The sequence below is a fragment of the Streptomyces sp. NPDC099050 genome, assembly GCF_044759865.1.
Classification (GTDB): Bacteria; Actinomycetota; Actinomycetes; order Streptomycetales; family Streptomycetaceae; genus Streptomyces.
The window spans coordinates 112,467-170,137 of record NZ_JBIWAE010000009.1 but is presented as its reverse complement, the minus strand read 5'-3'; the positions used below and the strand labels follow the sequence as shown (position 1 = coordinate 170,137).

Genomic DNA, 57,671 nt, shown 5'->3' with positions numbered 1-57,671 from the left:
GTCGACCCAGCCCATGGACCGCTCCACGGCCTTGAGCCAGCTCTTGTACTCGCGCTCCCGCTGCTCGGCGGGCATCCGCGGGGTCCACTCCGCCGCGCGGCGCCAGTTGGCGCGCAGGGCGTCGGTGTCGGGCCAGAAGCCGACGGCCAGGCCGGCGGCGTAGGCGGCGCCGAGGCAGGTGGTCTCGGCGACCATCGGGCGCACCACGGGGGCGTCCACGAAGTCGGAGAGCGTCTGCATCAGCAGGTTGTTGGAGGTCATGCCGCCGTCGACCTTGAGGGCGGCGAGCTCGACGCCCGAGTCCTTGGTCATGGCGTCGGTGATCTCGCGGGTCTGCCAGGCGGTGGCCTCCAGGACGGCACGGGCGATGTGCGCCTTGGTGACGTACCGGGTGAGGCCGGCGATCACACCGCGGGCGTCGGACCGCCAGTACGGGGCGAACAGGCCGGAGAAGGCGGGCACGAAGTACGCGCCGCCGTTGTCCTCGACGGAGGAGGCCAGGGTCTCGATCTCGGCCGCGGTCTTGATCATGCCCATCTGGTCGCGCATCCACTGGACGAGCGAGCCGGTGACGGCGATGGAGCCCTCCAGCGCGTAGACCGGCTTCTGGTCGCCGATCTGGTAGCCGACCGTGGTCAGCAGCCCGCTGTAAGAGTTGATGATCTTGTCGCCGGTGTTCATCAGCATGAACGTTCCGGTGCCGTACGTGGACTTCGCCTCGCCCTCGGCGAAACAGGTCTGGCCGAACAGCGCGGCCTGCTGGTCGCCGAGCGCCGAGGCGACCGGGACGCCCGCGAGGACGCCCTCCTTGACGTGGCCGTAGACCTCGGCGGAGGACTTGATCTCCGGGAGGACGTTGAGGGGCACGTCCATGGACTCGGCGATCTTCTCGTCCCAGGCCAGGGTGTGCAGGTTCATCAGCATGGTGCGCGAGGCGTTGGTGACGTCGGTGACGTGCACACCGCCCTGGGCGCCGCCGGTGAGGTTCCAGATGACCCAGGAGTCCATGGTGCCGAAGAGGATGTCGCCGGCCGCGGCGCGCTCGCGCAGCCCCTCGACGTTGTCGAGCAGCCAGCGGATCTTCGGGCCGGCGAAGTAGCTCGCCAGCGGCAGGCCCGTCTCGCGGCGGAAGCGGTCCTGGCCGACGTTGCGGCCGAGCTCCTTGCACAGGGCGTCGGTGCGGGTGTCCTGCCAGACCAGCGCGTTGTGGACCGGCTCGCCGGTGTGGCGGTCCCACAGCAGGGTGGTTTCGCGCTGGTTGGTGATGCCGACGGCCTTGACGTCGGCGGAGGTGAAGCCCGGAACGCCCTGGGCGGCCTTGGTCATGGCCCCGGCGACGACCTCCTGGACGTTGGTCCAGATCTCGGCGGCGTCGTGCTCGACCCAGCCCGGCTTCGGGAAGATCTGCTCGTGCTCCTTCTGGTCGACGGCGACGATGCGGCCGTCACGGTCGAAGACGATGCAGCGGGAGGAGGTGGTGCCCTGGTCGATCGCGGCGATGAAGGGGCCGGTGCTGGTGGTCATGGTGGCTGCTCCTGGCAGGTGTCGAAGTAGGCGGAATCAGAATGGCGGTGCGGATGGTGCCGTGGTGCCGATTGCTGATCAGGCGAACGCGATGTTGTACAGACCGCCGGCGAGAGCGGCGCCCGCGAGGGGGCCGAGGACCGGGATCCAGGAGTAGCTCCAGTCCGAGCCGCCCTTGTTGGGCAGGGGCAGCAGGGAGTGGACGATGCGCGGGCCGAGGTCGCGCACCGGGTTGATGGCGTAGCCGGTCGGACCGCCGAGGGAGAGGCCGATGCCGACCACGACCAGCGAGGTGATCAGGACGCCGATGACGCCGAGGCCCTTGCCGTCGTCCTGCAGGCCCTGGGTCAGGATGGCCAGGACCAGGACGGCGGTGCCGATGATCTCGGTCGTCAGGTTCTGGACGACGTTGCGGATCTCGGGGCCCGTGGCGAAGATCCCGAGCACCGGGCCGGCCACGTCGTGCGGGTGCGGGTCCTCGGGGCCGAGCTTGGCGTCACGGATGTGCTCCGGGTCGGCCAGGTGCGCCCGGAACTGGCCGTAGTAGGCGAGCCACATCAGAACCGCGCCGATCATGGCGCCGAGCAGCTGGCCGGCGAAGTAGACCGGTACGTCGCCCCAGGCGCCGTCCTTGATCGCTATGCCGACGGTGACCGCCGGGTTGAGGTGCGCACCGGAGAGCGGCGCGGAGACGTAGGCGGCGATCAGGACGGCGAAACCCCAGCCGAAGGTGATCGCGAGCCAGCCGGCGCCCCGCGCCTTGGAGCTCTTGAGCGTCAGAGCGGCGCACACGCCGCCACCGAGCAGGGTGAGCAGGGCGGTACCGATGGTCTCGCCGATGAAGATGTCGGAGCTGGACACCCGCGACTCCTTTGTCGTTCAGGGGTGGTCGGCCACCGGGTCCCTCCGGCGTCCGACGCACTCGGTGAGTGCTGCACCGGTCCTTGGCCTTGCCACACCCTAACGCGTATTGCCGGTAGGTGTTCGGCAATGCCGACCGATGAACGGCAGTTTTCCGCCTAGGTGAAGCGGGCGTCAAGGGTTGACCAGGCCAAGGGGCCGGATCGTTACCCGCAGGTGGGATCGAACAAATTAGGCCATTGGGCGATCATCAAACGCCAAAAACCACCCAAATGCCACTTGGGCGTGGCCTTTGGGTGGTTCGGGCACAGCAATGGGGTCACGCCAAGGTCAGAACCGGCCCGCCCCCAGATCGCGCGAAACCGCCCGCGCGCAGTCCCGTACGGACGCCACCAGGGAGGCCCGCGGCTCCCGGGCCTCCCCGCAGACCCGCTCCACCGCGCCCGCTACGGCCACCGCGCCGACCGGCATCCTGCGCCGGTCGTGGATGGGCGCCGCGATCGAGGCGATCCCGTCCCAGGTCTCCTCGACGTCGTCCGCCCAGCCCCGGGCCCGGATCAGACCCAGCACCTCCTCGAAGGCGGCGCCGTCGGTGACCGTGCGGGGGGTGAACGCCTCCCGCTCCACCTCCAGGACCTGCGTGTGCGCCACCGGGTCGTACGCGGACAGCACCTTGCCCAGGGCCGTGGAGTGCAACGGCTGCATGGCGCCCACCTCCAGCACCTGACGGCTGTCGTCGGGCCGGAACACGTGGTGCATGATCAGCACCCCGCTCTTGTGCAGCACCCCCACGTACACGCTCTCCCCGCTCGCGCGGGCCAGGTCGTCCGTCCACACCAGCGCGCGCGCCCGCAGCTCGTGGACGTCCAGATAGCTGTTGCCCAGGCGCAGCAGCTCCGCGCCGAGCTGGTAGCGGCCCGAGGCCGCGTCCTGCTCCACGAAGCCCTCGGCCTGCAGCGTGCGCAGGATCCCGTGCGCCGTTCCCTTGGCCAGGCCCAGGGAAGAGGCCACGTCCGAGAGCCCCAGCCGGCGCTCGCCGCCCGCCAGGAGCCGCAGCATCGCAGCGGCTCGTTCGAGCGACTGGATGTTCCGTGCCATCGCGCAGCCTCCTGCTGACGTAGTTCGACAATGCTGAACACTATCGGTCGATGCCGACTTCGCGCATGACGAGGCCGACACCCCCGGGGGCGAGTCGTCCAGCGCGTCGTCCAAGAGGGACCGGCCGAAAGCCGCCGCCCCCCGGGCACAGAATGCAGTCCGCCACGTGGGACGGCCTCACCGGGGCCGGGCGTCCCCCGTTACCCTGGCCGCGTGCACCCTTGACACAGAGGGGGTGCAAAGCCGACAGCCGTCGCATCCCAGGGAGCTCAACCATGGCCTCGTTGCCGAACCCGCCCGCTGACACCCAGACCCGGGCCGATGCCCTCCGCCAGGCACTGGCGACCCGCGTGGTCGTCGCCGACGGAGCCATGGGAACCATGCTCCAGGCCCAGGACCCCACCCTGGACGACTTCGAACAGCTCGAAGGCTGCAACGAGGTCCTCAACGTCACCCGCCCCGACATCGTGGCCAACGTGCACCGCGAGTACTTCGAGGCCGGCGTCGACTGCGTCGAGACCAACACCTTCGGCACCAACTACGCCGCCCTCGCCGAGTACGACATCGCCGACCGCAACCACGAGCTGTCGCTCGCCGGCGCCCGGATCGCCCGCGAGATCGCCGACGAGTTCACCGCCTCCACCGGACAGCAGCGCTGGGTCCTCGGCTCCATGGGCCCCGGCACCAAGCTGCCCACCCTCGGCCACATCGACTACGGAACCATCCGCGACGCCTACCAGATCAACGCCGAAGGCCTGATCACCGGCGGCGCCGACGCGCTCCTCGTCGAGACCACCCAGGACCTCCTGCAGACCAAGTCCTCCATCGTCGGCGCCCGCCGCGCCATGGAGGCCCTCGGCGTCTCCGTCCCGCTGATCTGCTCCGTGACCGTGGAAACCACCGGCACGATGCTCCTCGGCTCGGAGATCGGCGCCGCGCTGACCGCGCTGGAGCCCCTGGGCATCGACATGATCGGCCTGAACTGCGCCACCGGCCCCGCCGAGATGAGCGAGCACCTGCGCTACCTCGCGCGCAACTCCCGCATCCCGCTCTCCTGCATGCCCAACGCGGGCCTGCCGGTCCTCGGCAAGAACGGCGCCCACTACCCGCTGTCCGCGAGCGAGCTCGCCGACGCCCAGGAGACCTTCGTCCGCGAGTACGGCCTCTCCCTGATCGGCGGCTGCTGCGGCACCACCCCCGAACACCTGCGCCAGGTCGTGGAACGGGTCCGCGGCCTGAACCCGGCCGTCCGCGACCCCCGCCCCGAGCCCGGCGCCTCCTCGCTCTACCAGACCGTGCCCTTCCGCCAGGACATCTCCTACATGGCGATCGGCGAGCGCACCAACGCCAACGGGTCCAAGAAGTTCCGCGAGGCCATGCTCGAAGCCCGCTGGGACGACTGCGTGGAGATGGTCCGCGACCAGATCCGCGAAGGCGCGCACATGCTCGACCTGTGCGTGGACTACGTCGGCCGCGACGGCGTCGCCGACATGAAGGAGCTCGCCGGACGCTTCGCGACCGCCTCCACCCTGCCCATCGTCCTGGACTCCACCGAGGTCCCCGTCCTCCGGGCCGGCCTGGAGAAGCTCGGCGGCCGCGCCGTCATCAACTCCGTGAACTACGAGGACGGCGACGGCCCCGAGTCCCGCTTCGCGAAGGTCACCCGCCTCGCCCAGGAACACGGCGCCGCGCTGATCGCGCTGACCATCGACGAGGAGGGCCAGGCCCGCACCGTCGAGCACAAGGTCGCCATCGCCCAGCGCCTCATCGAGGACCTCACCGGGAACTGGGGCATCCTCGAGTCGGACATCCTCATCGACACCCTGACCTTCACCATCTGCACCGGCCAGGAAGAGTCTCGCAAGGACGGCATCGCCACGATCGAATCGATCCGCGAGCTCAAGCGCCGCCACCCCGACGTCCAGACCACGCTCGGCCTCTCCAACATCTCCTTCGGCCTCAACCCGGCCGCCCGCGTCCTGCTGAACTCCGTCTTCCTCGACGAGTGCGTCAAGGCCGGCCTCGACTCCGCGATCGTGCACGCCTCCAAGATCCTGCCGATCGCCCGGTTCGACGAGGAACAGGTCACCACCGCCCTCGACCTGATCTACGACCGGCGCGCCGAGGGCTACGACCCGCTGCAGAAGCTGATGGCCCTCTTCGAAGGCGTCAACACCAAGTCCATGAAGGCCGGCCGCGCCGAGGAACTCCTCGCCCTGCCGCTCGACGAACGCCTCCAGCGCCGCATCATCGACGGCGAGAAGAACGGCCTGGACGCCGACCTCGACGAGGCCCTCCAGACCCGCCCCGCCCTCGACATCGTCAACGACACCCTCCTGGAGGGCATGAAGGTCGTCGGCGAACTCTTCGGCTCCGGCCAGATGCAGCTCCCCTTCGTGCTCCAGTCCGCCGAGGTCATGAAGACCGCCGTGGCCCACCTGGAACCGCACATGGAGAAGAGCGACGACGAGGGCAAGGGCACCATCGTCCTGGCCACCGTCCGCGGCGACGTCCACGACATCGGCAAGAACCTCGTCGACATCATCCTGACCAACAACGGCTACAACGTCGTCAACATCGGCATCAAGCAGCCGGTCTCCGCGATCCTCGAAGCCGCGCAGGAGCACAGGGCCGACGTCATCGGGATGTCCGGCCTGCTGGTCAAATCCACGGTGATCATGAAGGAGAACCTGGAGGAGCTCAACCAGCGCAAGCTGGCGGCCGACTACCCGGTCATCCTCGGCGGCGCCGCCCTCACCCGCGCCTACGTCGAACAGGACCTCCACGAGATCTACGAGGGCGAAGTCCGCTACGCCCGCGACGCCTTCGAGGGCCTGCGCCTGATGGACGCCCTCATCGCCGTCAAGCGCGGAGTCCCGGGAGCGAGCCTTCCCGAGCTGAAGCAGCGCCGCGTCGCCAAGCGCGACACCCCCCTGGCGGTGGAGGAGACCGAAGAGCCCGGCGGCCGCTCCGACACCTCCACCGACAACCCCGTCCCCACCCCGCCGTTCTGGGGCACCCGCGTCGTCAAGGGCATCCCGCTCAAGGACTACGCCTCCTGGCTCGACGAAGGCGCCCTCTTCAAGGGCCAGTGGGGCCTCAAGCAGGCCCGCGCCGGCGGCGCCACCTACGAGGAGCTCGTCGAGAGCGAGGGCCGCCCGCGCCTGCGCGGCCTCCTCGACAAACTGCACACCGAGAACCTCCTCGAAGCCGCGGTCGTCTACGGCTACTTCCCCTGCGTCTCCAAGGGCGAGGACCTGATCATCCTCGACGACGCCGGCAACGAGCGGACCCGCTTCACCTTCCCCCGCCAGCGCCGCGGCCGCCGCCTGTGCCTCGCCGACTTCTTCCGCCCCGAGGAATCCGGCGAGATCGACGTCGTCGGCCTCCAGGTCGTCACCGTCGGCTCCAAGATCGGCGAAGCCACCGCCAAACTGTTCGAGTCCGACTCCTACCGCGACTACCTGGAGCTCCACGGCCTCTCCGTCCAGCTCGCCGAGGCCATGGCCGAGTACTGGCACGCCCGCGTCCGCGCCGAGCTCGGCTTCGGCGGCGAGGACCCCGCCAAGGTCGAGGACATGTTCGACCTGAAGTACCGCGGCGCCCGCTTCTCCCTCGGCTACGGCGCCTGCCCCGACCTGGAGGACCGCGCCAAGATCGCCGACCTCCTCCAGCCGGAGCGCATCGGCGTCCACCTCTCGGAGGAGTTCCAGCTCCACCCCGAGCAGTCCACCGACGCCATCCTCATCCACCACCCCCAAGCGAAGTACTTCAACGCCCGCTGAACCGCACTCCGGGGCCCGCCGACAAGCACCCCCGCGCACGCAGCGGCGTAATACCACGCACATCGAGACGGACCGGCGTACACTAGTCGGTCCCATACAGGCCGGTCACCTGTTCCCCCGGGCACGCCCCCCGGAGGCGAGGTGACCGGCCTTCTCGTCCCCAACGGACCCCCGGAAAGGTGCGCGCATGACGAGCACAGTCCCCGCCCCCGTCGCCCGTACGGCCGACGGACACGCCCTGCAGGCGGTGCTGCTCGACATGGACGGCACCCTCGTCGACACCGAGGGATTCTGGTGGGAGATCGAAGTCGGCGTCTTCGGCGAACTCGGCCACCGCCTCGACGAATCCTGGCGGGACATCGTCGTCGGCGGCCCCATGACCCGCAGCGGCGGCTTCCTCATCGAAGCCACCGGCGCCGACATCGGCCTCGCCGAACTCACCGTCCTGCTCAACGAGCGCTTCGAAGCCCGCATCGCCGACCGCGTCCCCCTCATGCCCGGCGCCGAACGCCTCCTCGGCGAACTCGCCCGGCACAACGTCCCCACCGCCCTGGTCTCCGCCTCCCACCGGCGCGTCATCGACCAGGTCCTGCTCACCCTCGGCCGCGACCGCTTCACCATGACCGTCGCCGGAGACGAGGTCCCGCGCACCAAGCCGCACCCCGACCCCTACCTCCTCGCCGCCAGCGCCCTCGGCGCCCACCCCTCCCGCTGCGCCGTCATCGAGGACACCGCCACCGGCGTCGCCGCCGCCGAAGCCGCCGGATGCAGGGTCGTCGCCATCCCCTCCGTGGGCCTGATCGCACCCGCCCCCGGCCGCACCGTCGTCCGCTCCCTCGAAGACGTCGACCTGCCCTTCCTGCGCTCCCTCATCACTCCGCTGAACTGACCGCGCACGCTCCGTACCGGACGATCCACCCCAGGACCAACGTCCAGCGGGCGGATCTCCCGCGCACTTCCCCGGAGGCCGAAATTCCATCCCTACCGGGGGAGTTGTCCCGGGTGACCTTTGTCACCCGCAAAGACCCCTTCGCACCACTGCGCGCCCTCCCGCACCACCCCTTGTGTCCCCATTGATCAGCACCTGACCGAATCTGCGCACGCCCCCGCGCACACCCCCGGTCAGCTCCCGCGACGGAGCGACAACACCCCCGCGCCACACCGTTCAAGCCACCCCTCCGCAGGCCACTAATGTCGATCCGGGCACTGCGCCGCACCTCAGCCGTCCCGGACACACACCCCTGTATCCGGAACCGCGTGGACCGATCGTCACACCACCGGCCCGATCGTTCCGCCCAGAACGGGCGACCGCCGCGATGCCCTCCACGCCAGCTTTGAACAAGTGCCGGGTCGAGGGAGTACTACCAGCATGAACCGCAAGACCATGGCGCTGACGGCAGCCGCCGGACTGCTCACCCCCGCGCTGACCGCCTGCGGCAGCACCAGCGGCGCAGGAGCGGGATCCGGAACGATCGTCGTCGGCACCACCGACCGGTTCGAGGCAGCCGAATACGCCCCCGCCCCGCTCGACCCCGCCTACGCCTACGACGCCGGCGCCTGGAACATCCTCCGCCAGACCGTCCAGACGCTCATGCACACCCCGCGCGGCGGCGGCAGCCCCGTCCCCGAAGCAGCCGACGACTGCCGCTTCACCGACACCGGCAACGAGAGCTACCGCTGCGTCCTGCGCACCGGCCTCACCTTCGCCGACGGCAGCCCCCTCACCGCACAGGACGTCAAGTTCTCCATCGAACGCGTCCTCGCCATCAAGGACGAGAACGGCCCCTCCTCGCTGCTCTCCACCATCGACACCGTCGAGACCAAGGGCACCGACACCGTCGTCTTCCACCTCAAGACCGCCGACGCCACCTTCCCGCAGAAGCTCTCCACCCCCGCCGCGGGCATCGTCAGCGCCAAGAAGTACGACGCCAAAAAGCTCCGCACCGGCTTCACCGTCGACGGCTCCGGCCCCTACACGATGAAGGCCGAAGTCAAGGACAACCGCCTCGTCCGCGCCGTCTTCAGCAAGAACCCGCACTACCGAGGCGACATCAAGCTCCAGAACGACAAGGCCGAACTGCGCACCTTCGACGACTCCGAAGCCATGGGCAAGGCACTGGAGAACGGCGCCGTCCACATGGTCTCCCGCACCCTGTCGCCCGCGCAGATCACCGAACTCTCCGCCAAGCCCCCCAAGGGCATCAAGCTCGTCCCCATGCCCGGCCTGGAGATCCGCTACCTCGGCTTCAACACCGACGCCCCCACCGTCAAGGACAAGGCCGTACGCCAGGCCCTCGCCGCAGCCGTCGACCGCAACGCCCTCATCACCAAGGTCTACGGCAAGTCCGCGCAGCCCCTGTACTCACTGGTCCCCACCACCGTGACCGGCCACGTCAACTCCTTCTTCAACAAGTACGGCGAAGCCAACACCACCAAGGCCGCCGACCTGCTGAAGGCCGCCGGGATCAAAACCCCGGTCAAGCTCACCCTCAACTACACCAACGACCACTACGGCGACGGCACCGCGGCCGAGTTCGAAGCCCTCAAGTCCCAGCTGAACTCCACCCGGCTCTTCGACATCACCGTCCAGGGCACCGACTGGGCCGCCTTCCGCCCCGCACAGAAGAAGGGCGAATACGCCGCCTACGGGCTCGGCTGGTTCCCCGACTACCCCGACGCCGACAACTTCCTCGCCCCCTTCCTGGAGCAGGACAACTTCCTGGGCACGCCGTACGCCAACACCACGGTGCGCACCAAGCTCATCCCCGAATCGCGCCGCGCCGTCGACCGCGGCGTCGCCGGCCCCGCGATCACGGAGATGCAGGACATCGTCGCCGAGGACGTACCCGTCCTGCCCCTGTGGCAGGGCAAGCAGTACGTCGCCGCACGCGACGGGATCACCGGAGTGGAATGGTCGGTCAACGCAATCTCCGACCTCCAGCTGTGGGAACTCGGCCGCGGCGTCAGCGGCTGACACCCCGGCATCAAGCCCTCGGCACCAGGTCCTGGTGCCGGCCCTCCCCGGCACCAGAACCAGACGAGCCAGTAAGACTGAGAAGGATGTTCGCGTGAAGACACGGAACCAGTGGTTGGTCGCCCCCCTCGGAGCGGCCACCGCCGCGGCGCTGCTGAGCGGTTGCGGTGCGACGGACGGCTCCAACGCCGGCGGCGGCGGCAAGGGCGTCGTCATGGGCATATCCGACAAGGTGAAGGCCACCGACCCCGCCTCGGGCTACGACCCCGGCTCCTGGCTGCTCTTCAACAACGTCTTCCAGTCCCTGCTCAGCTTCCCCAAGGGCGGCACCAACCCCGAACCCGACGCGGCCCAGTCCTGCGGCTTCGAGGGCACCGAGAGCAGGACCTACGTGTGCACCCTGCGCGGCGGCCTGAAGTTCAGCAACGGCAACCGCCTCACCGCCAAGGACGTCAAGTACTCCTTCGAGCGCACCCTCAAGATCAACGACGAGAACGGCCCCGCCGTCATGCTCGCGTCGATCGGCACCATCGACACCCCCGACGAGAAGACCGTCGTCTTCCACCTCAAGGCCCCCGACGCGACCTTCCCCAGCAAGATCGCATCCGGCGCCGGCTCCATCGTCGACCACACCGAGTACCCGGCCGACAAACTCCGCACCGACGGCAAGGCCTTCGGCTCCGGCGTCTACAAGCTGGACTCCATCAACGACAAGAGCGCCTCCTTCTCCGTCAACGACAGCTACAGCGGCAAGGCCAAGCCGAAGAACAGCGGCGTCACCATGAAGTTCTTCAACGAGGACCAGGCCGCCCTCAAGAAGGTCCTCGAAAGCGGAGACGTCGACTTCGCCTTCCGCGGCCTCGCCGCCAAGGACATCGCCGGCCTCGCCTCCCAGACCGGCGACCAGAAGGTCGAAGTCGTCCAGGGCGCCGGCGCCGAAGTCGAACACCTCGTCTTCAACACGGCCGACCCCGTCGCCGGGAAGCTCCCCGTCCGCAAGGCCATCGCCTACCTCGTCGACCGCGAAGCCCTCGTCCGCGAGGTCTACGACGGCACCGCCACCCCGCTCTACTCCATCGTCCCGGCTGGCATCGCCTCCCACACCACCGCCTTCTTCGACCGCTACGGCGGCACCCCCCAGCCCGAGAAGGCCAAGGCCGTCCTCCGCGCGGCCGGCATCAAGGACAAGGTCAAGATCACCCTGTACTCGACGCCCAGCCGCTACGGCCCCTCGACGGACCAGGAATTCCAGCTCATCGCCAAGCAGCTCAACACCAGCGGCCTCTTCCAGGCCGACGTCAAGTCCGTCGAGTTCGAGCAGTACGAGAAGGACATCCAGGCCGGCAAGTACGGCGTCTACGTCAAGGGCTGGGTCCCCGACTACCCCGACGCCGACAACTTCACGCAGCCCTTCTTCGGCCCCGACAACGTGCTGCACAACAACTACGACAACAAGGAGATCACCGGGACCATCATCCCGTCGACCTCCGCCAAGGCCGACCGCTCCTCCGCCAGCGGCGACTACGCCCGGCTCCAGGACATCGTCGCCGACGAGATCCCCCTGCTCCCGCTCTGGCAGAGCAAGCAGTACGCCGTCACCCGCCAGAACGTGACCGGCCTGCAGTGGTCCCTGGACGCCTCCACCGTCTTCCGCTTCTGGGAGATCAGCAAGGGCTGAGCCACCCCGCCACGGCCACGGGCCCGCCTCCGCGCGAAGCGGAAGCGGGCCCGTGCCCGTACCTGCGAAACAGCGAACCGCGCCGCCCACCGACCTGCCTACTGGCCGGCCCCCGGACGCACCAGACCGCTCTCGTACGCGTACACCGCCGCCTGCACCCGGTCGCGCAGACCCAGCTTCGTCAGCACGTGACCCACGTGCGTCTTCACCGTCGTCTCGCTCACGAACAGATCGGCCGCGATCTCCGCGTTCGACAACCCCCGGGCCACCAGCTTCAGCACCTCGACCTCACGCTCCGTCAACGAAGCGATCATGTCCGGAACCGTGTCCTCACCCGACGGCAGATGCCCCGCGTACTTGTCCAGCAACCGCCGCGTGATGCTCGGCGCCAGCATCGCCTCGCCACCCGCCACCACCCGGATCGCCTGCACCAGCTCCGCCGCCGGCGCATCCTTCAGCAAGAACCCGCTGGCCCCCGCCCGCAGCGCCTCCACCACGTACTCGTCCAGATCGAACGTCGTCAGCACCAGCACCTTCGCCGGACCGTCCCGGCCCGGACCCGTGATCTGCCGCGTCGCCTCCACCCCGTCCATCCGCGGCATCCGGATGTCCATCAGCACCACATCGGGCTGCAACGCCCGCACCTGGTCCAGCGCCTGCAGACCGTCCCCGGCCTCACCGACCACCGCCAAGTCCTGCTCGGCCTCCAGGATCATCCGGAAACCGGTACGCAGCAGGGGCTGATCGTCGACCAGCAGCACGCGGATCGCCACGGGGTCCACCTCGTATTCGTAGGGCTCATCGGATCATCGGGCCAGCGGGTTCATTCGGACACCACCAGGGAACCCGGCCCATTCTGCCCTGACACCAAGATCAGGATTCGCCCCGCCCGGCGGACGGCAGCGCCAGCGGATAGACCGGGGGAGTACCACCGAACTCCGGACACACCGCCTGATGATCACACCAGCCGCACAGCTTCGACTGCCGAGGCCGCCAGTCACCCGTCTCCGTCGCCTCCCGGATCGCCTCCCACAGCGCCAGCAGCTTGCGCTCCATCCGCTCCAGATCCTCGATCACCGGGTCGTACGTCACCACGTCCCCACTGCCCAGATACACCAGCTGCAGCCGCCGCGGCACCACCCGCTTCAGCCGCCACACCACCAGCGCGTAGAACTTCATCTGGAACAGCGCACCCTCGGCGTACTCCGGCCGCGGCGCCTTCCCCGTCTTGTAATCGACGATCCGCACCTCACCCGTCGGCGCCACGTCCACCCGGTCGATGATCCCGCGCAGCCGGAGCCCCGACTCCAGCTCCGTCTCCACGAAGAACTCCCGCTCCACCGGCTCCAGCCGCGTCGGGTCCTCCAACGTGAACCACCGGTCCACCAACGCCTCGGCCTCGCCCAGCCAGCGCTCCAGCCCCGCCCCCTCGTCACCCCCCGGGAACAGCTCCGACAACTCCGGCTTCGACTCCAGCAGCCGGTCCCACTGCCCGGGAATCAGCGCCTTCGCCCGCGGCGCCGTCCGCTCCGGCGCCGGATGATCGAAGAGCCGCTCCAGCACCGCGTGCACCAGCGTCCCCCGCGTCGCCGCCGCACTCGGCTTCTCCGGCAACTTGTCGATCACCCGGAACCGGTACAGCAACGGACACCGCATGAAATCGCTCGCCCGAGAAGGCGACAGCGAAGAAGGCGCCACGGCCACCGCCTGCGCGGGCACGGCGCCGGAACAGGGCACCGCACCGGAACCGGGCACCGCACCGGGCACCGCGCCGGAACCGGGCACCGCACCGGGCACGGAACCGGGCACGGATCCGGGCACGGAACCGCTCACTGCATCGTCCGGACCGCTGCCGGGGCTCGTCGTCATGGACAAAACCCTACGACCCGCCACCGACAGCACGCGCATACCATCGACGCCGACCCCCCTCGCACTGCATGATCGGAGCATCACACCGCGCAACGCCGCACCCCGACACCACGGGAAAAAGACACCCGAACCACCGGCGCACCACCGCACCGGACAGCAGCGAACGAAGGACAACCGTGGCAGACACCGACGAAACCGGCGAGCGCGCGGGCCGGCGCTCAGGACCGGGCGGCGGACTCCTCATGGGCCGCCCCTTCGGCGTGCCCGTCTACGTCTCGCCCAGCTGGTTCCTCGTCGCCGCCCTCATCACCTGGGTCTTCGGCGACCAGCTCGACCGGATCCTGCCCGACCTCGGCACCCTGCGCTACCTCGTGGCCCTCTTCTTCGCCGTCGCCTTCTACGCCTCGGTCCTCGTCCACGAACTCGCCCACACCGTCGCCGCGCTCCGCTTCAAACTCCCCGTCCGCCGCATCCAGCTCCAGTTCTTCGGCGGCGTCTCCGAAATCGAGAAGGAATCCGAAACCCCCGGCCGCGAATTCGTCCTCGCCTTCGTCGGCCCCCTCCTCTCCCTCCTCCTCGCCGGCGCCTTCTACCTCGGCATGAAAACCGTCGAACCCGCCAGCGTCCCCGGCGTCCTCCTCGCCGGCCTCATGATCTCCAACCTCCTCGTCGCCGCCTTCAACCTCCTCCCCGGCCTCCCCCTCGACGGCGGCCGCATGCTCCGCGCCGTCATCTGGGGCATCACCGGCAAACCCATGACCGGCACCATCGCCGCCGCCTGGGCCGGACGCGCCCTCGCCGTCGCCGTCCTCCTCGGCCTGCCCCTCCTGAACTCCACCGGGACCCTCGGCAACCCCACCGACGACATCGGCGGCATGGACACCGTCATGGACGCCCTCCTCGCCGCGATCCTCGCCGGCATCATCTGGACCGGCGCCGGCAACAGCCTCCGCGTCGCCCGCCTGCGCGAACACCTCCCGGAACTCCACGCCCGCAAACTCACCCGCCGCGCCATCCCCGTCGAGAACGCCACCCCCCTCTCCGAAGCCCTCCGCCGCGCCAACGAAGCCGGCGCCCGCGCCCTCGTCGTCGTCGACGGACTCGGAGACCCCACCGGCATCGTCCGCGAAAGCGCCATCGCCTCCGTCCCCGAACACCGCCGCCCCTGGGTCGCCGCCGGCACCCTCGCCCAAGACCTCACCGACGGCATGAAGGTTTCAGCGGACCTCGGCGGCGAAGAACTCCTCGACCACCTCCGCGCCACCCCCGCCACCGAATACCTCGTCCTGCAACCCGACGGCGCCATCTATGGCGTCCTGTCCACCCTCGACGTGGAAAAGGCCTTCGTGAAGGCCATGGCGCGGCCCCAGTCCTGAAGCCAATACACTGGTCACATGTCCGAACCGACCGGTGCCGCCCGCCGACGCGGGCCCTTCGAGGTCGGGGACCAGGTACAGCTCACCGACCCCAAGGGCCGCCACTACACGTTCACGCTCGAAGCCGGGAAGAATTTCCACACCCACAAGGGTTCCTTCCCGCACGACGAGCTGATCGGCTCCCCCGAGGGAAGCGTTGTCCGTACCACGGGCAACGTCGCCTACCTCGCGCTGCGACCCCTGCTCCCCGACTATGTCCTGTCCATGCCCCGCGGTGCCGCCGTGGTCTACCCCAAGGACGCAGGCCAGATCCTGGCCTTCGCCGACATCTTCCCCGGCGCCCGCGTCGTCGAAGCAGGCGTCGGCTCCGGCTCCCTGAGCAGCTTCCTGCTGCGCGCCATCGGCGACCAGGGCATGCTCCACAGCTACGAGCGCCGCCCCGACTTCGCCGAGATCGCCACGGCCAACGTCGAGCGCTACTTCGGCGGCCCGCACCCCGCGTGGCAGCTGACCGTGGGCGACCTCCAGGACAACCTGTCCGACACGGACGTCGACCGCGTGATCCTCGACATGCTCGCCCCCTGGGAGTGCCTGGAGGCCGTCTCCAAGGCGCTCGTCCCCGGCGGCATCCTCTGCTGCTACGTGGCCACCACCACCCAGCTCTCCCGGACCGTCGAATCCATCCGCGAGTTCGGCTGCTACGCCGAACCGCAGCCCTGGGAATCGATGATCCGCAACTGGCACGTCGAGGGCCTGGCCGTCCGCCCGGACCACCGCATGATCGGCCACACCGGCTTCCTCGTCACCGCCCGCCGCCTCGCGGACGGCGTCGAGCCCCCCATGCGCCGCCGCCGCCCCTCCAAGGGCGCCTACGGCGAGGACTACGACGGCCCCGGCAGCCGGTCCGCCGCCAAGACCGCGGAGACGGCCGCCACGGCCGCCGCCGAGACCGCCGCCGACACCGGCGACGGCGCCTGAACCGCTGACGTTCCGAGGACCGCCCCGCCACCCCGGCGGGGCGCCCTGCGCCACCAACACGAAGACGCCGTGCCGCAGTTCCCCCGGAGCATCCGGGAACTGCGGCACGGCGTCTTTTCGTTGCCCTACGGGCCGGCCTCGCGCGAGCGGCCCGACCGGTCCGGACCCACCCGTTCCACCCCGATGTGAGGTGTGGCACGATGCTGGCTCCCCGTCACCCTTCGCACAGGAGACACCCCGCGTGCCGCACAGCCCCGCCGAGCCGGCGCCGAGCACCCACGCCCCGGCGCACCACCGGGCCCGGCCCGTCCACTGGCTGGCCACCGCCTCGGCCCTGGCCGCCGTCATAGCCGGCGCCGGACTCCTGCAGCCCGACCGGGCCACCGGAGCCTCCGCGGCCCCCGTACCCCCAGCCGGTCCCGCGAGCCCCGCCAAGGGCCCCCGGGCGGCCGCTCCCGACGCGCACGCGGTCACGTACCCCCTGGACTGCCAAGGCGCCCCACAAGCCGTCACGGCCACCGCCGAAGGCGACCTCGACGGCGACGGCCGCCCCGAAACCGTCGCGGCCGTCCGCTGCGACGTCGGCGGGGGCAGCCCGCCGCACACCATCTACGTCCTCGCCCAGGGCCCGGCGAAAGCCGCGAACCCCCGGGTCGTCGCCACGCTCCTCGAAGCCGGCCGCAAGCAGACCGCGACCCGCCTCACCGTCCGCGACGGCCTCGTCACCGCGGACCTCCTCGGGTACTCCTCGCCCGAAGTGCCCCGCTACAGCCCCGACACCAAGCAGCTCGCCAAGTGGCGCTGGACCGGCGGAAAATTCCGCCAGGAGCTTACGGACTCGACCCCCACAGGTGTTTGAACCGTCACTGGAACCTTTACTCGGCGTCCGGACCGAAGACTTCCACCCTGTCCGAAACCCGCCTTACATGGATGCAATCCCCGGGACATTCCTTCGCGGAATCCACCACGTCCTGGAGCAGCACCAGCGGAACCGGAGTGGTCGCCCCCGCCTCCACGAGCAACTCGTCGGAAGGGCTCTTCACGTACGCCAGACCATCGATGTCCAGCTCGAACACCTCAGGTGCGTACTGCACGCAGATGCCGTCGCCGGTACAGAGGTCCTGGTCGATCCAGACCTCCAGCGGCTCTCCGGCCACGCCCGAGGCCCCCGTGTTCTCCTCGGTGGCCGCCTCCTGCTGCACGGTCATATCCCCTGCCGTTCCCTGCTCTGAGTGATCCATCCCGGTCACAACGCGAGACAAGTCGCACGAGCTCTGACGGGTGTTGAACAGTTCGACCTTACAACCGGCTGCTTTCCGATGTCGTTGGGTGGGTATTTCCTTGACGGGAGGGAGTACGCAAGGGTGAAGATCGGACACACCCCTACCGTCTTTGTGATCTAGGGGTTTCAATCACCACCAGCCCAGGTAGGGTCAGAAAGCGTCCAGCTCCCCTTGGAGGAGGTGAGGACCGTGGCAGCCCACGACGACGACATCAACCGCGGCATCCGGCCCGGGCGAGGGTCTGAGGACCCCGCCGGCCAGGTTGCCTATCTCGAGCAGGAAATCGCCGTCCTGCGACGTAAGCTCGCCGACTCTCCGCGACACACGAGGATTCTCGAAGAGCGGATCGTCGAGCTCCAGACAAACCTGGCAGGCGTCTCCGCACAGAACGAGCGGCTGGCGAACACCCTGCGCGAGGCCCGCGACCAGATCGTGGCCCTCAAAGAAGAAGTCGACCGGCTCGCACAGCCGCCGGCCGGCTTCGGAGTCTTCCTGCAGTCGAACGAAGACGGAACCGTCGACATCTTCACCGGCGGCCGAAAGCTCCGCGTGAACGTGAGCCCCAGCGTCGAACCGGAAGACCTCCGGCGAGGCCAGGAGGTCATGCTCAACGAGGCCCTCAACGTGGTCGAGGCCATGGAGTTCGAACGGGCCGGGGACATCGTCACCCTCAAGGAAATCCTCGAGGACGGCGAGCGCGCCCTGGTGGTCGGGCACACCGACGAGGAAAGGGTGGTGAGGCTCGCCGAGCCGCTCCTGGACGTCACCATCCGCCCCGGCGACTCCCTGCTGCTCGAACCCCGCTCCGGCTACGTCTACGAGATCGTCCCCAAGAGCGAGGTCGAAGACCTCGTCCTCGAAGAGGTCCCGGACATCGACTACGACAAGATCGGCGGCCTGGGCGACCAGATCGAACTGATCCGCGACGCCGTCGAGCTCCCCTACCTCTACCCCGACCTCTTCAAGGAACACGAACTGCGGCCCCCCAAGGGCATCCTGCTCTACGGCCCCCCCGGCTGTGGCAAGACGCTCATCGCCAAGGCCGTGGCCAACTCCCTTGCCAAGAAGGTCGCCGAAGTCACCGGCCAGCCCACCGGGAAGTCCTACTTCCTGAACATCAAGGGCCCCGAACTCCTCAACAAGTACGTCGGCGAGACCGAGCGGCACATCCGCCTCGTCTTCCAGCGTGCGAGGGAGAAGGCGAGCGAGGGCACCCCCGTCATCGTCTTCTTCGACGAGATGGAATCCCTCTTCCGCACCCGCGGATCCGGAGTCAGCTCGGACGTGGAGAACACCATCGTCCCCCAGCTGCTCGCCGAGATCGACGGCGTGGAAGGCCTGGAGAACGTCATCGTCATCGGCGCCTCCAACCGCGAGGACATGATCGACCCGGCCATCCTGCGCCCCGGCCGGCTCGACGTGAAGATCAAGATCGAGCGCCCCGGCGCCGAGGCCGCCAAGGACATCTTCGCGAAGTACCTCAAGGCCACCCTGCCCCTGCACACCGACGACCTCGGCGAGCACCAGGGCTCCACCGCCGAAACCGTCCACAGCATGATCCAGACCGTCGTCGAGCAGATGTACGCGGAAACCGAGGAAAACCGCTTCCTCGAGGTCACGTACGCCAACGGCGACAAGGAAGTCCTCTACTTCAAGGACTTCAACTCGGGCGCGATGATCCAGAACATCGTGGACCGTGCGAAGAAGATGGCCATCAAGGCCTTCCTCGAGCACAACCAGAAGGGCCTTCGCGTCGCCCATCTCCTCCAGGCTTGCGTGGACGAGTTCAAGGAGAACGAAGACCTGCCCAACACCACCAACCCCGACGACTGGGCCCGAATCTCCGGAAAGAAGGGCGAGCGGATCGTATTCATCCGCACCCTCGTCACCGGAAAGCAAGGCGCGGACACCGGACGCTCCATCGACACGGTGGCCAACACCGGTCAGTACCTCTGACAAAGCGGGCCGGCTGCGGGTGCCCGGCAAGGGCACCCGCAGCCGACTGCTTTACCAAACGCTCTTTTCAGCCGGTGACAGGGCAAAGTCAATGACTGAAATGATCTCCCCACCAGCGCGGAGTGGTTCTAGGCTCTTCCATACCGCAGGTCGCGCAGTGCGGGGACGGGCACCGCACACGACGCACCGGAGCACCAGCGGTACTTGAGCGCCGCTCCCGAACGGGAGCGCCGCCGGGCAAGGAGGGCCGCATGACCGTACGGCGAGTAATGGGGATCGAGACGGAGTACGGGATCTCCGTCCCGGGGCACCCGAACGCCAATGCCATGCTCACCTCGTCCCAGATCGTCAACGCCTACGCGGCGGCGATGCACCGGGCGCGACGCGCCCGCTGGGACTTCGAGGAAGAGAACCCGCTGCGGGACGCCCGCGGCTTCGACCTCGCCCGCGAGGCCGCCGACAACAGCCAGCTCACCGACGAGGACATCGGCCTCGCCAACGTGATCCTCACCAACGGCGCACGCCTCTACGTGGACCACGCACACCCCGAGTACAGCTCCCCGGAGATCACCAACCCGCTCGACGCCGTCCTCTGGGACAAGGCCGGCGAGCGGATCATGGCAGAAGCGGCTGTCAGGGCCGCCCAGCTCCCCGGGGCCCAGCCCATCCACCTCTACAAGAACAACACCGACAACAAGGGCGCCTCCTACGGCACGCACGAGAACTACCTGATGAAGCGGGAAACCCCCTTCTCGGACATCGTGCGCCACCTCACCCCCTTCTTCGTCTCCCGCCTCGTCTTCACCGGCGCCGGCCGCGTCGGCATCGGCCAGGACGGCCGCGAACACGGCTTCCAGATCAGCCAGCGCGCCGACTACTTCGAAGTCGAGGTCGGCCTGGAGACCACCCTCAAGCGCCCCATCATCAACACGAGGGACGAGCCGCACTCGGACGCGGAGAAGTACCGCCGCCTCCACGTGATCATCGGCGACGCCAACCTCTCCGAGATCTCCACCTACCTCAAGCTCGGCACCACCGCCCTCGTCCTGTCCATGATCGAAGACGGCTACATCAACGTCGACCTCGCCGTGGACCAGCCCGTACGCACCCTCCACCAGGTCTCCCACGACCCCGACCTGCAGCACCTCATCACGCTGCGGAGCGGGCGGACGCTGACCGCCGTACAGCTCCAGATGGAGTACTACGAGCTGGCCAGGAAGTACGTGGAGGAGCGTTTCGGCTCCGACGCGGACGAGCAGACCAAGGATGTGCTGGCCCGCTGGGAGGACGTACTGGGCCGGCTGGAAACCGACCCGATGAGCCTGTCGGGAGAGCTCGACTGGATCGCGAAGCGGGAGATCCTGGAGGGCTACCGGCGCCGGGACGGCCTCGAATGGGACGCGGCCCGACTCCACCTGGTGGACCTCCAGTACGCGGACGTACGGCCCGAGAAGGGGCTGTACAACCGCCTGGTGGCCCGCGGCAAGATGAAGCGGCTGCTGGACGAGACGGCGGTGGAGCGGGCGCAGAGCAAGCCGCCGGAGGACACCCGGGCGTACTTCCGGGGGCGGTGCCTCGAGCAGTACGCGGACGATGTGGCGGCGGCCTCGTGGGACTCGGTGATCTTCGACCTGCCGGGCCACGACTCCCTCCAGCGGGTCCCGACCCTGGAACCCCTGCGGGGCACCCGTGCCCACGTGAAGGAGCTCCTGGACCGCTGCCGCACGGCGGAGGACCTGGTGCGGGTGCTCTCGGGGCGCTGAGGCCTTTCCGGTACCCGGCGCGGGGGCTGAAAGGCCCCCGGCCCGGGAATCATGAACACATCCGGACGTTATGAAAGTACCGGGACGGATGTCGGGCCCTCCTTGTAGGGTCCGACGTAGAGTCTGATCTTGAGGGATCCCGAATTCGCGGGGTCTTTCACATGAGCGTGCGAACCGAGCGGGGTGAGCTAGACATGGCGACCAAGGACACCGGCGGCGGACAGCAGAAGGCGCAGCGCTCGACCGAGGAGGTCGAGGAGGCCGCGGTCGAAGAATCGACCGACCTCAAGGAGCGACAGGAAAAGCTCTCCGACGACGTCGACTCCGTACTTGACGAGATTGACGATGTCCTCGAAGAGAATGCTGAGGATTTTGTGCGGTCCTTCGTTCAGAAAGGCGGCCAGTAAGGCCGTTTGACCTTCGAATCGAAGGTAGGGGTGGGGTGTAGTTGTCCGACGGTACGAAGCGGTGTTCGCGGTGCAAGCAGGATCTGGCGCGGGCGGAATACGCGAGTAATCGCTCGGCTCCAGACGGCTTACAGGCCTATTGCCGCACGTGCTGGGCCGAGTACTACAAAGCCCGGCAAGAGGCGAAGGGGCGGACGGTGCGGGTGAAGGTGGCCGTACCGTCCGGCCACAAGCGATGTCCCCAGTGCGAGGAAATCAAGCCGCACTCGGAATGGGAGGCGAACAAGACCACCTCCGACGGGTGGTCGAGCTACTGCCGCACGTGCCGGGCGCAACGGAACCGGGCGAGCTATTTCATGCGCAAGTACGGCATCACCGAAGCCGAGCGTGACGAGATGATCGCGACTCAAGGCGGGGTCTGCGTGATCTGCCAAGAGGCTCCGGCGGAGCATGTTGATCACGATCATCAGACGGGTAAGGTCCGAGGCGTACTTTGCTTCGGCTGCAACGCAGGAATCGGGCAACTCAAGGATCGGCCGGACGTCTTGAGGCGTGCAGCCGCTTACGTGGAAGGAAACCTGTGGAACCCAACACTCGTAGCACAGGGCGTCTACCGGCAGCCTTCCTGACGCCGGGGTCGTCGTCCTTCATGGACTTCCTCGGGGCTCACCAGCCCGAGATGCTCCCGGGCAACCGGAAGCTGCCCGACGGGGTCATCGAGGCGCCGCACGGGACGACCATCGTGGCCGCCACCTTCCCCGGCGGGGTGGTCCTCGCCGGTGACCGGCGGGCGACCATGGGGAACATGATCGCGCAGCGGGACATCGAGAAGGTGTTCCCGGCGGACGAGTTCTCCGCCGTCGGCATCGCCGGCACGGCCGGTCTGGCCGTGGAGATGGTGAAGCTGTTCCAGCTGGAGCTGGAGCACTTCGAGAAGGTGGAGGGGGCGACCCTCTCCCTCGAAGGTAAGGCGAACCGGCTCTCCACCATGATCCGGAGCAACCTGGGCATGGCGATGCAGGGGCTGGCCGTCGTGCCGCTCTTCGCGGGGTACGACGAGGCCAAGGAGAGGGGCCGGATCTTCTCCTACGACGTGACCGGCGGCCGCTCCGAGGAGCACGGCTACGCCGCGACCGGGTCGGGATCGATCTTCGCCCGTGGCTCGATGAAGAAGCTGTACCACTCCAAGCTGACGGAGGAGGAGGCCACGACGCTCGTCGTCCAGGCGCTGTACGACGCTGCCGACGACGACTCGGCGACCGGTGGCCCGGACCTCTACCGCCACATTTACCCCATCGTCACCGTCATGACGGACGAGGGATTCCGCAGGCTGACCGACGAGGAGTCCTCGGAGCTGGCCCGCAAGATCACGAACCGGCGGATGGAGCAGCCCGACGGTCCGCGCGCCGCACTGCTCTGATCTCTGACCTCCTCGTCGTCCAGAAGAAAGGGACGGAAAGCCGGTGTCGACTCCGTTCTATGTGTCACCCCAGCAGGCCATGGCCGACCGGGCGGAATATGCCCGCAAGGGCATCGCCCGCGGTCGGAGCCTTGTTGTCATCCAGTACGCCGACGGCATCGTGTTCGTCGGTGAGAACCCGTCCCGCGCGCTGCACAAGTTCAGCGAGATCTACGACCGGATCGGCTTCGCGGCCGCCGGCAAGTACAACGAGTACGAGAACCTGCGCATCGGCGGTGTGCGGTACGCCGATCTGCGTGGATACACCTACGACCGTGACGATGTGACGGCCCGTGGGCTGGCGAACGTCTACGCGCAGACGCTCGGCACGATCTTCTCGAGTGCGGGTGAGAAGCCGTACGAGGTGGAGCTGGTCGTGGCCGAGGTCGGCGCGACGGCGGCCGGTGACCAGATCTACCGGCTGCCGCACGACGGGTCGATCGTCGACGAGCACGGGTCCGTTGCCGTGGGTGGCAACGCCGAGCAGATCAGTACCTATCTGGATCAGCGGCACCAGGACGGGATGACCCTGGCTGAGGCGCTGAAGCTGGCGGTGCAGGCGTTGTCGAGCCAGGCGAACGGTGCGGACAAGTCGATTCCGGCGGAGCGGCTGGAGGTGGCGGTGCTGGACCGTACGCGGGCCCAGCAGCGCAAGTTCAAGCGGATCCGTGGCCGGCAGCTGTCGCGGCTGCTGGAGGCGGACGTTCCGGCGGCCGCTCAGGCGGATGCCGTGTCGAACGACGAGGCTCCCGAAGAGGAAGCCGAGTAGAGCAGTCCGTAGTGCGTGTGAGCGCCCCTGGCCTTCGGGTCGGGGGCGCTTTCGCGTTCCCGGGCGTTCAGCGCGTCGGTGCCGGGCCAGTGGAGTCGCGGACGACGAGGTGGACTGGGATGTCGACCGGGGTCCAGGGGGTGCCTTCGAGGACGGCGAGGAGGGCGGTCATGCCCTGTTCTCCGACGCGTTCGGCGGGGAGGTGGACGGTGGTGAGTTCCGGTTCGACGGCGGTGGCGAGGGCGAGGTCGTCGAAGCCGGTGACGGAGAGGTCCTCGGGGATGCGCAGGCCGAGGCGGCGGGCGGCTTTGCAGGCGCCGGCGGCCAGGATGTCGTCGTCGCAGACGACGGCGGTGGGGCGGCGGTCCGCAGGGGTGTCCAGGGCGCTCTCCATGGCCGTACGGGCGGCTTCCACGCTGAGGTGGGCCCGTACGGTGCGCAGCTCGGCGGGGGGCGGTAGGAGGGCGGCGAGGGCGTTCGCGCGGACGGTGAAGGTCCAGGAGTCGATGGCGGAGGCGAGGTGGAGGAAGCGGTGGTGTCCGTGGGTGAGGAGGTGTTCGGCGGTTTGGCGCATGCCGTCGGCGATGGCGAGGTTGACGTGGGCGTGGGCGGTGTCGGCGGTGGGGTCGCTGTCGAGCATGACGAGGGGGAGTGCGTCGCCGCCGAGGGCGTGGAGGGCGTCGGCGGCCATGGAGGAGGCGATGACTCCGTCGAGGGCGGCGCGGGCGGAGGCGAAGGGGTCGCGGGCGGGGCCGGTGCCGTCGGGGGAGGGGTAGAGGACGACGCCGAAGCCGTGTTCGGCGGCGATGCGGGCGGCGCCGGTGTAGACGCGGGCGAAGAATTCGTTGGTGAGGGCGGGGACGACGAGGAGGGCGGTGCGGGTGGAGCCGAGGCGGAGGTTGCGGGCGGCGAGGTTGGGGCGGTAGCCGAGGGTCGTGGCGGCTTCGCGGACCAGGCCGGCGGTGCGTTCGGAGACGCGGCCGCGCCATTTGTCGCCGAGGACGAGGGAGACGGTGGCCTGGGAGACTCCGGCGGCGGTGGCCACGTCGCGGCTGGTGGGTCTCGTCACACGGTGCTCCTGTAGTGCGAGGTCGCGGGGGGTGTGGGGGTCGGTTGGGTGGACCGTCCGACTGTGGTCATGGTACGTATGACCGGTCACGTTATACGTATTACTTGGGTTGTTCCCGGCTGGGTCCGGGCGGAAGGGGGCGGACATGGCCGCGGGTTACGCGGAGCTGCTCAGGACCCGGCATGCCGCGAGGCTGCTGGTGGGCACGCTCATAGGCCGGCTGCCGAACGGGACGGGGCCGATCGCGATCGTGCTGTTCACCCGGGCGGAGGGTGGCAGCTACAGCCTGGCTGGGGCGCTCGCGGCCGCGTACGGGGTGTCGAACGCGGTGGGGCAGCCGTTGCTGGGGCGGGCGGTGGACCTGTTCGGGCAGCCGCGGGTGCAGTTGCCGGCGGCGGTGGTGTCGGCGCTGGGCATGGTGTGGCTGGCGCTGGCCGGTACCGGGTCGGTGGGGGTGGCGTACGCGGCGGTGGTGGTCGCGGGGCTGTTCACGCCGCCGCTGGAGGGCGGGCTGCGGGCGCTGTGGCCGAGCGTGCTGGGCGGCAAGGAGGAGCGGGTGCACGCGGCGTACGCGATGGACGCGGTGGCCCAGGAGGTCATGTTCACGGTGGGGCCGTTGCTGGTGACGCTGTGCGTGGCGCTGTGGGATCCGGCGGTGGCGCTGCTGGTGCTCAACGGGATCGGGGTGCTGGGGGCGCTGTCGGTCGTGGTGTCGGAGCCTTCGCGCACGTGGCGTTCGGAGCCGCGGGAGGCGCACTGGCTGGGTGCGCTGCGTTCGCGGGGTCTGCTGGCGCTGCTGGGGGCGTTCTTCTTCGTGGGGACGGCGCTGGGGTCGATCACGGTGGCGGGTGTGGCGTACGCGGACGAGCACGGTGGTCAGGCGGTGTACGGCTGGCTGATGGCGGCGCTGGGTCTGGGCGCGCTGTTCGGTGGTGTGCTGTACGGGGCGCGGCAGTGGGCGGGGGCGCCGGAGCGGCGGCTGCGGTTGCTGGTGGCGTTGCTGGCGGTGTGTTACCTGCCGTTGATGCTGGTGCCGGGTGTGGTGGCGATGACGGGGTTCGCGGCGCTGGCGGGGGTGTTCCTGGCTCCGGCTCTGGCGTGTGCGTTCATCGTGGTGGACCGGCACGCTCCGGCGGGCACGGTGACGGAGGCGTTCTCGTGGCTGGTGACGTTCTTCGGGGTGGGTGCGGCGATCGGTACGGCGGTGGCGGGTCCTTCGGTGGAGGCGGGGGGTACGGCGGCGGGGTTCGCGGTGGCGAGTGTGGCGGGGGCGGCGGCGCTGCTGGTGCTGACGGTGACTCAGCGGGTGCTGGCGCGTCCGGGTGTGAGCCGTGCGGTGGCGCGTCCGGGTGCGAGCCGTGCGGTGGCGGGTTCGGCGCCGGTGCGGCCGGCCGGGGAGCCGGGGGCGGGGTCGGTGGGGCCGTTGGAGGGTTCCGCGGAGGCTTCGGTGACGGGGTCTTAGGCGGGCCGGTGGGGGTGCGGCGGGTGCGTGGCGGGGGTGTGGTGGGCGCGTGTCGGGCGGCCGCCGGCATCGCCTCTCGGGAAAATGATCGAAACGGCGCCTGCGAACTCGGTTTCAGAACAGAGCAGAAGGCGTAATGTTCAGTCATGGACCGCCGCATTTTCGGGCTGGAGAACGAGTACGGCGTCACGTGCACGTTCAGGGGACAGCGCCGACTGTCTCCTGACGAAGTGGCGCGCTACCTCTTCCGCCGTGTTGTGTCATGGGGCCGCAGCAGCAATGTCTTCCTGCGGAACGGCGCCCGCCTCTACCTCGACGTGGGTTCGCATCCGGAGTACGCAACTCCCGAATGCGACAACCTGATCGAACTGGTCACCCACGACAAGGCCGGCGAGCGCATTCTCGAAGGCCTGCTCGTCGACGCCGAACGCCGCTTGCACGAGGAGGGAATCGCGGGCGACGTCTATCTGTTCAAGAACAACACCGACTCGGCGGGAAACTCGTACGGCTGCCATGAGAACTACCTGGTGGCCCGGCACGGGGAATTCTCCCGGCTGGCGGACATTCTGATCCCGTTCCTCGTCACGCGGCAGCTGATCTGTGGTGCGGGCAAGGTGCTGCAGACGCCGCGGGGCGCGGTCTACTGCGTGAGTCAGCGGGCCGAGCACATCTGGGAGGGTGTCAGTTCGGCCACGACGCGTTCGCGTCCGATCATCAACACGCGGGACGAGCCGCACGCGGACGCGGAGCGCTACCGGCGTCTGCACGTGATCGTGGGCGACTCGAACATGTCCGAGACGACCATGCTGCTGAAGGTCGGGGCGACCGATCTGGTGCTGCGCATGATCGAGGCGGGCACGGTGATGCGGGACCTGACGCTGGAGAACCCGATCCGGGCGATCCGGGAGGTCAGTCACGACATCACGGGTCAGCGCAAGGTGCGTCTGGCGAGCGGCCGGGAGGCCTCGGCGCTGGAGATCCAGCGGGAGTACTACGACAAGGCGGTGGACTTCGCGGAGCGGCGGGGCATCCGTACGGGTGTCGTGGACCAGGTGCTGGAGCTGTGGGGCCGGACGCTGGACGCGATCGACGCGGAGGACCTGGACCGGATCGGGACCGAGATCGACTGGGTGATGAAGTACCAGCTGATCGAGCGGTACCGGGCGAAGCACAACATGACGATGTCGAATCCGCGGGTGGCTCAGATAGACCTCGCGTATCACGACATCCACCGCAGGCGCGGGCTGTACTACCTGTTGGAGCGCAAGGGGCTGGCGGCGCGGATCTGCAACGACCTCAAGATCTTCGAGGGCAAGTCGGTGCCTCCGCAGACGACGCGCGCGAGGCTGCGCGGTGACTTCATCCGTCGGGCGCAGGAGCAGCGGCGGGACTTCACGGTCGACTGGGTGCATCTGAAGCTGAACGACCAGGCGCAGCGCACGGTGCTGTGCAAGGACCCGTTCCGGTCGGTGGACGACCGGGTGGAGAAGCTGATCGCTGGGATGTAGGGGGATGTGAGGGGTTGCGGGGCGCCGTTCGGCGCCGCGCGCATCGCACTGATCTTGGCCAGGGCCTCGTACGGATCTCGTACGGGGCCCTGTGCACGCCTTAGAGTGGCGACGACCTATGTGCCGTCTGAGATCTGAGGAACACGTGCGCCGACTTGCCGGCCTGCTTGTCGTACCCCTTCTGCTGCTGTCGACAGCGGCATGTGGCGACAGCGGCTCCGACTCCGCCCAGATGAAGAACGGGGCGCCCGCGATCACGAAGGGTGCCAAGTTCGGGGAGACTCCCACCCTGTCGAAGGGTGAGGGGACGCCGCCGAAGGAACTGAAGGTGGTGACCATCAGCGAGGGTGACGGCCCGGCGCTGAAGAAGGGCGACATCGCCCAGGTCAACTACCTCGGCCAGGTCTGGGACGGCAAGGAGCCGTTCGACCAGAGCTTCGGCAAGGACAAGCCGTTCGACGTGACCGTCGGCGAGGGCCAGGTCATCAAGGGCTGGGACCAGGGTCTCCTGGGCAAGAAGGTCGGCAGCCGGCTGGAGCTCGTGATCCCGCCGGACCTGGGTTACGGCGAGCAGGGCTCGGGCGAGAAGATCAAGCCGAACGCCACGCTGGTCTTCGTGGTGGACATCGTCAAGGCCACCTCCGTTCCGGTTTCGGCCACGGGCAAGGAGGTCCCGCAGACGGACGCCGCCCTGCCGAAGGTCGGTACGAACACGGACGGCAAGGAAGTCTCCGTGACCGTTCCGAAGGACGTCGCGGCGCCGGCGAAGCTCGTGTCGAACTACGTGCTGGAGGGCGACGGCGCGGCCGTGAAGGGCACCGACAGCGTGGTGGTCAAGTTCCACGGCAAGACGTGGAAGGACGACAAGACCTTCGAGAGCACCTACGCCACGGGGGCGTCCGTGACGTGGCCGCTGGCCGAGCTCCAGGTCAAGGGTCTGAAGGACGGGATCGTCGGCAAGAAGGCCGGCAGTCGCGTCCTGCTGGTCATCCCGCCGGACCAGGGTTTCGCCGACAAGGAGCAGGGCACCATTCCGGCCAATTCGACGCTGGTCTTCAGCCTCGACATCCTGGCCGTGGTGTAAGACTGTCCGGGTTGTACCCCTGTTCGTAAGTTTTTGAGGAGCAGTTCCGTGAGCAACAAGCCCGAGAAGATCGAGAAGCCCGAGATCGACTTTCCCGAGGGTCCCGCCCCGGCCGACCTCGTCATCGAGGACATCTGGGAGGGCGACGGCGCCGAGGCCAAGGCCGGTGCCCTGGTCTCCGTCCACTACGTGGGCGTGGCCTACTCCACCGGTGAGGAGTTCGACGCCTCCTGGAACCGCGGTTCCGCGCTGCAGTTCCCGCTCGGCGCCGGCCGCGTCATCGCGGGCTGGGACCAGGGCGTCCAGGGCATGAAGGTCGGCGGCCGTCGCAAGCTGACGATCCCGGCGCACCTGGCGTACGGCGACCGCGGCGCGCCCGGCGCGATCGCCCCGGGCGAGACGCTGATCTTCGTGTGCGACCTGATGGGCGCCTGATCGGTCCGCTGTGAAAGCGTGTGGGGCCCCCGTCTTGAAGGCGGGGGCCCTCGCTTTTGCCCTGGACCGCCGGGGCGGTACGGTCAGCGGTCACGAGGGTGTACCGGGGACACGACTCGAAGGTCTGGAAGGGCGGATGGGCGTCGATGGCGATTGCCAAGGCCGAGCGGCTGATGAATCTGGCGCTGTGTCTGCTGGGGACGCGCCGGCCGCTGAGCAAGCGGGAACTGCGCGGTTCCATCGAGGCCTACATGGAAGCCGGGAACGACGAGTCCTTCAACCGCATGTTCGAGCGGGACAAGGACGATCTGCGGGAGCTCGGGCTGGTCATCGAGACCGTGGAGAACCTGGAGGGCGACACGGGCTATCTGGCCCGTCGTGACTCCAACCGGCTGCCGCCCGTGGCGCTGGACGCCGAGGAGGCCGCGGCCCTGGGGCTCGCGGCCAAGGTCTGGCAGCAGGCCCGGCTCGCCGGTGCGGCCAGTGGCGCGCTGCAGAAGCTGCGCGCCGGCGGCATGCCGGAGGCCTCGGACCCGTACGAGGGTCAGCACAGTGCGATCGAACCGCGGATCCCGGTGCACGAGGCGGCCTTCGAGCCGCTGATGCTGGCCTGCCGCGACCGGCGGCCGGTCGTCTTCGACTACCGCAAGTCCACCGCGGCGCGTCCCGAGACCCGGCAGGTGGAGCCGTGGGCCCTGGAGTGCTGGCGCGGCCACTGGTACCTGGCGGGCTTCGACCGCGACCGCGGGGCGGAGCGCGTGTTCCGGCTCTCCCGGATCACGGGCAAGGTCCGTTCGCGGGCCGCCAAGTACACCGCCGAGGTCCCGGACGTGGTGACCGTACGGGAGACCGTGGCGAGCTGGGCCGGGGAGAGCGCGGAGCGCTCCGCGCTGATCCGGCTGCGGGCGGGGGCGGGCTATCCGCTGCGGTCCCGGGCCACGGCGGTGCGCGAGGGGGCCGGTGGCGAGGGGTGGGACGAGCTGGAGATCCCGTACGGGCACGGGCTGGACGCCTGGCTGGTGGAGTTCGGCCCCGATGTGGTGGTGCTGGAGCCGGCCGATCTGCGGGCGGACGTCGTGGACCGGCTGCGGGCCGTGGCCAAGGGTTAGGGCAGGCCTGGCGGACGGCGCGGACCGCGCGCAGCCGCGCGGGAGTGGGTGGACGGGGTGGACCGGGGGACCCGGGGGACCCGGGCAAGATCAGTGAGCAACGCCCTGAGGGGGAGACGTACCAGCATGGCTGCCAATGCCATCGACCAGACGCGCCGGATGCTGTCCTTGGTGACGTACCTGCGCGAGCGCCCGGGTGCGTACGTCGCGGACGTGGCCCGGGCCTTCGGGATCACCGAGGACGAGCTGATTTCGGACCTCGACGTGCTGCCCATGTGCGGGACCAGCTTCCGGGGTGGTGACCTGCTCGACATCGACACCGACGGGGAGCGCATCTGGTGGCGCAACCCCGACGCCTCGGGGGAGTCCACCGCGGAGCCGCTGCGGCTGGCCGCCGACGAGGCGACGGCGCTGCTGGTGGCCGCCCGGGCGGTGGCCACGCTGCCGGGGCTGCGCGAGGGGGACCGCCAGGCACTGCTGCGGGCCACCGCGAAGCTGGAGGCGGCCGCGGGCGAGGTCGCCGGGGCCAGTTCCCGGCTGTCGGTGACCTTCGAGTCCGAGGGCGGGGTCTTCGCCGACGTGGACCGGGCCATCGCCGAGCGGCGCCGCCTGTGGCTGCGCTACTACTCGCCGGCGCGCGACGAGCTCACCGAGCGCAAGGTCGACCCGATCAGGCTGTTCGCCGTGGGGCACACGTACATGGAGGGGTGGTGCCACCTCTCCGAGGCCCGGCGGACCTTCCGGCTGGACCGGGTGGCGGAGATCCGGCTGCTCGACGAGCGGGCCGAGCCGCCGGCCATCGAGCCCCGCGACCTGTCCGAGGGGCTGGTGCAGCCGGCCGCCGAGGATCCGGAGGTCGTGGTCGAGGTGGGTCCCGGCGGGCGCTGGGTGGCGGAGTACTACCCGCACGACAGTGCCGAGGAGCTGCCCGAGGGGGGCCTGCGGATCACTCTGCGCACCCCTGATCCGGGCTCGCTGCGGCGCCTGGCGCTGCGGCTGGGCCGCGAGGGGCGGATCGTGGCCCCCGTGGAGCTGGCGGACAGCGCCCGCCGGGCGGCCCGGGAGGCGCTCGCCGCCTACGAGGGCGGGGCCGTGGAGAGCGGCGCCGAAGGGGAACGGGGCTGAGGGGCCGAGGGGGGATCCGCGCGATGTCGGTCGCGTTCAAGGCGTCCTGTCCCGACTGCCGGGCCCGCTTCGAGCTGGATGCGGGCGCCCTGCGCCTCGCCATCGGCGGCAGCCGGCGTACGACCTTCTACTCCTTCACCTGTCCCGAGTGCGCGGCCGCGGTCCGCAAACCCGCCGGGGAGCGGATCGTTGAACTGCTGACCGGTGGCGGCGTGAGCACCCTGCGCAGCGTGTGAGGCGCGCGGTGGCCTAGGCTCGTCGCATGCTGTGGCCGATGTTCGCAATCGCTCTGGGCTTCCTCGGGGTCGCCGTTCTCGCCGTGCTCGCCGTGCGGGTCTTCGTGGAGGTGCGCAGGCTCTCCGTCCAGGTCGCTGACGCCGGGCGCCGGATCGCGGACGCCTCCGCGGAGCTGGAGCAGGCCGCTACGGGCCTGGCCAGGGCCGGGCGCTCCGTGCGGCCATAGCCATCGCCGGGCAACCGCCGTACTGTCTGACCACGCAAGCGGTGATACCCCGGGGCATTGCCAGGCGTTAACCCCCGGGGGTTACGATCGATGTCAGAACGGCTCACCGATCTCGGCGGAGCCGTCTCGACTACCACAACCAGCCGTTTCGGTGAGAAGGAAGACACACATGATCGGCAACCTGAAGCCCCTCGAGATCCTCCTGATCGTCGCCGTGATCTTCCTGCTGTTCGGTGCCAAGAAGCTTCCCGACATGGCCCGCTCGCTCGGCAAGTCCGCCCGCATCCTCAAGAGCGAGGCGAAGGCGATGAAGAAGGAGGGGGAGGCGGAGGACGCCGCCACCGCCGCTTCCGTCGCCGACCCGGCGCCCCAGCAGCAGACCACGGCTCCGCGCACGATCCAGGCCTCGCCCGGTGACGTGACCAGCGCCCGTCCCGTGAACGAGCCCAACCACACCACGCAGAGCTGACGGCGGCCGCTCCGGCGGCCGCGCTCGCACCAGTCAACTGCAACGAGACAAGGGACGTGGGTTGCTCAAGTCTGCCCGCAAGCAGGAGAAGCAGGACCAGAAGGCAAAGGACGCCGAAGGGCGGATGCCTCTTGTCGAGCACCTGCGTGAGCTGAGAAACCGGCTGATGAAGGCGGTCCTCGGGGTCCTCGTGGTCACCCTCGTGGCCGCGTTCTTCTACAAGGACCTGATCGACTTCATGATGAAGCCGATCCTGGACTCCGTCGGCTGTGCCAACGGCGTGGTCGCGCAGCGCAACGGCAATCCCTGCGCCGCGATGACGGTCAACGGCCTCATCGCGCCCTTCTCCATCGCCCTGAAGGTCTCGCTGACCGCCGGTCTCGTGCTCTCCGCCCCGGTGTGGCTGTACCAGCTGTGGGCCTTCGTGGCCCCGGGTCTGCACAACAACGAGAAGAAGTACGCCGTGGCCTTCGTGGCCGTCGGCGCGCCGCTGTTCGGCGCCGGCGCCGTCCTCGCGTACAACGTCCTGCCGCAGACCGCGGTGATCCTGCTGGAGTTCACCCCCGACAACGCGAGCAACCTGCTGCCGGTCGACGACTACCTCGACCTGGTCACGCGCATGGTGGTGGTCTTCGGCCTGGCCTTCGAGCTGCCGCTGCTGCTGATCCTGCTCAACGTCACCGGGGTGCTGAGCGCGAAGCGGCTCGCGAGCTGGTGGCGGGCCATGGTGCTGGGCATCACCCTGTTCGCCGCGTTCGCGACGCCCACCGGTGACCCGCTGACGATGCTGGCGCTGGCCATGCCGATCGTCGCCCTGTACTTCGTCGCGCTGCTGTTCTGCTACCTCAACGACCGCAGGCGGGCCCGGAACAACCCCGACGCCGGCCTGGACGACGACGAGGCCTCCGAGGTGGACCTGACCCCCGCGGCCGTGGGCGCGGTCGAGCCCGTGGCGGCCCCGGGGGCCCTGCCCGAGCAGGCCGACGGCGGACGCCAGCGGATCAACGGCTACGACGACGCCACCTGATCGACGCGGGTCGGCCCCGGCGGGTAAGTTCCCGCGGGTGAGTGCTGAGATCACCCTCTTCGTCAATCCCACCGCCGGAAGCGGCAGGGCCGCGCACGCCGCGCAGCCGGCCGCTTCCGCGCTTCGTGCGGCCGGTTTCTCGGTGCGCAGCGTCGTCGGCGGCGATGCGCCCGACGCCCTGTCCCGGCTGCGGACCGCCGTGCGCGAGGGGACCGGGGCGGTGATCGCGGTCGGCGGCGACGGGATGGTCTCCCTCGCGCTGCAGGCGCTCGCGGGCACGGCGGTGCCGCTCGGCGTGGTGGCGGTGGGCACCGGGAACGATTTCGCGCGGGCGATGGGACTGCCCGTACGGGAACCGGCGCGGGCGGGCCGGCTGGCCGCCGAGGCGCTCAAGGAGGGCCGGGTCCGGGAGATCGACCTCGGCCGGGTGTCCGGGTCCGGGGACGGGGGCGGCGGCGGGGCCGGGGCCGGGGGGCGGGGCGGCTCCGGCGGCACCTGGTACGGGACCGTGCTGTGCTCCGGCTTCGACTCGCGGGTCAACGACCGGGGCAACCGGATGCGGCTGCCGGCCGGCCGGTTCACGTACGACCTGGCGATGGCGCTGGAACTGGCCGCCTTCCGGCCCTTCCCGTACCGGATCACCCTGGACGGCGGCCCGGTCCTGGAGACCGAGGCCACGCTGGTGGCCGTCGGCAACGGAAGCTCCTACGGCGGCGGCATGCGGATATGCGCCGACGCGGTGCCCGACGACGGGCTCTTCGACGTCACCGTCGTCGGCGACTGCAGCCGCACCACCCTGCTGAAGGTGTTCCCCCGGGTCTACAAGGGCACTCACCTCGGCCATCCGAAGGTGACCGTGTACCGGGCCTCGAAGGTGACCCTGGAGGCGGCCGGCATCACGGCCTACGCGGACGGCGAGCCGCTGGGTCCGCTCCCGGTGAGCGCCGAGTGCGTCCCGGCGGCCCTGCGGCTCCTGGCGTAGGACGCCCGGGCCCGCGCAAAAGATCGCGACTGTTGTCAGGGGTGGCGGGTAGGCTCGAAGACAAGATGACCGAAGAACTTTCTCCCGCCGAGCGGTACGCCGCTGCCCGGATCCGCGCCGCCGAAGAGAAGATGGCCCTGGCGCCCTTCCGCGAGATGTACGAATTCGACCTGGATCCCTACCAGATCGAGGCCTGCAAGGCACTGGAGGCCGGCAAGGGCGTCCTCGTCGCCGCGCCGACCGGCTCGGGCAAGACCATCGTCGGCGAGTTCGCCGTGCACCTGGCGCTCCAGCAGGGCCGCAAGTGCTTCTACACCACACCCATCAAGGCCCTGTCGAACCAGAAGTACGCCGACCTCGCCAAGCGCTACGGCGCCGACAAGGTCGGCCTGCTCACCGGTGACAACAGCGTCAACGCCAATGCTCCGGTGGTCGTCATGACCACCGAGGTGCTCCGCAACATGCTGTACGCGGGCTCGCAGGCGCTGAACGGTCTGGGCTACGTGGTGATGGACGAGGTGCACTACCTCTCCGACCGGTTCCGCGGAGCCGTCTGGGAGGAAGTCATCATCCACCTCCCCGAGTCGGTGACCCTGGTCTCGCTCTCCGCCACCGTCTCCAACGCCGAGGAGTTCGGCGACTGGCTCGACACCGTGCGCGGCGACACCCAGGTCATCGTTTCCGAGGAGCGGCCCGTACCGCTGTGGCAGCACGTCATGGCCGGCCGGCGGATCTACGACCTGTTCGAGGAGGGGTCCGACCACGGCGGCCGCGGCTCCGCGCGCCGCGAGGTCAACCCCGACCTGCTGCGGATGGCGCGCGAGGAGAACAGCAGCCGGTACAGCCCGAAGGACCGGCGGCGCGGAAAGATGGTCCGCGAGGCCGACCGCGAGCGCGAGCGGCGCTCCCGCGGCCGGATCTGGACCCCTTCGCGTCCCGAGGTCATCGCCCGGCTGGACGGCGACGGGCTGCTGCCCGCCATCAACTTCATCTTCAGCCGGGCCGGCTGCGAGGCCGCCGTCCAGCAGTGCCTGTACGCGGGGCTGCGGCTCAACGACGACACCGCGCGCCGATCAGTGCGCGAGATCGTGGAGGAGCGGACGGCGTCCATCCCCACCGAGGACCTGCACGTCCTGGGCTACTACGAATGGCTCGAAGGCCTGGAGCGGGGCATCGCCGCGCACCACGCGGGCATGCTGCCCACCTTCAAGGAGGTCGTCGAGGAACTGTTCGTACGGGGTCTGGTGAAGGCCGTCTTCGCCACCGAGACCCTGGCGCTGGGCATCAACATGCCGGCGCGCACGGTCATCCTGGAGAAGCTCGTCAAGTGGAACGGCGAGCAGCACGCCGACATCACCCCCGGTGAGTACACGCAGCTGACGGGGCGGGCCGGGCGGCGCGGCATCGACGTCGAGGGCCACGCGGTGGTGCTGTGGCAGCGGGGGATGGACCCGGCGGGCCTGGCCGGGCTCGCGGGTACCCGTACGTATCCGCTGCGCTCCAGCTTCAAGCCCTCGTACAACATGGCCGTCAACCTGGTCCAGCAGTTCGGGCGGCACCGTTCGCGCGAGCTGCTGGAGACCTCCTTCGCGCAGTTCCAGGCCGACCGCTCGGTCGTCGGGATCTCCCGGCAGGTGCAGCGCAACGAGGAGGGCCTGGACGGCTACCGGGAGGGCATGACCTGCCACCTGGGGGACTTCGAGGAGTACGCGCGGCTGCGCCGCGACCTCAAGGACCGTGAGAACGACCTGGCCAAGCAGGGCGCCGCCCAGCGGCGGGCGCAGGCGGCCACCTCGCTGGAGAAGCTGAAGCCGGGCGACATCATCCACGTGCCGACGGGCAAGTTCGCCGGGCTGGCGCTGGTGCTGGATCCGGGGGTGCCGGCCGGGCGGTCCAACGGGCACCGCGGGCACGAGTACACCGAGGGCCCGCGCCCGCTGGTGCTCACCGTGGAGCGGCAGGTCAAGCGGCTCGCCGGGATCGACTTCCCGGTTCCGGTCGAGGCCATCGAGCGGATGCGGATCCCCAAGACGTTCAACGCCCGTTCCCCGCAGTCCCGTCGGGACCTGGCGTCCCAGCTGCGGAGCAAGGCCGGGCACATCACGGTGGATCGGCACCGGGGCGGGCGGGCGGCCGCGGCCGACGACCGGGAGATCACGCGGCTGCGCACGGCTCTGCGGGCGCACCCGTGCCACGGCTGCGACGAGCGCGAGGACCACGCCCGCTGGGCGGAGCGCTACCACCGGCTGCAGCGGGACACGCGGCAGCTGGAGCAGCGCATCGAGGGGCGGACGAACACCATCGCCCGCACCTTCGACCGGATCCACGCGCTGCTGACGGATCTGGACTATCTGCGCGAGGACGAGGTGACCCCGCACGGGCGGCGGCTCGCGCGGCTCTACGGAGAGCTCGACCTGCTGGCGTCGGAGTGCCTGCGGGCCGGTGTCTGGGAGGGGCTGAGCCCGGCCGAACTGGCCGCCTGCATCTCGGCGCTGGTCTTCGAGGCGCGGCAGTCCGACGACGCGGTCGCGCCGAAGGTGCCGGGCGGCGCGGCGAAGGCCGCGCTCGGCGAGATGGTCCACATCTGGGGCCGGCTCGACGCGCTGGAGGAGGAGCACGGCATCAACCAGGCGGAGGGCGTGGGCCAGCGCGAGCCGGACCTCGGCTTCGCGTGGGCGGTGTACCAGTGGGCCTCCGACAAGAGCCTGGACGAGGTGCTGCGCGAGGCGGAGATGCCGGCGGGTGACTTCGTGCGCTGGTGCAAGCAGGTCATCGACGTGCTGGGGCAGGTGGCCGCCGCGGCGCCTTCTTCTTCGGCGCCGCCTTCCTCGGAAGGCGGGAGCACGGTGGCCCGAAATGCCCGCAAGGCGGTGGACGCGCTGCTGCGTGGTGTGGTGGCCTACAGCTCGGTGGGGTAGCGGTATTTGTAGGTTCCTCCAGAAGCAGTCCTGGCCGGATCTCACCTCTTGCCATGATCGATTCGGTGTGTCCCGTGGGAAAATCGGGCCATGACTGGTGGAACGGATGACGGGCCGAGACGGGTCGGTCGGCCACGCGCCGATCAGCTGAGACCGGCGACCGGGCGGCCGCCGCGGGAGGAACTCCTCTACGCGGCGGCCGAATTGTTCACGGTGAAGGGGTACGCGGCGACGACCACGCGGGCCGTGGCCGAACGGGCGGGAATGCGCCAGGCCACGATGTACCACTACTTCGCCGGCAAGGAGGAACTCCTCGCCGAACTCCTGGAGTCCACGGTCGCACCCTCCCTGGAACTGGCCCGCCGGCTGGCCGGGGAAGCGGACCGGCCCGCCGACCGCCGGCTCTGGGAGCAGTGCCGTTCGGACGTGATGCTGCTGTGCGGCGGGCCGTACAACCTGGGCGCGCTCTACCTGTTGCCGGAGGTCTCCGGGGCGCGCTTCACCCGCTTCCGCCGGATGCGACAGGAACTCAAGGACATTTACCGGGAGTTGCTCGACGGTACCCGCGTCGGAGCCGAACTCGCCGGTGACCGGGCCGGATTGGTGCTCCGCAACGACCTGGTCTTCGGGCTCATTGAAGGCGTGATGCTGATCCACCGCTCCGATCCGGGGCGCCCGGTGGCCGCCTTCGCGGAGGCCACCGCCGACGCGGCGCTGCGGATCGCGGACGTCGCCCGCTAGGCCGGGTGCCTCAGGAGGGGTTCCCGGATCCCGTTTCCCAGCCGGGCCGGTCCTCCCAGGCCTCCAGGGTGCGGGCGCTCTCGATGCGGTGCGCGATCCCGGTGACGGGGTCGGTGAACTCCACGGTGCGGGCCAGGAGCTGGAGCGGACGCCGGTAGTCGTCGGGCGCCGGATCGCGGACCACCGGATAGACCGGGTCGCCCAGGATCGGCAGGCCCAGGCTGTTCATGTGGACCCGCAGCTGGTGGGTGCGTCCGGTGTGCGGGGTCAGCCGGTAGCGCCCGGTGTCCCCCTTGACCGCGAGGAGTTCGGCCAGGGTCTCGGCGTTGGGCTCGGCGCCCGCGACCTCCGTCGCCGCCATCACCCCGCGGACCTTCTCGATGTGGCTGCGCAGGGTCCGGGGGAACTCCACCGCCGGGTCGTGGGGCGCGAGCGCCTCGTACTCCTTGCGGATCCGCCGCTCCTGGAACATCAGCTGGTAGGCGCCCCGGTCCTCGGGGCGGATGCTGAACAGGACCAGCCCGGCGGTCATCCGGTCCAGCCGGTGCGCGGGGCTCAGTGCGGGCAGGCCGAGCTCCACCCGCAGGCGGGCCAGGGCCGTCTGGAAGACGTGGCTGCCGCGCGGGGTGGTGGCCAGGAAGTGCGGCTTGTCGGCCACCAGCAGGTGCTCGTCGCGGTAGACGACCCCGATGGGGAAGGGCACCACGGGCTCGGGCGGCATGTCCCGGTGGAACCACAGGAAGCCGCCGGGCTCGTACGGGTCCTGCGGCCGCAGCACCCGGCCGCCGGGGCCCAGCACCCGGCCGTCCCGCAGCAGGCGCGCCATGGACTCGGCGCCGCGCGTGCCCTCGTAGCGTGCCGTGAGGTAGGAGCCGAGGTCCGGCCAGGTCCCGTCCGGGTCGGGGGGCAGCCGCATGCGGACCGGGTCGATGCCGGAGACCTGGGGCAGGGGCGCGTCGGGGATGTGGGATCTGCGCTTCACCGGGTACAGGCTATGCCGCTAGTCGCGGGTGAAGGTTCCCATGTGGTCGGCGTCCAGGTGCTCGATGCGGAGCGTGCGGTCGGCGGGGGAGAAGAACACCCCGGTGCGGCCGACCGCGTTCTCCCCGGCGGTCTCGTAGCTGAAGGTGTCCCCGTCGTAGTGGGTGAGGGGGAAGACCATCGGCTCCGGGCCGAGCGACAGGGTCAGCTCGCCCCCGGTCGTGGCCGCCACGGTCGCCTTGCCGTAGTAGGGGTTGTCGTAGGTGCCGGTGTAGGTGGAGTCCTGCCCGGCCGGCTTCGCCCCGGTGGGCGGGTGGGCGTAGTCGGTGGGGGAGCGGCCCTCCGCGTTGATCCGGGCGTAGAGGGCGCCGGTCAGGGCCAGCCAGTCGGTGGTGGCCCTGCCGTGTTCGGCGGTGTCGAAGAAGTCGGCGGCGATGGCGTCGGGGAGGCCGACGGGGGCGCCGTTGGTGAGGACGACGATGCCGAGCTCTTCCAGCGGGAGCATGCCGACGCTGGTGTTGGCGCCCAGTTCGAAGGCGCCGGAGTGGCTCAGGCGCAGGCGGCCCGCGTCGTCGTAGCTGACGTTCCAGCCCAGCCCGTAGAACCCGGTGCGGCCGGTGGGGGAGGCGGGCGGCTGCGACACGATCTCGGGGAGGTGGGTGCGGGCGAGGGTGTCGGCGGGGATGATCCGCTTACCGTCGAGGGTGCCGCCGGAGAGCTGGAGCCGCAGCCAGCGGGACATGTCGCGGGCGGTGCTGCTCACTCCGCCGGCGGGGGCCTGGGCGTCCGGATCGCGGACGAGGCGGGGGCTCCAGGTGCCGTCGCCCGTCTTGCCGTCGGGCACCGCCTTGACGTGGGTGGCGGCGCGGTTGGGGGCGTCGACGTAGGCCTGGAACCCGGTGCTGGTGTGCGTCATGCCGGCGGGCTTGAAGAGGGTGTCGGCGCTGAGCTTCTGCCAGGTCACGCCGTGGGAGCGGGCGATGGCCTCGGCGGCGGCGGTGAACCCGAAGTTGGTGTAGGCGTAGCTCGCGCGGAAGGGGGTCAGGGGTGCCAGGCGCAGGTGGTCGAGGATGTACGCCTGGTCGTAGCCGAGGTCCTCGAGGAGATCACCGGCGTGGTCGGGCAGACCGCTGCGGTGGGAGAGCAGGTCGGCGGTGGTGACGTGGGAGGTCACCCAGGGGTCCTTGAGGGCGAAGCCGGGGAGCTGTGCGCGCCGGTCGAAGTCGGCCGGGTCCTTCAGGGCCCCGGCGACGACGGTCGAGGAGACCGGCTTGGAGAGCGAGGCGATCTGGAACACGGTGTCGGGGTCCACCGCGGCCGGGTCGCCGACGCGGCGCAGGCCGAAGCCCTTGAGGTAGACCACTTCGTCGTCGTGGACCACGGCGACGGACACGCCGGGAACCCCGGTGCGGCGCATCATCTCGGCGACGGTGGTGTCGAGACTCCGCACGGCCGTGTCGACCTGGGCGTCGGTGAGCTGGGCGGTGGGCGCGGGCGGCGGGCTCGGCGCGGCGGTCGCGGTCCCGGCCGAGGCCAGGAGGGCGGCTGCTCCGGCTGCCGTGAATGCGCGGAGCGTACGCATGGGCCCATTGTGCCGCCGAACGGGTGATCCCGCGCTGCGGCTCGTTGGCTCGCCGCCGGGCGCGGGGGTTCGGCCGGGGTCCCTGCGGGACGGCCGTGCCCCGGACCGGTGCCGCAATCCCCGCCGGGTTCCCCGGAGACCTCGTGCCGCCCTGCCGCCCTGCCGCGCCCGGGTCGGATCCCTGCGGGATTTCGCGTCGGCCCGGGCCCGGCTCCGGGCGGGTCCATGCCCCGCGGGGCATGCCGGCCGGGGGTTTCGGGGTCCCGGGGGTCTCCCGGGGGTCCCTCCGTCGCCGGGTCAGGACGCGGCGGCTGCCAGGGGGCGTTCCTGCTCGGCTTCGACGTCCGCGTTCCAGTCGCGCTTGATCGCGCGCCAGCCCTCGTCCGTCTCGCCCAGACGCCAGTAGCCGGAGATGGACAGGCGCTCGCGGGGGATGCCGCGCTCGACGCGCAGGTGCCGGCGCAGGGATCTGACGAAGCCGGCCTCGCCGTGCACGAACGCGTGTACGTCGGAGGAGGGGAAGGCCAGGGCCTGGACGGACTCGGTCAGCGCCTCCCCGATCGGGCGGGAGCCGCGGTGGATCCAGACCGGGACGGTGCCGTCGGGGGTGGCGATCTTGAGCTCGTCGTGCGGGCCCCGGACCTCCACCAGCGCGTGCACCCGCGCCCCGGCGGGCATCCGCTCCATCGCCGCGGCGATCGCCGGCAGCGCGCTCTCGTCCCCGACGAGCAGGTGCCAGCCGGCGACCGGGTCCGGGGCGTAGGCCCCGCCCGGGCCGAGGAAGCGTACGAGTTCACCCGGCTGGACGCGGGCGGCCCAGGGGCCGGCCAGGCCCTCGTCGCCGTGGACCACGAAGTCGAGGGTCAGTTCCAGACGGGCCGGGTCCCAGGCGCGCACCGTGTACGCGCGCTGGCGCGGCCACTCCTCACGGGGGTGGACCGCCTTGATCCGGTCCAGGTCCCAGGGGGTCGTGTAGGTGACTCCGGCCGGTGCGAAGAGCAGTTTCACGTAGTGGTCCGTGTACCTGCCCGCGCCGAATCCGGCCAGACCCGCACCGCCCAGCACGATCCGCACCATGTGCGGACTCAACCGCTCGGTCCGCACGACCACTGCGGTGCCGACCTTGCGGGCTCGTCCCTCTGCCACGACGTCTCCCTGACTTTCCGACCCTGACTCCGGTGAAGCTTAGGATTACCTAAGTTAGCACCTCAGACGCGGAGCGCGCTGCCCAGACGTTCCACGGCTCCACCCAGGCCCCACCTCTTCGCGAGCGCCGCGACCAGATCCGGCTGCGCGGGAACGGCCGGGAGCGCCGGGTCGAACGAGGGAAGCGGGACGTCCGAGGCGACCTGGACCACCTTGGGGGCAACCGCTAGATACGGCCTCGATTCGTCCAGCCGCTTGCGCTGGGTGGGGGTCAGCTTCGACTTCGGGTCCTCGATCGCCGCGATGATTCCGGCCAGGTCCCCGTACGCGTCCAGCAGCTTCGCCGCCGTCTTCTCGCCGATGCCGGGAACGCCCGGCAGCCCGTCGCTCGGGTCCCCGCGCAGCAGCGCCAGGTCGGCGTATCCGGGGCCGTCCACCCCGTACTTCTCACGGAGCCAGGCCTCGTCGGTCACCTGGAGGGTGCCCACGCCCTTCAGCGGGTACAGCACCCGGCGCTGCTTGGCGTCGTCGACCAGCTGGTACAGGTCGCGGTCCCCCGTGACGATGTCCACCGGGCCGGTGGCGCGGCCGGTCAGGGTGCCGATCACGTCATCGGCCTCGTACCCGGCGACCCCCACCCGGGCGATGCCGAAGGCGTCCAGGGCCGCCTCGATGATCGGGACCTGCGGGGCCAGGGTGTCCGGGGTCTCCTCGACGTCGGGGCCGCTCGAAGTCTCCTGCGCGACCCGGTGGGCCTTGTAGGACGGGATCAGTTCCACCCGCCAGTGGGGACGCCAGTCGGCGTCCATGCAGGCGACCAGGTCGTCGGGGCGGTGGTCCTGCACGAGGCGGCCGATGAAGTCGAGCAGGCCGCGGACGGCGTTGACCGGAGTGCCGTCGGGGGCCTTCACGGAATCGGGCACGCCGAAGTAGGCGCGGTAGTAGAGGGAAGCGGTGTCCAGGAGCATCAGGCGTCGTGTCGTCGTCACGGTCACGATGATGCACCGGGGGCAAACGGAAAGTGGCGCGGGCGAGGCCTGCTCTGCTCGTGAGCGCGAAACCGGGGCCGGTTGCTGCGTAAGGTGCTTACAGCACACCGACGTGCGCTGTGCGATGTGCGACGTGCGACGGACCGACCGGGACAAGGGGAGGGCAGCCCCGCCATGGACGACAGGGACGGCACCGACGGCAAGAGCGGACGCGGAGCGACGACCGGCGCGGACGACAAGGAGCGGGATCGGGACAAGGAGTCCAAGGAACCGCTGCGGGTGGGCGTGGCCGTGCGCAAGAGACGCCGGGCCCTGCAGCTGACCCTCGCGGCGGTGTCCGCGCGCAGCGGGCTGTCGGTCCCCTTCCTGAGCCAGATAGAGAACGAGCGGGCCCGGCCCAGCATGCGGTCCCTGGAGCGGGTCGCCGACGCGCTGGAGACCACGGCCGTCGATCTGCTGGCCGCTTCCGACACCGCGCGCACCGTGGACCTCGTACGGGCCGGCGACGATTCCGCGCTGACCCCCGTCCCGGGCGTACGGCCCCTGGTGCGCGGGCACCACCAGCTGCACGCGCTGGAGTTCACCGGGGACCAGGACGCGGGCCGCGAGTACCAGCACCGCAACGACGAGCTGATGTACGTGGTCTCGGGCGCCTGCCAGGTGGAGGCCGAGGGGCGGGCGTACCGGCTGGAGAACGGCGACGCGCTGTTCCTGTCCGGCGGGGTGCGCCACCGCTGGCGGGCCGTCACCGAGGACACCCGGATCCTGATCGTCGCGGTCGGCGAACACATCCACGCGACCTCCGAGCCGCCCTCGCCGGGCCGCTGACCGGATGCCGGGCATGCGGGTCGTCTCGCTGGTGCCGTCCCTGACCGAGGCGGTGGCCGTGAGCGCGCCCGGGGCGCTGGCCGGGGTGACCGACTGGTGCACGCATCCGGCCGACCTGGGGGACGCGGCGCGCGTCGGGGGGACGAAGAACCCCGACGTACGGGCGATCGCGGAGCTGCGCCCGGATCTGGTCCTCGCCAACGAGGAGGAGAACCGGGCCGCGGACCTGACGGCGCTGCGGGAGGCCGGGCTGGAGGTGCTGGTCACCGAGGTACGGGACCTCCCACAGGCCTTCACCGAACTGGACCGGGTGCTCGTGGGGGCCATGGGGCTGAAGCGGCCCGGGTGGCTGGCGGACGCGGAGGCGGCGTGGGCCCGCGCGGAGCCGGCCGGACCGCCGAGGACGGCCTTCGTGCCGGTCTGGCGCCGGCCCTGGATGGTGCTGGGCCGCGACACCTTCGCCGGGGACCTGCTCGCCCGCCTCGGCGTGCGCAACGCCTACGCCGGACACGCGGAGCGCTACCCCGGGATCCCGGCGGCCGAGCTGGCCGCCGCCGGCTGCGAGCTCGTGGTGTTCCCGGACGAGCCGTACCGCTTCACGGCCGGCGACGGGCCCGAGGCCTTCCCCGGCATTCCGGCGGCGTTCGTCGACGGCCGCCACCTGACCTGGTACGGCCCGTCCCTGGTGGAGGCACCGGCGGCTTTGGCGGCTGCCCTGCGGGCCCCGGCCTAGGGTCTGTCGTCACGCTCCCGCCGTCGCCAGAAGGGCGGCCGTCGCGCGGCGGGCGGGAGTGTGACGACAGGCCCTAGCGGGGCGCGGCCAGCAGGCGGCCGGAGCGCAGGCCGCGCAGGGTGTTCGCGGCGGCCAGGAGCCAGGCGGTCAGCAGGGCCAGGAAGAGGGCCGCGGCCAGCCAGGAGAAGGCGGTGAGGCCGGTGTGCCGGGCCAGTCCGGCGGCTCCGGTGACGCAGGTGCCGACGGGGAAGGTCAGCGCCCACCAGGTCATGGCGAACCCCATGCCGTCGCGGGCGGCCCGCACCAGCATCGCGGCGGCCAGCGTCAGCCACAGCAGGGCGAATCCCATCACGGGAACCCCGTAGACGACCGCGAAGGCGGAGAAGGCGCCGGAGTACTGGCCTGCCATCGACTGGCCGGCCAGTGACAGGGGAGCCATGTCCGCGAGGGAGTTCACCGCGGTGGTGGACTGGCCGAGGGGGCCCAGGACCAGGAACAGGGTCGGGGTGAGGACCAGGGGGAGGGGGCCGCGGACGATCAGCCGGCCGAAGATCAGGGGGAGCAGCAGCAGGGTGGCGAGCAGGCTGAGGCCGAACATCGCGTAGCAGCCGAGCAGCATGGCCTCGCGGGCCTGGCCGGCGGGCAGATGGGGGATGAGCAGGGGGCCGAGCGCGGCGGAGACCATGGGGGCGACCACCGGGAGCAGCCAGACGGGGGTGGCCTGGTGGGCCTCGACCTTGTGGCGCACCACCATCAGGTAGGGGACGGCGACGGCCGCGAGGAGGCCTATCGCGGTGCCGGCGGTGAACAGGACCGTGTCCACGGCCACGGCGGCGGGGACCCCGATGAGGTCCTTGCCGACGATGAGCGCGCCACCGCCGACGGCCAGCAGGGCCATCGAGAGACAGCCGTAGAAGGGGGCCACGGCGGGGTCCAGGAGGTGGGCGCGGGCCTGGTCGCGGTGGTGGAGCCAGTGGCCGGCGCGGGCGGTCAGCAGGACCGCGAGGGCGGTGGCGGCCAGCACCCAGAAGATCTGGCAGACCACGCGCTGGCCGGGCAGCTGGTACGGGAGGGTCGCGCCGGCATTGGCGATGATCGCCGTGCCCATGACGGAGGCGTACCAGTTCGGGCCGAGGTGCCGCAGGGAGGGGACCTTGTGGGTTGCGGCGGTGGGGGCCGCGGTGGTGGCGGCGGGGGTCCCGGGGGTGGTGGGAGCGGGTCGTACGAGGGTGGTGGCCATGCGTCCAGCGTCCCGCCGGACGGGGCCGGACGGCAGAGGGCCTGGTCCTATGAGGGCATAAACTGAAGTTATGGGTAATGCGCACGGTAATGAGGAGTGGGTCGAGGGGCAGCTTCCGCTGGCGCACCGGGTCCCGGACCTGGGGGCCATGGAACTGCTGCTCGCGGTCGCCCGCGTGGGCAGCCTGAGCGCCGCCGCGCGGCGGCTCGGGATCACCCAGCCCGCCGCCAGCAGCCGGATCCGGGCGATGGAGACCCGGCTCGGGGTCGCCCTCGTGGACCGCTCCCCGCGCGGGTCGACGCTGACCGCGGAGGGCGCGCTGGTCACGGACTGGGCCCGGCGGGTGGTGGAGGCGGCCGAGGCCTTCGACGCGGGCGCGCAGGCGCTACGGGGCCGCCGCGACTCCCGGCTGCGGGTCGCGGCCAGCATGACCATCGCGGAGTACCTGCTGCCCGGCTGGCTGATCGCGCTGCGCGGGCAGCGGCCGGACACGGCGGTGTCGCTGCACGCGGGGAACTCCGCGGTGGTGGCGGAGCGGGTGCTCGCGCACGAGGCCGACCTCGGGTTCGTGGAGGGGCTGCGCGTGCCGGAGGGACTGGACTCGGTGGTCATCGCGCGGGACCGCCTCGTGGTGGCGGTGGCCCCCGGGCACCCGTGGGCGCGGCGCTCGCGCGGGGTGGAGCCGGCGGAGCTGGCGGCGACGCCGCTGATCCTGCGGGAGCGGGGGTCGGGGACCCGGCAGGTCCTGGACGCGGCGCTGGCCGGGTGCGGGGGGCTGGCGGAGCCGCTGCTGGAACTGGCCTCCACCACCGCGGTGAAGGCGGCGGCGGTGAGCGGGGCCGGGCCGTGCGTGCTGTCGGAACTGGCGGTCGGGGACGAGATGGCGGGGCGGAGGCTGGTGTCCGTGCCGGTGCTCGGGGCGGGGCTGGAGCGGGAGCTCCGCGCGGTGTGGCCGGCGGGGGCGAAGCCCGCGGGGCCGGCGCGGGACCTGCTCTCGCTGACCCGCCGCTGACGCGGGGCCTGGCCTGCGCCGACCTGCCGCCGACGCGGGGCCGGCGCTACGGCGGGCCCGGGGCTGGTCCGGGGTGGGCCCCGGCTTGGGCCCTGCGCCCAGGGGTCCGGGGCTCCGCCCGGACCCGCGCCTCAACCGCCGGCGGGGCTGGGAGGGCTCACGGGCTGCGCCCGGGCCCCCTGGGGCTCCGCCCCAGACCCCGGTCCTCAAACGCCGGACGGCTGAAATGCTCAAGCCGCCCCCAGGGCTGCGCCCCCGGGGCCTAGCCGGCTGACGCTGTGATGAGGGCTGACATCACTCGGGTGTCCTTGTCCAGTTCCGGGTGCCATTGGACGCCCAGGGTCCAGGGGGCGGGGGCGGGGAGTTCGATGGACTCCACCGTGCCGTCGGCCGCGTGGGAGGAGGCGATCAGGCCGCGGCCCAGGCGGTCCACGGCCTGGTGGTGGTAGGTCGGGACTTCCGACTCCTCGGGGACCAGGGCCGCGTACAGGGTGCCGGGGACCGGGCTGACCGGGTGCCAGGAGACCACGCCGGGGCTCAGTACGTGGCCGTCGATGTGCTGGGTGAGGGTGCCGCCCAGGGCCACGTTCAGGGCCTGCATGCCCCGGCAGATGCCGAGCAGCGGCTTGCCCGAGGCCAGGGCCGCGGAGATCAGGGAGAGCTCCCACGTGTCGCGCTGGGTCGCCGCCGGTCCGGTGCGGGGATCGCGCGGAGCCCCGTACCGGACCGGGTCCACGTCCGGGCCGCCCGCGACGACCAGGCCGTCCAGCCGGCTCAGCACCTCCGACGCCGCCTCCGGTTCGTCCGGCGGGAGCAGGACGGCGGTGCCGCCCGAGGCCTGGACGAGCCCGTAGTACCCGGTGGGGATGAGGGCGGTCGGGACGTCCCACACCCCGTAGCGGGTGGATCGCTCGACGTAGGTGGTGATGCCGATGAGCGGCCTGGGCAAGGGAGTACCTCCGGGAGGGGAAGGGTGGATCAGTCGCGGGAGAGTTCGGCCTCGGCTTCCGCCAGCGCCGCGAACTCCTCCTCCGGAGCGGAGGCCACCAGGTGGTGGCGACTGTAGAACGCGAAGTAGGCGAGGGCGACGGCGTACACGGCCAGGGCGATGAATGCCGCGTCCTTGTCCACCAGGAAGGTGGCGACCAGGGCCGAGAGGGCGAGGACGAAGGCCACCGAGGAGGTCACGATGCCGCCGGGCGTGCGGTACGGGCGCTCCAGGCCGGGCTCGCGGCGCCGCAGCACGATGTGGGAGAGGGCCATGAGGGCGTACGAGATGGTCGCGCCGAAGACCGCCATGTTCAGCATGCGCGGGCCGTTGCCGGTGGCGGCGGCGAGGGCGAAGCCGATGGCGCCGGGGATGAGCAGGCCCAGGTACGGGGCCTTGCGCTTGGAGGTCAGGGACAGGAAGCGCGGGAGGTAGCCGGCCCGGGAGAGGGCGAACAGCTGGCGGGAACCGGCGTAGATGAGGGAGAAGAAGGAGGCCACCAGCCCGGCCAGCCCCGCGTAGTTGACGAAGGTCTTCAGCCAGGAGAGGCCCGGGTCGCCCTCCAGGGCGACGACCAGCGGGTTGCCCGCGTCCTTGATGGCGTCGGCTCCGCGCGCACCGGTGGAGGCGAGGAAGGTGACCAGGGCGAGCAGCACCAGGATGCCCATGGAGATGGACAGGGCGCGCGGTACCGAGCGGACCGGGTCCTTGGCCTCCTCGGCGGCCAGCGGCACGCCCTCGACCCCGAGGAAGAACCACATGCCGAAGGGGAAGGCGGCCCAGATGCCCAGGATGCCCAGCGGCAGCCAGGAGCTCGCGCCGGCGGCGGTGGTGTCGACGGCGATGTTGTCGAGGTTGGCGGGGTCGAACTGGGTGAAGGCGCCGACGGCGAAGACGACCAGCGCGATCACGGCGATGGCGGTGACGACGAGCGAGAAGCTCAGGGCTTCGCCCACGCCCCACAGGTGGATGCCTATGAAGACGACGAAGCAGGCGAGGTAGACCGGCCAGCCCGAGGTGAGACCGAAGAGCTCGAGGGACTCCACGTAGTCGCCGATGAAGATGGCGATGGCGGCCGGGGCGAGGATGTACTCGATGAGGATCGCGGTGCCGGTGAGGAAGCCGCCCCAGGTGCCGAGCGCCCGGCGGGCGAATCCGTAACCGCCGCCCGCGGTGGGCAGGATCGCCGACAGCTCGGCGAGGGAGTAGACCAGGCACGCGTACATCGCGCCCATCAGGACGGTGGCGATGGCGAGGCCGCCGAACCCGCCCTGGGCGAGGCCGATGTTCCAGCCGGAGAAGTCGCCGGAGACCACGTACGCGACGCCGAGACCGGTCAGCAGCAGCCAGCCGGCGCTGCCGCGGCGCAGGGTGCGGCGCTCCAGGTAGCCGTCGGTGCCGTTCTCGGGGGACGGGGTTGGTTCGGGTACGGCTGCCAGCCGTGCGCCGGTGTCGTCGGCCATGTGCGCTCCTGCCTAGGGCAATGGTTGTGGGGCGTACCTTTGCCGCTCGGGCGTGGCGGGCGCAAGACCCCTGCGTTAAACGGGGGTTACGAATGCCTCTCGGCCGGGGGCGGGCGGGCGGGGCGGGTGGCTCCGACGGCTCCGGCGGCTCCGGCGCTCCCGGCGCCGCCGGATCAGGTCAGGAACCCCCGCAGCAGCGCCGCCGTGCCGCAGCAGTGCTCGCGCATCACCGCGCGGGCCGCCTCCGGGTCGCGGTCCAGCACCGCCTCCACCAGGGTGCTGTGCTGCTGCTGCGAGTGCTCCAGGTTGCGCACCAGCAGCGGAATGCAGTCCAGCAGGTCGTTCACGGTGGCCCGGACGGCCGCGTACTGGGCCGTCAGGGTGGCGGATCCGGCGAGTTCGCACAGGGTGAGGTGGAAGAGGGTGTCCTGGCGGCGGTAGTCGGGCAGCGGGGCGTCGTGGGTGGCGGTCAGCGCGCCGAGCAGCCGGTCGGTGTCCCGCTCGGACAGTCCCTGGGAGGCACACAGGCCGGCCGCGCCCACTTCCAGGACCTCGCGGAAGCGCAGGACGTCCTCGATGTCCACGCCCGCGACCCGGCGCCGCAGCTCCTCCTCGGTGCCCCCGGCCGGCGTGTCGGGGCGGGGCAGGACAAACGTTCCGCCGTAGCGTCCGCGCCGGGCCTCCACCAGGCCCTGGTCCTGGAGCACCTTCAGCACCTCGCGGAGCGTCACCCGGCTGATCCCCATCCGCTCGGCCAACTCGCGCTCCGGCGGGAGCCGTTCCCCGCCCGGTACCAGTCCGAGCCGGACCACCTGGAGGATCTGCTCCAGCGCCTCCTCGAATCCGTTGCCCGCCCGCACCTGTCGCAGTACGGGATTGAGCCGTCGTGCGGCCTCGTCCTCGCTCGCCGTATCGGTCATCTCGCCTCCTCCCCTTCCCAAGCAATGGTTCTATTCAATACCTTAGGCCTCCTCGGCTCACCGAAGGAGAGAATCCCGTGGTAGACCGCAAGCCGCCGCTTTCGACCGAGGAGCTCCGCGTTCTCGTCGCCAGCGGTGAAATCGACACAGTGGTCCTGGCCTTCCCCGACATGCAGGGGCGCCTCCAGGGCAAGCGGTTCGCCGCACAGTTCTTCCTCGACGAGGTCCTCCAGCACGGCACCGAGGGCTGCAACTACCTCCTCGCCGTCGACACGGAGATGAACACCGTCGACGGGTACGAGATGTCCTCCTGGGAGCGGGGCTACGGCGACTTCGCCATGCACCCCGACCTCGCCACCCTGCGCCGGATCCCCTGGAACCCGGGCAGCGCCTTCGTCCTCGCCGACCTCGCCTGGAACGACGGCTCGCCCGTGGTCGCCGCGCCCCGGCAGATCCTGCGCCGCCAGCTGGAGCGCCTCGGCGAACACGGGTACACCGCGATGGTGGGCACCGAGCTGGAGTTCATGGTCTTCCTCGACACCTACGAGCAGGCCTGGAACTCCGACTACCGCGGTCTGACCCCCGCCAACCAGTACAACACCGACTACTCCATCCTCGGGACCGGCCGCGTCGAACCGCTGCTGCGCCGCATCCGCAACGAGATGCAGGCCGCCGGCCTGGTCGTCGAGTCCGCGAAGGGCGAGTGCAACCTCGGCCAGCACGAGATCGTCTTCCGCTACGACGAAGCGCTGACCACCTGTGACCAGCACTCCGTCTACAAGACGGGGGCCAAGGAGATCGCCGCCCAGGAAGGCGTCTCGCTCACCTTCATGGCCAAGTACGACGCGCGCGAGGGCAACTCCTGTCACATCCACCTCTCGCTCTCCGATGCCGACGGACGCAACGCGATGGCCGGTGAGGGGCCGGACGCACGCGACCACGGCGGTATGTCACCCGTGATGCGCCACTTCCTGGCCGGCCAGCTCGCCGCGCTGCGCGACTTCTCCCTTCTCTACGCCCCCAACATCAACTCCTACAAGCGTTTCCAGCCGGGATCCTTCGCGCCGACCGCCGTCGCCTGGGGCGTGGACAACCGGACCTGCGCGCTCCGGGTGGTCGGCCACGGCCGCTCCATGCGCTTCGAGAACCGCCTGCCCGGCGGCGACGTCAACCCCTACCTCGCCGTCTCCGGCCTGATCGCGGCCGGCATCTACGGCATCGAGAACCGCCTGGAGCTGCCCGAGCCCTGCGCCGGAAACGCCTACACGGCCGACTTCGCGCACGTCCCGACCACCTTGCGCGAGGCCGCCGAGCTCTGGGAGAACAGCGAGATCGCCAAGGCCGCCTTCGGCCCGGAGGTCGTCGCCCACTACCGGAACATGGCCCGCGTCGAGCTGGACGCGTACGACTCCGCCGTGACCGACTGGGAACTGCGCCGCTCCTTCGAACGCCTCTAGGCCGTCTCTTTCGGATCTTGCCGGGCCCGCGGCGCCCGGCACCGGATCCGGCCCGTGCCCCGGGCCGGATCCGGCCCGCAGTCCCGCACACCGCACCCGAACGTCTGAAAGGCCACCACGTGTCCGATGCGCTGGAAGTCCTGAATCCGGCCACCGAGGAACTCGTCGCCGTCGTCCCGGCCGCCACACGGGACGACGTCGACGCCGCCGTCGTACGGGCCACCGCGGCCCAGCGGGCCTGGGCGGCGGCCGCGCCCGCCGACCGGGCCAGGCTGCTGCGCCGCTTCGCCTCGGTCGTCGACGGGCACATCGAGGAGCTGGCACAGCTGGAGGTCCGGGAAGCGGGCCACACCATCGGCAACGCCCGCTGGGAAGCCGGCAACGTCCGCGACGTGCTCGACTTCGCCGCCGGGGGAGTGGAACGGCTCTCCGGCCGCCAGATCCCCGTCGCCGGCGGCATCGACGTCACCTTCCTCGAACCCCTCGGGGTCATCGGCGTGATCGCGCCGTGGAACTTCCCCATGCCGATCGCCGCCTGGGGCCTGGCCCCGGCGCTGGCCGCGGGCAACGCGGTCATCCTCAAGCCCGCCGAGACCACCCCGCTCACCGCGCTGCGCCTCGCCGAACTCGCCCTGGAGGCCGGACTCCCCGAGCACCTGTTCCAGGTGCTGCCCGGCCGGGGCGAGGTGGCGGGCGACGCCCTCGTCGAACATCCGGGGGTGGCCAAGATCGTGTTCACCGGGTCCACCCGGATCGGCAAGCGGATCATGGCCAAGTGCGCCGACCGGGTGAAGCGCCTCACCCTCGAACTCGGCGGCAAGAACCCCAACATCGTCTTCGCCGACGCGGACCTGGAGGCGGCGGCGGCCTCGGCCCCGATGTCCTTCCTGGACAACACCGGTCAGGACTGCTGCGCCCGGACGCGGATCCTCGTACAGCGCTCCGCGTACGACCGGTTCATGGAGCTGCTCGCCCCCGCCGTCGAGAAGGTCGTCGTCGGGGACCCGTACGACGAGAACACGCAGATCGGGCCGCTGATCTCGCGGGTGCAGCTGGAGCGCGTACGGTCCTACGTCACCGATGACCTCACCGTCGTCCGGGGCACCGCCCCCGAAGGTCCCGGCTTCTGGTACCCCCCGACCCTCGTCACCGGCGTCGACCCCACCGCCGCCGTGGCCACCGAGGAGGTCTTCGGGCCGGTCGCCGTCGTCCTGCCCTTCGAGGACGAGGAGGACGCCGTACGGCTGGCCAACGCCACCGACTACGGCCTCGCCGGCTCCCTGTGGACCCGCGACGTGGGCCGCGCGCTGCGCGTCTCGCGCGCCGTCGCCGCGGGCAACCTGTCGGTCAACTCCCACAGCAGCGTCCGCTACTGGACCCCCTTCGGCGGCTACAAGCAGTCGGGACTCGGGCGCGAGCTCGGGCCCGACTCCCTCTCCGCTTTCACCGAGACCAAGAACGTCTTCATCAGCACGGAGGCCTGAGAAACATGAGCACCGATTCCACCGAAGAGATCGTCTGCCGCCGACTGGTCGGGCGTACCGCCGTCATCACCGGAGCCGGCAGCGGCATCGGCCTCGCCACCGCCCGGCGGCTGGCCTCCGAGGGCGCCAACGTCGTCTGCGGCGACATCGACGAGACCGCGGGCAAGGCCGCCGCCGAGGAGGTCGGCGGCACCTTCGTCAAGGTCGACGTCACCAGCCCGGAGGAGGTCGAGGCGCTGTTCAAGACCGCCTTCGACACCTACGGTTCCGTGGACATCGCCTTCAACAACGCCGGCATCTCGCCCCCGGACGACGACTCGATCCTCACCACCAGCCTGGAGGCCTGGAAGCGGGTCCAGGACGTCAACCTCACCTCCGTCTACCTCTGCTGCAAGGCGGCCCTGCCCTACATGCAGCGCCAGGGCCGGGGCTCCATCATCAACACCGCCTCCTTCGTGGCCCGGATGGGCGCCGCCACCTCGCAGATCTCCTACACCGCCTCCAAGGGCGGCGTGCTCGCGATGTCCCGCGAGCTCGGCGTGCAGTTCGCCCGCGAGGGCATCCGCGTCAACGCGCTCTGCCCGGGGCCCGTCAACACCCCGCTCCTGCAGGAGCTGTTCGCCAAGGACCCGGAGCGCGCGGCCCGCCGGATCGTGCACATCCCGCTCGGCCGGTTCGCCGAGCCCACCGAGATCGCCGCCGCCGTCGCCTTCCTCGCGAGCGACGACTCCTCCTTCATCAACGCCACCGACTTCCTGGTCGACGGCGGGATCTCCGGCGCGTACGTCACTCCTCTCTAAACGTTCGCCTCCCCACCACCCACCCGGCAGCCGGGCGTCGCACGACGCCCGGCTGCCGTGCTCCACCGCCTGTGACGATCCCGCCCGTCACGATCCCGCCCGTGACGATCCTGTCCGTGACGATCCCGTCCATGACGATCTTTCCGCGAACCAGGAGGACCCACCTCAGTGACCCGACTCAGCTCCATGCGGCGGCTCCAGGCCGTCGGCGCCGCCGCCGCGATAGCCGCCTGCACCCTCGTGGCCGCCGTACCCGCCGCCCAGGCCCACCCCGGCGGCCACTGCGCCACGCCCCGGCTCAAGGCCGCCTGGTACGGAGACAACCGGGCGCGGCTGCAGCAGCTCATCGACGACTACGCCACCTGCGACCCGTACCGGCCCGACCGCGACAAGCCCGTCGCGGTCTTCGACTGGGACAACACCGTCGTCAAGAACGACGTGGGCGACGCGCAGATGTTCTGGCTGCTGCGCAACGGCAAGATCCGCCAGCCCGCCGGGGGTGACTGGACGAGCACCAGCCGCTACCTCACCCCGGCCGCCGCCCGGGCCCTGGCCGAGGCCTGCGGCGCCCTGGCGAGGCCCGGAGACCCGCTGCCCACCGGTACTCCCGGGGGCGCCGGCTGCGCCGACGAGATCAACGCCGTCTACGGCACCGCCGCCACCCGGGCGGCCGCCCCCGCCTTCGCCGGCTGGGACCGCCGTACGACCGAGCCCGCCTACTCCTGGCTTCCGCAGCTCATGCAGGGCTGGACCGCGCGCGAGATCCGCGGTTTCGCGGGGGCCGCGCGGGCCGAGAACCTGGCCGCCCCGGTCGACGCCCAGCAGCAGGTCGGCTCCGCCACCGCCACCGGCTGGGTGCGCTACTACGACCAGCAGAAGGAACTCATCGGCGCCCTGCAGAAGGCCGGCTTCGACGTCTGGATCAGCTCGGCCTCGCCGCAGCCGGTCGTCGAGGTGTGGGCCGAGGGCGTGGGCATCGACGCCCGGCACGTCATCGGCATCCGCAACACCACCACGTACGGCGGGAAGTTCACCGCCCACCTGCAGGGCTGCGGGTCCGTCGCGGACGGCGCCGACACGATGATCACGTACATCGACGGCAAGCGCTGCTGGATCAACAAGGAGATCTTCGGGATCCGCGGCGCCGCCGCCGAGAAGGTGCAGCCGGCCGCCCGCCGCCAGGTGTTCGCGGCGGGCGACTCCGACACCGACATCTCGTTCCTGCGGGACGCGACCGCGCTGCGGCTCGTCGTGAACCGCAACAAGAACGAGCTGATGTGCCGCGCCTACGACAACAGCGACGGCAAGTGGATCGTGAACCCGATGTTCATCCAGCCCAAGAAGCAGAAGGCCGCGCCCTACCCGTGCGCGACCACCGGCTTCACCGGCCGCGACGGCACCCCGGGGCCCGTGCTCCGGGGTGACACCAGCGTCATCCCGGACCAGAAGGACTCCGTCTTCTAGGACGGACTCCGCTTCCAGCGGTCCCGGGCGCTGGCCCGGCCCCGGGTGCCCAGGCCCTAGAGGAAGGTGCGGCCCTCGCCCCGGTAGGTCGGGGCGGTGGCCGTCACCCGGTCGCCCTCGACCAGGTGCAAGGCGTCGAAGCGCTCGCACAGCTCACCGGCCTTCGCGTGCCGGAACCAGACCCGGTCGCCGATCAGCAGATCGTCGGCCGGGCTGCCGAGCAGCGGGGTCTGCACCTCGCCGGCCCCCTCCTGCGGGTCGTAGCGCAGCCCCTCGGGGAGGTACGGGACCGGCAGCCGGTCCGGGCCGGGCGCGCCGGAGGCCGGGTACCCGCCGCCGAGCACGGTGACCACCCCGACCCCGGGCCGGCGGACCACGGGCTGGGCGAAGAGCGCCGCCGGGCGGCCCCTGAACGAGGTGTAGTTGTCGAACAGCCGCGGTACGTAGAGCCCCGACCCGGCGGCGATCTCCGTGACGGCGTCCTCCGCGGCGGTCTGCTGGACGCTGCCGGTCCCGCCGCCGTTGACGAACTCCAGGTCGGGCACCACCGCGCGCACGGCCCGGACGGCCTCGGCCCGGCGGGCGGCCAGCTCCTTGCGGGCCGCGCCCTGCATCAGCCGGATGGCGCGCGACCTCAGCGGGCGCCCCGCGAGCGCGTCGCCGACCCCGGCCACGTGGCCCTCGTAGCCCATCAGGCCGACCACCCGGAAGCCGGGCCGGGCGCTCACCGCGCGGGCCAGCTCCGCGAGCTGGGCGGGCTCGCGCAGCGGGGAGCGGCGGGCGCCGACGCGGATCCTGCCGCCGAAGAGCTGCAGAGCGGTGTCCAGTTCCAGGCAGACCCGGATCTCCTGCGTGCCCCCGTCGCGGGCCCGGTCCACGAGCTCCAGCTGCGCGAGGTCGTCGACCATCACGGTGACCGCGCCGGCCAGCTTCGGATCGGCGGCGAGCTCGGCGAAGCCGGCCCGGTCGGCGGACGGGTAGGCGAGCAGGACGTCCTCGAAGCCCGAACGCGCCAGCCAGATCGATTCGGCCAGGGTGTAGGACATGATTCCGGCGAATCCGGGCCGTGCGAGGACCCGTTCCAGCAGCGCACGGCACCGTACGGACTTGCTCGCCACCCGGACCGGCTTCCCGCCGGCGCGACGCACGAGATCGTCGGCGTTCGCGTCGAACGCCTCCAGATCCACGAGGGCGAGCGGAGCGTCGAGATGGGCGGTGGCCCGGTCGTAACGGGCCCGGTCGGCGGCGGGGGAGTTCATGGGCGGCAGCCTGCCAGACGGTTGTACCCGTGGGTAGGGGGTTCGGGGAGGCCGCGGGACGCCGGGCCAGGTCAGGAGCCCGGGAAGGCGGTCCGGTCACATCTCGGTCTCGACATCCGGATGCACCTTCTGGATCTGCAGGCGGTTGTTCGCATATGTGTACTGCCGCTCCTCCCCGGTCGACATTCCGGCACTCGCGGGCGCGTAAAGTGAGGGACAGGCAGCCGACGGGAACGGGGGGCTGAGCCGCCGGATGAGTACGTCCACACCGCACGGCGGGGTCCAGACCGCGCCCGACCACACCTCGGTACCGCCACGGCGGCGCCCCGGGAAGGTCTTCGCCGCCGCTCTGTGCGGCCTCCTCGGCCTCGGTCTCACCGGTGCGGCCGGCTACCAGGCCGTTTCCGACCACCGGGACGCGCAGCGGCGGGTCGACCCCGCCGTCGCGTACCGCAAAGCCGCGTCCCTCTGGCACAGCGCACCGGCCGACACCCTGTTCCCGCCCGTCCTCGACGGCCAGGGCGCCGGGCCGGGCGGCGCCGACCGCACGTGGACCCGTATCACCGCCCCCGCCGACGCGGGCTGCTCCGAGGCGCTCGCCGCCGACTGGCAGGCCCTGTTCGCCGAGACCGGGTGCACCCGCGTGCTCCGCGCCACCTACACCGACGCCACCCGTAGCTCCCTCATCACCGTCGGCATGGTGTTCACCCCCGCCGACGCCACCGCCATGGAGTCCCTGCGCGGCCGGCTGACCGCCCCGAGCGGCTACCGATTCCGCGACAACCGCCGCGCGGCCTGGGCGGCCTCCGTCGTCCCCGAGGCCCCGGTCGTCGTCTACTCCGTCTCCGCCTTCGCCGACGGCCGCCGCCTCGGCGCCCCGAGCCCTGCCGAGGACAAGATGGCCGAGGACGCCAAGGGCCGGGTGGCCGAGTCCGGACTGGGCTACGAGGCCCAGGCCCTCGCCGACCTGATGGAAGACACCGTACGCACCCTCGCGGCCACCGCGTCGGGCCTGCCGGCCCCCGGGACCTCGCGGGCGCCGGGGACCCCGCAAACACAGCAGACGACGCAGACGCCGTCGGCGTCCCCGGAGGCCTCCCGATGACCCGTCGCACCCTGCTCCCGGCCGCCCTCGCCCTCGGAGCCCTGTTCG

51 protein-coding genes (2 of these 51 cut by a window edge) are annotated in these 57,671 nt (G+C 70.7%); 35 read left to right on the top strand and 16 right to left on the bottom strand.

Translation table 11 applies throughout. The features are described 5' to 3' along the window. The 3 genes from glpK to ACIQV3_RS17720 form a co-directional block, all read right to left on the bottom strand. A protein-coding gene (glpK, locus tag ACIQV3_RS17730) for a glycerol kinase GlpK (protein WP_403713308.1) crosses the window boundary here: on the bottom strand, positions 1-1,524 show its 5' portion. It extends 18 nt beyond the left edge of the window; only the first 1,524 of its 1,542 coding nucleotides appear in the window; the start codon lies at positions 1,522-1,524; its stop codon lies off the left edge, out of view. 78 nt (positions 1,525-1,602) lie between these two features. Then, complete coding sequence (locus tag ACIQV3_RS17725) at positions 1,603-2,385, bottom strand: MIP/aquaporin family protein (RefSeq protein ID WP_383954500.1); 783 nt, start codon at positions 2,383-2,385, stop codon at positions 1,603-1,605. 330 nt (positions 2,386-2,715) lie between these two features. After that, on the bottom strand, positions 2,716-3,483 hold the full coding sequence (locus ACIQV3_RS17720; RefSeq protein ID WP_403713307.1) for an IclR family transcriptional regulator: 768 nt from the start codon (positions 3,481-3,483) through the stop codon (positions 2,716-2,718). Positions 3,484-3,758: 275 nt separating this feature from the next. Here ACIQV3_RS17720 and metH point away from each other — a divergent pair, with 275 nt between their 5' ends. The 4 genes from metH to ACIQV3_RS17700 all read left to right on the top strand — a co-directional run bounded on the left by metH (position 3,759) and on the right by ACIQV3_RS17700 (position 11,920). Then, positions 3,759-7,268, top strand: coding sequence for a methionine synthase (gene metH / locus ACIQV3_RS17715; protein ID WP_403713306.1), 3,510 nt, complete (start codon positions 3,759-3,761; stop codon positions 7,266-7,268). 187 nt (positions 7,269-7,455) lie between these two features. Next, a complete protein-coding gene (locus tag ACIQV3_RS17710) occupies positions 7,456-8,157 on the top strand; it encodes an HAD family hydrolase (RefSeq protein ID WP_403713305.1) in 702 nt (233 codons plus the stop codon). Positions 8,158-8,637: 480 nt separating this feature from the next. Further along, positions 8,638-10,242: an ABC transporter substrate-binding protein gene (locus ACIQV3_RS17705; RefSeq protein WP_403713304.1), complete on the top strand. Its 1,605-nt coding sequence runs from the start codon at positions 8,638-8,640 to the stop codon at positions 10,240-10,242. 94 nt (positions 10,243-10,336) lie between these two features. Beyond that, positions 10,337-11,920: an ABC transporter substrate-binding protein gene (locus ACIQV3_RS17700; protein WP_403713303.1), complete on the top strand. Its 1,584-nt coding sequence runs from the start codon at positions 10,337-10,339 to the stop codon at positions 11,918-11,920. 98 nt (positions 11,921-12,018) lie between these two features. Here the strand turns inward: ACIQV3_RS17700 and ACIQV3_RS17695 are convergent, their stop codons facing one another. Next, positions 12,019-12,693, bottom strand: coding sequence for a response regulator (locus ACIQV3_RS17695; RefSeq protein ID WP_403713302.1), 675 nt, complete (start codon positions 12,691-12,693; stop codon positions 12,019-12,021). Between the two features lie 100 nt (positions 12,694-12,793). Continuing rightward, positions 12,794-13,828 (bottom strand): PD-(D/E)XK nuclease family protein, encoded by a 1,035-nt coding sequence (locus ACIQV3_RS17690; protein WP_403713301.1) that lies wholly within the window; start codon positions 13,826-13,828, stop codon positions 12,794-12,796. Between the two features lie 29 nt (positions 13,829-13,857). On the opposite strand from ACIQV3_RS17690, the gene ACIQV3_RS17685 reads away from it, so the two are divergent. The 3 genes from ACIQV3_RS17685 (at position 13,858) to ACIQV3_RS17675 (ending at position 17,002) form a co-directional block, all read left to right on the top strand. After that, entirely contained in the window at positions 13,858-15,165 is a 1,308-nt protein-coding gene (locus tag ACIQV3_RS17685) for a site-2 protease family protein (RefSeq protein ID WP_403713300.1), read from the top strand. 18 nt (positions 15,166-15,183) lie between these two features. Beyond that, on the top strand, positions 15,184-16,143 hold the full coding sequence (locus tag ACIQV3_RS17680) for a tRNA (adenine-N1)-methyltransferase (protein WP_403713299.1): 960 nt from the start codon (positions 15,184-15,186) through the stop codon (positions 16,141-16,143). Positions 16,144-16,384: 241 nt separating this feature from the next. Further along, the gene (locus ACIQV3_RS17675) at positions 16,385-17,002 is read left to right on the top strand and encodes a hypothetical protein (RefSeq protein WP_403713298.1); all 618 of its coding nucleotides are present in this window, start codon (positions 16,385-16,387) and stop codon (positions 17,000-17,002) included. Between the two features lie 16 nt (positions 17,003-17,018). On the opposite strand, the gene ACIQV3_RS17670 is transcribed toward ACIQV3_RS17675, so the two are convergent. Then, a complete protein-coding gene (locus ACIQV3_RS17670) occupies positions 17,019-17,351 on the bottom strand; it encodes a ferredoxin (RefSeq protein WP_403713297.1) in 333 nt (110 codons plus the stop codon). 264 nt (positions 17,352-17,615) lie between these two features. On the opposite strand from ACIQV3_RS17670, the gene arc reads away from it, so the two are divergent. From arc to prcA, 6 genes are all read left to right on the top strand, one after another. After that, complete coding sequence (arc, locus tag ACIQV3_RS17665) at positions 17,616-19,382, top strand: proteasome ATPase (protein ID WP_250740357.1); 1,767 nt, start codon at positions 17,616-17,618, stop codon at positions 19,380-19,382. Between the two features lie 251 nt (positions 19,383-19,633). After that, the gene (dop, locus tag ACIQV3_RS17660) at positions 19,634-21,145 is read left to right on the top strand and encodes a depupylase/deamidase Dop (protein ID WP_403713296.1); all 1,512 of its coding nucleotides are present in this window, start codon (positions 19,634-19,636) and stop codon (positions 21,143-21,145) included. Between the two features lie 194 nt (positions 21,146-21,339). After that, positions 21,340-21,552, top strand: a complete 213-nt coding sequence (locus ACIQV3_RS17655; RefSeq protein ID WP_133898495.1) for a ubiquitin-like protein Pup — start codon at positions 21,340-21,342, stop codon at positions 21,550-21,552. 197 nt (positions 21,553-21,749) lie between these two features. Further along, the gene (locus ACIQV3_RS17650; protein WP_403713295.1) at positions 21,750-22,181 is read left to right on the top strand and encodes an endonuclease VII domain-containing protein; all 432 of its coding nucleotides are present in this window, start codon (positions 21,750-21,752) and stop codon (positions 22,179-22,181) included. Continuing rightward, positions 22,133-22,972 carry a proteasome subunit beta gene (prcB, locus tag ACIQV3_RS17645; protein ID WP_403713294.1) on the top strand — a complete coding sequence of 280 codons (840 nt, stop codon included), beginning with the start codon at positions 22,133-22,135 and terminating at the stop codon, positions 22,970-22,972. Before ACIQV3_RS17650 ends, prcB begins: the two co-directional genes overlap by 49 nt. A gap of 43 nt (positions 22,973-23,015) precedes the next feature. Continuing rightward, the gene (prcA, locus tag ACIQV3_RS17640) at positions 23,016-23,780 is read left to right on the top strand and encodes a proteasome subunit alpha (protein WP_403713293.1); all 765 of its coding nucleotides are present in this window, start codon (positions 23,016-23,018) and stop codon (positions 23,778-23,780) included. Positions 23,781-23,847: 67 nt separating this feature from the next. Here prcA and ACIQV3_RS17635 read toward each other — a convergent pair whose 3' ends face one another. Next, positions 23,848-24,849, bottom strand: coding sequence for a LacI family DNA-binding transcriptional regulator (locus tag ACIQV3_RS17635; protein WP_403713292.1), 1,002 nt, complete (start codon positions 24,847-24,849; stop codon positions 23,848-23,850). A 145-nt stretch (positions 24,850-24,994) separates the two neighbouring features. Between ACIQV3_RS17635 and ACIQV3_RS17630 the strand changes: the two genes are divergently transcribed. The 13 genes from ACIQV3_RS17630 to ACIQV3_RS17570 all read left to right on the top strand — a co-directional run bounded on the left by ACIQV3_RS17630 (position 24,995) and on the right by ACIQV3_RS17570 (position 38,172). Then, complete coding sequence (locus ACIQV3_RS17630; protein ID WP_403713291.1) at positions 24,995-26,311, top strand: MFS transporter; 1,317 nt, start codon at positions 24,995-24,997, stop codon at positions 26,309-26,311. 146 nt (positions 26,312-26,457) lie between these two features. Continuing rightward, on the top strand, positions 26,458-27,819 hold the full coding sequence (gene pafA / locus ACIQV3_RS17625; RefSeq protein ID WP_403713290.1) for a Pup--protein ligase: 1,362 nt from the start codon (positions 26,458-26,460) through the stop codon (positions 27,817-27,819). A gap of 145 nt (positions 27,820-27,964) precedes the next feature. Beyond that, on the top strand, positions 27,965-28,903 hold the full coding sequence (locus ACIQV3_RS17620) for an FKBP-type peptidyl-prolyl cis-trans isomerase (RefSeq protein WP_403713289.1): 939 nt from the start codon (positions 27,965-27,967) through the stop codon (positions 28,901-28,903). Positions 28,904-28,951: 48 nt separating this feature from the next. After that, positions 28,952-29,338, top strand: coding sequence for an FKBP-type peptidyl-prolyl cis-trans isomerase (locus ACIQV3_RS17615; RefSeq protein ID WP_403713288.1), 387 nt, complete (start codon positions 28,952-28,954; stop codon positions 29,336-29,338). Positions 29,339-29,484: 146 nt separating this feature from the next. Then, positions 29,485-30,447, top strand: coding sequence for a helix-turn-helix transcriptional regulator (locus ACIQV3_RS17610; protein ID WP_403713287.1), 963 nt, complete (start codon positions 29,485-29,487; stop codon positions 30,445-30,447). A gap of 126 nt (positions 30,448-30,573) precedes the next feature. Continuing rightward, positions 30,574-31,572, top strand: coding sequence for a helix-turn-helix transcriptional regulator (locus ACIQV3_RS17605; RefSeq protein ID WP_403713286.1), 999 nt, complete (start codon positions 30,574-30,576; stop codon positions 31,570-31,572). Between the two features lie 23 nt (positions 31,573-31,595). After that, positions 31,596-31,808: a hypothetical protein gene (locus tag ACIQV3_RS17600; protein WP_327307581.1), complete on the top strand. Its 213-nt coding sequence runs from the start codon at positions 31,596-31,598 to the stop codon at positions 31,806-31,808. Positions 31,809-31,834: 26 nt separating this feature from the next. Then, positions 31,835-32,035 carry a hypothetical protein gene (locus tag ACIQV3_RS17595; RefSeq protein WP_403713285.1) on the top strand — a complete coding sequence of 67 codons (201 nt, stop codon included), beginning with the start codon at positions 31,835-31,837 and terminating at the stop codon, positions 32,033-32,035. 169 nt (positions 32,036-32,204) lie between these two features. Next, positions 32,205-32,504 (top strand): Sec-independent protein translocase subunit TatA, encoded by a 300-nt coding sequence (gene tatA, locus ACIQV3_RS17590; protein WP_403713284.1) that lies wholly within the window; start codon positions 32,205-32,207, stop codon positions 32,502-32,504. A gap of 61 nt (positions 32,505-32,565) precedes the next feature. Then, positions 32,566-33,531, top strand: coding sequence for a twin-arginine translocase subunit TatC (gene tatC, locus ACIQV3_RS17585; protein WP_403713283.1), 966 nt, complete (start codon positions 32,566-32,568; stop codon positions 33,529-33,531). 37 nt (positions 33,532-33,568) lie between these two features. After that, positions 33,569-34,513, top strand: coding sequence for a diacylglycerol kinase (locus tag ACIQV3_RS17580; protein ID WP_403713282.1), 945 nt, complete (start codon positions 33,569-33,571; stop codon positions 34,511-34,513). 65 nt (positions 34,514-34,578) lie between these two features. Beyond that, positions 34,579-37,431 (top strand): DEAD/DEAH box helicase, encoded by a 2,853-nt coding sequence (locus ACIQV3_RS17575; protein ID WP_403713280.1) that lies wholly within the window; start codon positions 34,579-34,581, stop codon positions 37,429-37,431. Positions 37,432-37,521: 90 nt separating this feature from the next. Continuing rightward, positions 37,522-38,172, top strand: a complete 651-nt coding sequence (locus ACIQV3_RS17570) for a helix-turn-helix domain-containing protein (RefSeq protein ID WP_403713279.1) — start codon at positions 37,522-37,524, stop codon at positions 38,170-38,172. Between the two features lie 10 nt (positions 38,173-38,182). On the opposite strand, the gene ACIQV3_RS17565 is transcribed toward ACIQV3_RS17570, so the two are convergent. From ACIQV3_RS17565 to ACIQV3_RS17550, 4 genes are all read right to left on the bottom strand, one after another. Then, positions 38,183-39,154 carry an RluA family pseudouridine synthase gene (locus ACIQV3_RS17565; protein WP_403713278.1) on the bottom strand — a complete coding sequence of 324 codons (972 nt, stop codon included), beginning with the start codon at positions 39,152-39,154 and terminating at the stop codon, positions 38,183-38,185. A gap of 18 nt (positions 39,155-39,172) precedes the next feature. Beyond that, on the bottom strand, positions 39,173-40,735 hold the full coding sequence (locus ACIQV3_RS17560) for a serine hydrolase (protein WP_403713277.1): 1,563 nt from the start codon (positions 40,733-40,735) through the stop codon (positions 39,173-39,175). Positions 40,736-41,032: 297 nt separating this feature from the next. Next, complete coding sequence (locus ACIQV3_RS17555) at positions 41,033-41,881, bottom strand: siderophore-interacting protein (protein WP_403713276.1); 849 nt, start codon at positions 41,879-41,881, stop codon at positions 41,033-41,035. Between the two features lie 62 nt (positions 41,882-41,943). Beyond that, positions 41,944-42,849: a 5'-3' exonuclease H3TH domain-containing protein gene (locus ACIQV3_RS17550; RefSeq protein ID WP_403713427.1), complete on the bottom strand. Its 906-nt coding sequence runs from the start codon at positions 42,847-42,849 to the stop codon at positions 41,944-41,946. A 195-nt stretch (positions 42,850-43,044) separates the two neighbouring features. Between ACIQV3_RS17550 and ACIQV3_RS17545 the strand changes: the two genes are divergently transcribed. Together ACIQV3_RS17545 and ACIQV3_RS17540 are read left to right on the top strand one after the other, a co-directional pair. Beyond that, on the top strand, positions 43,045-43,698 hold the full coding sequence (locus tag ACIQV3_RS17545; RefSeq protein WP_403713274.1) for a helix-turn-helix domain-containing protein: 654 nt from the start codon (positions 43,045-43,047) through the stop codon (positions 43,696-43,698). 13 nt (positions 43,699-43,711) lie between these two features. Then, positions 43,712-44,431, top strand: coding sequence for a helical backbone metal receptor (locus ACIQV3_RS17540; RefSeq protein WP_403713426.1), 720 nt, complete (start codon positions 43,712-43,714; stop codon positions 44,429-44,431). A gap of 73 nt (positions 44,432-44,504) precedes the next feature. Here the strand turns inward: ACIQV3_RS17540 and ACIQV3_RS17535 are convergent, their stop codons facing one another. Further along, a complete protein-coding gene (locus ACIQV3_RS17535; protein WP_403713273.1) occupies positions 44,505-45,671 on the bottom strand; it encodes a TDT family transporter in 1,167 nt (388 codons plus the stop codon). Positions 45,672-45,741: 70 nt separating this feature from the next. On the opposite strand from ACIQV3_RS17535, the gene ACIQV3_RS17530 reads away from it, so the two are divergent. Next, positions 45,742-46,683 (top strand): LysR family transcriptional regulator, encoded by a 942-nt coding sequence (locus tag ACIQV3_RS17530; RefSeq protein WP_403713272.1) that lies wholly within the window; start codon positions 45,742-45,744, stop codon positions 46,681-46,683. A 262-nt stretch (positions 46,684-46,945) separates the two neighbouring features. On the opposite strand, the gene ACIQV3_RS17525 is transcribed toward ACIQV3_RS17530, so the two are convergent. From ACIQV3_RS17525 to ACIQV3_RS17515, 3 genes are all read right to left on the bottom strand, one after another. Further along, positions 46,946-47,632, bottom strand: coding sequence for a gamma-glutamyl-gamma-aminobutyrate hydrolase family protein (locus tag ACIQV3_RS17525; RefSeq protein WP_403713271.1), 687 nt, complete (start codon positions 47,630-47,632; stop codon positions 46,946-46,948). A 29-nt stretch (positions 47,633-47,661) separates the two neighbouring features. Next, positions 47,662-49,134 carry an ethanolamine permease gene (gene eat / locus ACIQV3_RS17520; RefSeq protein WP_403713270.1) on the bottom strand — a complete coding sequence of 491 codons (1,473 nt, stop codon included), beginning with the start codon at positions 49,132-49,134 and terminating at the stop codon, positions 47,662-47,664. Positions 49,135-49,307: 173 nt separating this feature from the next. Further along, on the bottom strand, positions 49,308-50,054 hold the full coding sequence (locus ACIQV3_RS17515) for a FadR/GntR family transcriptional regulator (RefSeq protein WP_403713269.1): 747 nt from the start codon (positions 50,052-50,054) through the stop codon (positions 49,308-49,310). 77 nt (positions 50,055-50,131) lie between these two features. Between ACIQV3_RS17515 and ACIQV3_RS17510 the strand changes: the two genes are divergently transcribed. The 4 genes from ACIQV3_RS17510 (at position 50,132) to ACIQV3_RS17495 (ending at position 55,259) form a co-directional block, all read left to right on the top strand. Further along, positions 50,132-51,511, top strand: a complete 1,380-nt coding sequence (locus ACIQV3_RS17510; RefSeq protein ID WP_403713268.1) for a glutamine synthetase family protein — start codon at positions 50,132-50,134, stop codon at positions 51,509-51,511. Between the two features lie 119 nt (positions 51,512-51,630). Continuing rightward, entirely contained in the window at positions 51,631-52,995 is a 1,365-nt protein-coding gene (locus ACIQV3_RS17505) for an aldehyde dehydrogenase family protein (protein WP_403713267.1), read from the top strand. Positions 52,996-53,000: 5 nt separating this feature from the next. Then, the gene (locus tag ACIQV3_RS17500) at positions 53,001-53,795 is read left to right on the top strand and encodes a 3-oxoacyl-ACP reductase (protein ID WP_403713266.1); all 795 of its coding nucleotides are present in this window, start codon (positions 53,001-53,003) and stop codon (positions 53,793-53,795) included. A 168-nt stretch (positions 53,796-53,963) separates the two neighbouring features. Continuing rightward, positions 53,964-55,259: a haloacid dehalogenase-like hydrolase gene (locus tag ACIQV3_RS17495; RefSeq protein WP_403713265.1), complete on the top strand. Its 1,296-nt coding sequence runs from the start codon at positions 53,964-53,966 to the stop codon at positions 55,257-55,259. A 56-nt stretch (positions 55,260-55,315) separates the two neighbouring features. Here the strand turns inward: ACIQV3_RS17495 and ACIQV3_RS17490 are convergent, their stop codons facing one another. Continuing rightward, positions 55,316-56,518: an amino acid deaminase/aldolase gene (locus ACIQV3_RS17490; protein ID WP_403713264.1), complete on the bottom strand. Its 1,203-nt coding sequence runs from the start codon at positions 56,516-56,518 to the stop codon at positions 55,316-55,318. A gap of 253 nt (positions 56,519-56,771) precedes the next feature. Between ACIQV3_RS17490 and ACIQV3_RS17485 the strand changes: the two genes are divergently transcribed. Together ACIQV3_RS17485 and mycP are read left to right on the top strand one after the other, a co-directional pair. Next, positions 56,772-57,623: a hypothetical protein gene (locus tag ACIQV3_RS17485; protein WP_403713263.1), complete on the top strand. Its 852-nt coding sequence runs from the start codon at positions 56,772-56,774 to the stop codon at positions 57,621-57,623. Beyond that, on the top strand, positions 57,620-57,671 hold the beginning of the coding sequence (mycP, locus tag ACIQV3_RS17480; protein ID WP_403713262.1) for a type VII secretion-associated serine protease mycosin. 1,139 nt of this gene lie beyond the right edge of the window; 52 of the gene's 1,191 nt are visible here — the first part of the coding sequence; the start codon lies at positions 57,620-57,622; the stop codon falls past the right edge of the window. Before ACIQV3_RS17485 ends, mycP begins: the two co-directional genes overlap by 4 nt.

Excerpts from the sequence above, each read along its gene's own strand:
- ACIQV3_RS17720 (WP_403713307.1), bottom strand. The coding sequence starts at position 3,483 with ATGGCACGGAACATCCAGTCGCTCGAACGAGCCGCTGCGATGCTGCGG.
- metH (WP_403713306.1), top strand. The coding sequence starts at position 3,759 with ATGGCCTCGTTGCCGAACCCGCCCGCTGACACCCAGACCCGGGCCGAT.
- ACIQV3_RS17710 (WP_403713305.1), top strand. The coding sequence starts at position 7,456 with ATGACGAGCACAGTCCCCGCCCCCGTCGCCCGTACGGCCGACGGACAC.
- ACIQV3_RS17705 (WP_403713304.1), top strand. The coding sequence starts at position 8,638 with ATGAACCGCAAGACCATGGCGCTGACGGCAGCCGCCGGACTGCTCACC.
- ACIQV3_RS17690 (WP_403713301.1), bottom strand. The coding sequence starts at position 13,828 with ATGCGCGTGCTGTCGGTGGCGGGTCGTAGGGTTTTGTCCATGACGACG.
- ACIQV3_RS17685 (WP_403713300.1), top strand. The coding sequence starts at position 13,858 with ATGATCGGAGCATCACACCGCGCAACGCCGCACCCCGACACCACGGGA.
- ACIQV3_RS17680 (WP_403713299.1), top strand. The coding sequence starts at position 15,184 with ATGTCCGAACCGACCGGTGCCGCCCGCCGACGCGGGCCCTTCGAGGTC.
- ACIQV3_RS17670 (WP_403713297.1), bottom strand. The coding sequence starts at position 17,351 with ATGACCGTGCAGCAGGAGGCGGCCACCGAGGAGAACACGGGGGCCTCG.
- dop (WP_403713296.1), top strand. The coding sequence starts at position 19,634 with ATGACCGTACGGCGAGTAATGGGGATCGAGACGGAGTACGGGATCTCC.
- ACIQV3_RS17655 (WP_133898495.1), top strand. The coding sequence starts at position 21,340 with ATGGCGACCAAGGACACCGGCGGCGGACAGCAGAAGGCGCAGCGCTCG.
- ACIQV3_RS17630 (WP_403713291.1), top strand. The coding sequence starts at position 24,995 with ATGGCCGCGGGTTACGCGGAGCTGCTCAGGACCCGGCATGCCGCGAGG.
- pafA (WP_403713290.1), top strand. The coding sequence starts at position 26,458 with ATGGACCGCCGCATTTTCGGGCTGGAGAACGAGTACGGCGTCACGTGC.
- ACIQV3_RS17610 (WP_403713287.1), top strand. The coding sequence starts at position 29,485 with ATGGCGATTGCCAAGGCCGAGCGGCTGATGAATCTGGCGCTGTGTCTG.
- ACIQV3_RS17605 (WP_403713286.1), top strand. The coding sequence starts at position 30,574 with ATGGCTGCCAATGCCATCGACCAGACGCGCCGGATGCTGTCCTTGGTG.
- ACIQV3_RS17600 (WP_327307581.1), top strand. The coding sequence starts at position 31,596 with ATGTCGGTCGCGTTCAAGGCGTCCTGTCCCGACTGCCGGGCCCGCTTC.
- ACIQV3_RS17595 (WP_403713285.1), top strand. The coding sequence starts at position 31,835 with ATGCTGTGGCCGATGTTCGCAATCGCTCTGGGCTTCCTCGGGGTCGCC.
- tatA (WP_403713284.1), top strand. The coding sequence starts at position 32,205 with ATGATCGGCAACCTGAAGCCCCTCGAGATCCTCCTGATCGTCGCCGTG.
- ACIQV3_RS17575 (WP_403713280.1), top strand. The coding sequence starts at position 34,579 with ATGACCGAAGAACTTTCTCCCGCCGAGCGGTACGCCGCTGCCCGGATC.
- ACIQV3_RS17570 (WP_403713279.1), top strand. The coding sequence starts at position 37,522 with ATGACTGGTGGAACGGATGACGGGCCGAGACGGGTCGGTCGGCCACGC.
- ACIQV3_RS17560 (WP_403713277.1), bottom strand. The coding sequence starts at position 40,735 with ATGCGTACGCTCCGCGCATTCACGGCAGCCGGAGCAGCCGCCCTCCTG.
- ACIQV3_RS17550 (WP_403713427.1), bottom strand. The coding sequence starts at position 42,849 with ATGCTCCTGGACACCGCTTCCCTCTACTACCGCGCCTACTTCGGCGTG.
- ACIQV3_RS17545 (WP_403713274.1), top strand. The coding sequence starts at position 43,045 with ATGGACGACAGGGACGGCACCGACGGCAAGAGCGGACGCGGAGCGACG.
- ACIQV3_RS17540 (WP_403713426.1), top strand. The coding sequence starts at position 43,712 with ATGCGGGTCGTCTCGCTGGTGCCGTCCCTGACCGAGGCGGTGGCCGTG.
- ACIQV3_RS17535 (WP_403713273.1), bottom strand. The coding sequence starts at position 45,671 with ATGGCCACCACCCTCGTACGACCCGCTCCCACCACCCCCGGGACCCCC.
- ACIQV3_RS17530 (WP_403713272.1), top strand. The coding sequence starts at position 45,742 with ATGGGTAATGCGCACGGTAATGAGGAGTGGGTCGAGGGGCAGCTTCCG.
- eat (WP_403713270.1), bottom strand. The coding sequence starts at position 49,134 with ATGGCCGACGACACCGGCGCACGGCTGGCAGCCGTACCCGAACCAACC.
- ACIQV3_RS17515 (WP_403713269.1), bottom strand. The coding sequence starts at position 50,054 with ATGACCGATACGGCGAGCGAGGACGAGGCCGCACGACGGCTCAATCCC.
- ACIQV3_RS17500 (WP_403713266.1), top strand. The coding sequence starts at position 53,001 with ATGAGCACCGATTCCACCGAAGAGATCGTCTGCCGCCGACTGGTCGGG.
- ACIQV3_RS17490 (WP_403713264.1), bottom strand. The coding sequence starts at position 56,518 with ATGAACTCCCCCGCCGCCGACCGGGCCCGTTACGACCGGGCCACCGCC.
- ACIQV3_RS17485 (WP_403713263.1), top strand. The coding sequence starts at position 56,772 with ATGAGTACGTCCACACCGCACGGCGGGGTCCAGACCGCGCCCGACCAC.